At 63.1% G+C, this 55,792-nt stretch carries 59 protein-coding genes, 1 tRNA gene, 2 pseudogenes and 2 riboswitches (1 of these 64 cut by a window edge); of the genes and pseudogenes, 12 read left to right on the forward strand and 50 right to left on the reverse strand.

The genetic code is table 11. From position 1 onward, the window contains the following. The 4 genes and pseudogenes from WS69_RS32210 to WS69_RS25085 form a co-directional block, all read left to right on the forward strand. Positions 1-319, forward strand: a pseudogene (locus WS69_RS32210) (Baseplate J family protein); the annotation flags it as partial. 156 nt (positions 320-475) lie between these two features. After that, positions 476-580 (forward strand): annotated as a pseudogene (locus WS69_RS35365) (helix-turn-helix domain-containing protein); the annotation flags it as partial. 65 nt (positions 581-645) lie between these two features. Next, positions 646-1,755: a tyrosine-type recombinase/integrase gene (locus tag WS69_RS25075; protein ID WP_059473356.1), complete on the forward strand. Its 1,110-nt coding sequence runs from the start codon at positions 646-648 to the stop codon at positions 1,753-1,755. Positions 1,756-1,990: 235 nt separating this feature from the next. Next, positions 1,991-3,013 (forward strand): site-specific integrase, encoded by a 1,023-nt coding sequence (locus tag WS69_RS25085; RefSeq protein ID WP_197419313.1) that lies wholly within the window; start codon positions 1,991-1,993, stop codon positions 3,011-3,013. On the opposite strand, the gene WS69_RS35110 is transcribed toward WS69_RS25085, so the two are convergent. The 48 genes from WS69_RS35110 to WS69_RS25300 form a co-directional block, all read right to left on the reverse strand. Beyond that, the gene (locus WS69_RS35110) at positions 3,010-3,162 is read right to left on the reverse strand and encodes a hypothetical protein (protein ID WP_231747218.1); all 153 of its coding nucleotides are present in this window, start codon (positions 3,160-3,162) and stop codon (positions 3,010-3,012) included. The two genes, WS69_RS25085 and WS69_RS35110, sit on opposite strands and share 4 nt — an antisense overlap. Beyond that, positions 3,159-3,368 carry an Rz1-like lysis system protein LysC gene (lysC, locus tag WS69_RS35735; RefSeq protein ID WP_442854923.1) on the reverse strand — a complete coding sequence of 70 codons (210 nt, stop codon included), beginning with the start codon at positions 3,366-3,368 and terminating at the stop codon, positions 3,159-3,161. The genes WS69_RS35110 and lysC overlap by 4 nt, the downstream gene beginning before the upstream one ends. After that, positions 3,292-3,663: a hypothetical protein gene (locus tag WS69_RS25090; RefSeq protein ID WP_059473358.1), complete on the reverse strand. Its 372-nt coding sequence runs from the start codon at positions 3,661-3,663 to the stop codon at positions 3,292-3,294. Before WS69_RS25090 ends, lysC begins: the two co-directional genes overlap by 77 nt. Next, on the reverse strand, positions 3,660-4,130 hold the full coding sequence (locus tag WS69_RS25095) for a lysozyme (protein WP_059473359.1): 471 nt from the start codon (positions 4,128-4,130) through the stop codon (positions 3,660-3,662). The genes WS69_RS25090 and WS69_RS25095 overlap by 4 nt, the downstream gene beginning before the upstream one ends. 1 nt (position 4,131) lies before the next feature. After that, entirely contained in the window at positions 4,132-4,362 is a 231-nt protein-coding gene (locus tag WS69_RS25100; protein ID WP_059473360.1) for a hypothetical protein, read from the reverse strand. Between the two features lie 3 nt (positions 4,363-4,365). Beyond that, positions 4,366-6,168 (reverse strand): phage terminase large subunit, encoded by a 1,803-nt coding sequence (gene terL / locus WS69_RS25105; RefSeq protein ID WP_059473361.1) that lies wholly within the window; start codon positions 6,166-6,168, stop codon positions 4,366-4,368. Continuing rightward, positions 6,168-6,470 (reverse strand): hypothetical protein, encoded by a 303-nt coding sequence (locus WS69_RS25110; RefSeq protein ID WP_059473362.1) that lies wholly within the window; start codon positions 6,468-6,470, stop codon positions 6,168-6,170. Before WS69_RS25110 ends, terL begins: the two co-directional genes overlap by 1 nt. Beyond that, positions 6,463-6,660 carry a hypothetical protein gene (locus WS69_RS25115; protein WP_059473363.1) on the reverse strand — a complete coding sequence of 66 codons (198 nt, stop codon included), beginning with the start codon at positions 6,658-6,660 and terminating at the stop codon, positions 6,463-6,465. The genes WS69_RS25110 and WS69_RS25115 overlap by 8 nt, the downstream gene beginning before the upstream one ends. Positions 6,661-6,678: 18 nt before the next feature. Further along, a complete protein-coding gene (locus tag WS69_RS25120; protein WP_059473364.1) occupies positions 6,679-8,511 on the reverse strand; it encodes a phage tail fiber domain-containing protein in 1,833 nt (610 codons plus the stop codon). A gap of 68 nt (positions 8,512-8,579) precedes the next feature. Then, positions 8,580-13,556: a hypothetical protein gene (locus WS69_RS25125; protein ID WP_059473365.1), complete on the reverse strand. Its 4,977-nt coding sequence runs from the start codon at positions 13,554-13,556 to the stop codon at positions 8,580-8,582. A gap of 74 nt (positions 13,557-13,630) precedes the next feature. Next, entirely contained in the window at positions 13,631-16,003 is a 2,373-nt protein-coding gene (locus tag WS69_RS25130) for a hypothetical protein (RefSeq protein WP_156438389.1), read from the reverse strand. Positions 16,004-16,013: 10 nt separating this feature from the next. After that, complete coding sequence (locus WS69_RS25135; RefSeq protein WP_059473367.1) at positions 16,014-16,889, reverse strand: virion core protein, T7 gp14 family; 876 nt, start codon at positions 16,887-16,889, stop codon at positions 16,014-16,016. 2 nt (positions 16,890-16,891) lie between these two features. Beyond that, on the reverse strand, positions 16,892-19,465 hold the full coding sequence (locus WS69_RS25140; protein ID WP_059473368.1) for a phage nozzle protein: 2,574 nt from the start codon (positions 19,463-19,465) through the stop codon (positions 16,892-16,894). A gap of 9 nt (positions 19,466-19,474) precedes the next feature. Further along, complete coding sequence (locus WS69_RS25145; protein ID WP_082716469.1) at positions 19,475-20,068, reverse strand: hypothetical protein; 594 nt, start codon at positions 20,066-20,068, stop codon at positions 19,475-19,477. 61 nt (positions 20,069-20,129) lie between these two features. After that, a complete protein-coding gene (locus tag WS69_RS25150; RefSeq protein WP_059473370.1) occupies positions 20,130-21,149 on the reverse strand; it encodes a hypothetical protein in 1,020 nt (339 codons plus the stop codon). Positions 21,150-21,301: 152 nt separating this feature from the next. Then, positions 21,302-22,114 carry a hypothetical protein gene (locus WS69_RS25155; protein WP_156438393.1) on the reverse strand — a complete coding sequence of 271 codons (813 nt, stop codon included), beginning with the start codon at positions 22,112-22,114 and terminating at the stop codon, positions 21,302-21,304. Positions 22,115-22,116: 2 nt separating this feature from the next. Beyond that, complete coding sequence (locus tag WS69_RS25160; protein WP_059473372.1) at positions 22,117-23,658, reverse strand: portal protein; 1,542 nt, start codon at positions 23,656-23,658, stop codon at positions 22,117-22,119. A gap of 12 nt (positions 23,659-23,670) precedes the next feature. Beyond that, positions 23,671-24,066: a hypothetical protein gene (locus WS69_RS25165; RefSeq protein ID WP_059473373.1), complete on the reverse strand. Its 396-nt coding sequence runs from the start codon at positions 24,064-24,066 to the stop codon at positions 23,671-23,673. After that, complete coding sequence (locus WS69_RS25170) at positions 24,067-24,378, reverse strand: hypothetical protein (protein WP_059473374.1); 312 nt, start codon at positions 24,376-24,378, stop codon at positions 24,067-24,069. It lies immediately after the preceding gene. A 130-nt stretch (positions 24,379-24,508) separates the two neighbouring features. Next, positions 24,509-24,676 carry a hypothetical protein gene (locus WS69_RS34340; protein ID WP_197419314.1) on the reverse strand — a complete coding sequence of 56 codons (168 nt, stop codon included), beginning with the start codon at positions 24,674-24,676 and terminating at the stop codon, positions 24,509-24,511. A gap of 64 nt (positions 24,677-24,740) precedes the next feature. Then, on the reverse strand, positions 24,741-27,233 hold the full coding sequence (locus tag WS69_RS25175) for a DNA-directed RNA polymerase (protein WP_231747219.1): 2,493 nt from the start codon (positions 27,231-27,233) through the stop codon (positions 24,741-24,743). 1 nt (position 27,234) lies between these two features. Further along, positions 27,235-27,393 (reverse strand): hypothetical protein, encoded by a 159-nt coding sequence (locus tag WS69_RS25180; protein WP_231747220.1) that lies wholly within the window; start codon positions 27,391-27,393, stop codon positions 27,235-27,237. Positions 27,394-27,445: 52 nt separating this feature from the next. Then, the gene (locus WS69_RS25185; protein WP_059473376.1) at positions 27,446-28,360 is read right to left on the reverse strand and encodes an ATP-dependent DNA ligase; all 915 of its coding nucleotides are present in this window, start codon (positions 28,358-28,360) and stop codon (positions 27,446-27,448) included. Continuing rightward, positions 28,361-29,062, reverse strand: a complete 702-nt coding sequence (locus WS69_RS25190; protein ID WP_059473377.1) for a deoxynucleotide monophosphate kinase family protein — start codon at positions 29,060-29,062, stop codon at positions 28,361-28,363. Next, the gene (locus tag WS69_RS25195; protein WP_059473378.1) at positions 29,062-29,325 is read right to left on the reverse strand and encodes a hypothetical protein; all 264 of its coding nucleotides are present in this window, start codon (positions 29,323-29,325) and stop codon (positions 29,062-29,064) included. The genes WS69_RS25190 and WS69_RS25195 overlap by 1 nt, the downstream gene beginning before the upstream one ends. Then, complete coding sequence (locus tag WS69_RS25200; RefSeq protein WP_059473379.1) at positions 29,325-30,104, reverse strand: ribonuclease H-like domain-containing protein; 780 nt, start codon at positions 30,102-30,104, stop codon at positions 29,325-29,327. The genes WS69_RS25195 and WS69_RS25200 overlap by 1 nt, the downstream gene beginning before the upstream one ends. Then, positions 30,101-30,469, reverse strand: a complete 369-nt coding sequence (locus WS69_RS25205; RefSeq protein WP_197419315.1) for an endonuclease domain-containing protein — start codon at positions 30,467-30,469, stop codon at positions 30,101-30,103. The genes WS69_RS25200 and WS69_RS25205 overlap by 4 nt, the downstream gene beginning before the upstream one ends. Next, positions 30,414-31,415, reverse strand: coding sequence for a hypothetical protein (locus WS69_RS25210; RefSeq protein WP_059473380.1), 1,002 nt, complete (start codon positions 31,413-31,415; stop codon positions 30,414-30,416). Before WS69_RS25210 ends, WS69_RS25205 begins: the two co-directional genes overlap by 56 nt. After that, positions 31,415-32,434, reverse strand: a complete 1,020-nt coding sequence (locus WS69_RS25215) for a hypothetical protein (RefSeq protein WP_059473381.1) — start codon at positions 32,432-32,434, stop codon at positions 31,415-31,417. Before WS69_RS25215 ends, WS69_RS25210 begins: the two co-directional genes overlap by 1 nt. Before the next feature lie 68 nt (positions 32,435-32,502). Further along, positions 32,503-34,929, reverse strand: coding sequence for a DNA polymerase (locus WS69_RS25220; RefSeq protein ID WP_059473382.1), 2,427 nt, complete (start codon positions 34,927-34,929; stop codon positions 32,503-32,505). Next, positions 34,926-35,111 carry a hypothetical protein gene (locus WS69_RS25225; protein ID WP_059473383.1) on the reverse strand — a complete coding sequence of 62 codons (186 nt, stop codon included), beginning with the start codon at positions 35,109-35,111 and terminating at the stop codon, positions 34,926-34,928. Before WS69_RS25225 ends, WS69_RS25220 begins: the two co-directional genes overlap by 4 nt. A gap of 1 nt (position 35,112) precedes the next feature. After that, a complete protein-coding gene (locus WS69_RS25230; protein ID WP_231747227.1) occupies positions 35,113-36,375 on the reverse strand; it encodes an AAA family ATPase in 1,263 nt (420 codons plus the stop codon). Beyond that, entirely contained in the window at positions 36,335-37,177 is an 843-nt protein-coding gene (locus WS69_RS25235; RefSeq protein WP_059473384.1) for a toprim domain-containing protein, read from the reverse strand. Before WS69_RS25235 ends, WS69_RS25230 begins: the two co-directional genes overlap by 41 nt. Positions 37,178-37,180: 3 nt before the next feature. Further along, positions 37,181-37,504, reverse strand: coding sequence for a hypothetical protein (locus WS69_RS25240; RefSeq protein ID WP_059473385.1), 324 nt, complete (start codon positions 37,502-37,504; stop codon positions 37,181-37,183). Continuing rightward, the gene (locus WS69_RS35370; protein WP_269434760.1) at positions 37,501-37,632 is read right to left on the reverse strand and encodes a hypothetical protein; all 132 of its coding nucleotides are present in this window, start codon (positions 37,630-37,632) and stop codon (positions 37,501-37,503) included. Before WS69_RS35370 ends, WS69_RS25240 begins: the two co-directional genes overlap by 4 nt. Then, positions 37,629-37,760 carry a hypothetical protein gene (locus WS69_RS35375; RefSeq protein WP_269434761.1) on the reverse strand — a complete coding sequence of 44 codons (132 nt, stop codon included), beginning with the start codon at positions 37,758-37,760 and terminating at the stop codon, positions 37,629-37,631. Before WS69_RS35375 ends, WS69_RS35370 begins: the two co-directional genes overlap by 4 nt. Before the next feature lie 2 nt (positions 37,761-37,762). After that, positions 37,763-38,026: a hypothetical protein gene (locus WS69_RS25245; RefSeq protein ID WP_059473386.1), complete on the reverse strand. Its 264-nt coding sequence runs from the start codon at positions 38,024-38,026 to the stop codon at positions 37,763-37,765. A gap of 102 nt (positions 38,027-38,128) precedes the next feature. Then, positions 38,129-38,347: a hypothetical protein gene (locus WS69_RS25250; protein ID WP_059473387.1), complete on the reverse strand. Its 219-nt coding sequence runs from the start codon at positions 38,345-38,347 to the stop codon at positions 38,129-38,131. Next, a complete protein-coding gene (locus WS69_RS25255) occupies positions 38,344-38,577 on the reverse strand; it encodes a hypothetical protein (RefSeq protein WP_059473388.1) in 234 nt (77 codons plus the stop codon). The genes WS69_RS25250 and WS69_RS25255 overlap by 4 nt, the downstream gene beginning before the upstream one ends. After that, positions 38,577-39,227: a hypothetical protein gene (locus WS69_RS25260; protein WP_059473389.1), complete on the reverse strand. Its 651-nt coding sequence runs from the start codon at positions 39,225-39,227 to the stop codon at positions 38,577-38,579. The genes WS69_RS25255 and WS69_RS25260 overlap by 1 nt, the downstream gene beginning before the upstream one ends. Positions 39,228-39,381: 154 nt before the next feature. Then, positions 39,382-39,768 carry a hypothetical protein gene (locus WS69_RS25265; protein ID WP_059473390.1) on the reverse strand — a complete coding sequence of 129 codons (387 nt, stop codon included), beginning with the start codon at positions 39,766-39,768 and terminating at the stop codon, positions 39,382-39,384. Positions 39,769-39,780: 12 nt separating this feature from the next. Then, positions 39,781-40,134, reverse strand: a complete 354-nt coding sequence (locus WS69_RS25270; RefSeq protein WP_059473391.1) for a hypothetical protein — start codon at positions 40,132-40,134, stop codon at positions 39,781-39,783. A 312-nt stretch (positions 40,135-40,446) separates the two neighbouring features. Beyond that, positions 40,447-40,995 (reverse strand): hypothetical protein, encoded by a 549-nt coding sequence (locus WS69_RS25275; RefSeq protein WP_059473392.1) that lies wholly within the window; start codon positions 40,993-40,995, stop codon positions 40,447-40,449. Positions 40,996-41,163: 168 nt separating this feature from the next. Then, positions 41,164-41,436, reverse strand: coding sequence for a hypothetical protein (locus tag WS69_RS25280; RefSeq protein ID WP_059473393.1), 273 nt, complete (start codon positions 41,434-41,436; stop codon positions 41,164-41,166). Positions 41,437-41,604: 168 nt separating this feature from the next. Continuing rightward, positions 41,605-41,796 (reverse strand): hypothetical protein, encoded by a 192-nt coding sequence (locus WS69_RS25285; RefSeq protein WP_059473394.1) that lies wholly within the window; start codon positions 41,794-41,796, stop codon positions 41,605-41,607. A gap of 227 nt (positions 41,797-42,023) precedes the next feature. After that, the gene (locus tag WS69_RS25290; protein ID WP_059473395.1) at positions 42,024-42,227 is read right to left on the reverse strand and encodes a hypothetical protein; all 204 of its coding nucleotides are present in this window, start codon (positions 42,225-42,227) and stop codon (positions 42,024-42,026) included. Positions 42,228-42,236: 9 nt separating this feature from the next. Further along, positions 42,237-42,455, reverse strand: coding sequence for a hypothetical protein (locus WS69_RS25295; protein ID WP_059473396.1), 219 nt, complete (start codon positions 42,453-42,455; stop codon positions 42,237-42,239). Positions 42,456-42,458: 3 nt separating this feature from the next. Beyond that, positions 42,459-42,722: a DUF7249 family protein gene (locus WS69_RS25300; RefSeq protein WP_156438395.1), complete on the reverse strand. Its 264-nt coding sequence runs from the start codon at positions 42,720-42,722 to the stop codon at positions 42,459-42,461. A 1,683-nt stretch (positions 42,723-44,405) separates the two neighbouring features. Between WS69_RS25300 and WS69_RS25305 the strand changes: the two genes are divergently transcribed. Then, the gene (locus WS69_RS25305) at positions 44,406-44,627 is read left to right on the forward strand and encodes a hypothetical protein (RefSeq protein WP_059473398.1); all 222 of its coding nucleotides are present in this window, start codon (positions 44,406-44,408) and stop codon (positions 44,625-44,627) included. A gap of 167 nt (positions 44,628-44,794) precedes the next feature. Here the strand turns inward: WS69_RS25305 and WS69_RS25310 are convergent. Next, positions 44,795-44,870: transfer RNA gene (locus tag WS69_RS25310), tRNA-Arg, on the reverse strand. 278 nt (positions 44,871-45,148) lie between these two features. On the opposite strand from WS69_RS25310, the gene WS69_RS25315 reads away from it, so the two are divergent. After that, positions 45,149-46,051, forward strand: coding sequence for a c-type cytochrome (locus WS69_RS25315; protein ID WP_059473399.1), 903 nt, complete (start codon positions 45,149-45,151; stop codon positions 46,049-46,051). A gap of 506 nt (positions 46,052-46,557) precedes the next feature. On the opposite strand, the gene WS69_RS25320 is transcribed toward WS69_RS25315, so the two are convergent. Next, positions 46,558-48,645: a UvrD-helicase domain-containing protein gene (locus WS69_RS25320; RefSeq protein ID WP_059473400.1), complete on the reverse strand. Its 2,088-nt coding sequence runs from the start codon at positions 48,643-48,645 to the stop codon at positions 46,558-46,560. A gap of 309 nt (positions 48,646-48,954) precedes the next feature. Between WS69_RS25320 and WS69_RS25325 the strand changes: the two genes are divergently transcribed. The 6 genes from WS69_RS25325 to gcvP form a co-directional block, all read left to right on the forward strand. Continuing rightward, on the forward strand, positions 48,955-49,749 hold the full coding sequence (locus WS69_RS25325) for a hypothetical protein (protein ID WP_059473401.1): 795 nt from the start codon (positions 48,955-48,957) through the stop codon (positions 49,747-49,749). Between the two features lie 378 nt (positions 49,750-50,127). Continuing rightward, positions 50,128-51,180: an oxidoreductase gene (locus WS69_RS25330; RefSeq protein WP_059473402.1), complete on the forward strand. Its 1,053-nt coding sequence runs from the start codon at positions 50,128-50,130 to the stop codon at positions 51,178-51,180. 162 nt (positions 51,181-51,342) lie between these two features. Continuing rightward, on the forward strand, positions 51,343-51,714 hold the full coding sequence (locus tag WS69_RS25335) for a hypothetical protein (protein ID WP_059473403.1): 372 nt from the start codon (positions 51,343-51,345) through the stop codon (positions 51,712-51,714). Between the two features lie 311 nt (positions 51,715-52,025). Beyond that, a riboswitch (glycine riboswitch) is annotated at positions 52,026-52,135 on the forward strand. A gap of 35 nt (positions 52,136-52,170) precedes the next feature. Then, positions 52,171-52,307: riboswitch (glycine riboswitch) on the forward strand. 97 nt (positions 52,308-52,404) lie between these two features. Further along, entirely contained in the window at positions 52,405-53,523 is a 1,119-nt protein-coding gene (gcvT, locus tag WS69_RS25340) for a glycine cleavage system aminomethyltransferase GcvT (protein ID WP_059473568.1), read from the forward strand. A gap of 79 nt (positions 53,524-53,602) precedes the next feature. Continuing rightward, the gene (gene gcvH, locus WS69_RS25345; protein ID WP_059473404.1) at positions 53,603-53,983 is read left to right on the forward strand and encodes a glycine cleavage system protein GcvH; all 381 of its coding nucleotides are present in this window, start codon (positions 53,603-53,605) and stop codon (positions 53,981-53,983) included. Between the two features lie 154 nt (positions 53,984-54,137). Then, on the forward strand, positions 54,138-55,792 hold the 5' portion of the coding sequence (gcvP, locus tag WS69_RS25350; RefSeq protein ID WP_059473405.1) for an aminomethyl-transferring glycine dehydrogenase. It continues 1,273 nt past the right edge of the window; only the first 1,655 of its 2,928 coding nucleotides appear in the window; it begins with the start codon at positions 54,138-54,140; its stop codon lies beyond the right edge, outside the window.

The following is a 55,792-nucleotide window of genomic DNA, read 5'->3' on the forward strand; positions in this document are numbered from 1 at the left end:
GGCAGGCAGCGCACGCGAATCGTGGATTTCGACGGTGTCCGCTCGTAAGTCATTGATTCTTGAAGCGAGTGCCGCCGCGAGTCTCCCTCGATTTGCCACTAGTCAAGCCGCTTTTGCCATGAGTCCGGTTTTTGCTCGGGCCGCCGCCGTCCTTCTCTCTTCTCTCTCTATTTCATTGAAAAAGAAAGAGAAAGAAAGCGAGGAAGGGCAAGGCATAGGTCGAAACGGACTGCCACGAGTTGAGCGCGTTTTGCCATCAGTGACAGACGCTGCCTATTTTTTAGGCCATGAGTTTGTCGGTGTTGCCATGCCTGAATGATGGCAATTGATGGCGCACACACACCTTAAAAATCAAAGAGTTATGAGAGATTTCGGTGCAAACCATCAGTCCACGAGTTGCGCTGCGTGTGCTCCCCCGGCGCGGGACGCGGGCACGATGCCAGTGAACACGGTCGACCTGCCCGCCGCAGCCGCGATGCTCGGTGCGCATCCCGAGACGGTGCGCTTGAAAGCCAAGGCGGGCGCGCTACCCGGCAGGAAGGTCGGCAAGCGCTGGATGTTTTCGACAGTTGCCCTGCAGCGTTACCTCGCCGGAGAATGGACTCCGCGAGTTGTGCAGGGCGAACGTCCCGGAGAAATTGAAAGATGTCGCTCTACAAACGAGAAAGAAGTTCGAACTGGTATTACAAGCTCTACCCCCCTGGCGGCGGAACGCCGCTACAAGGCAGCACTGGCACCAGCGACCGAGCCAAGGCGCAGGAATTTCACGACCGCCTGAAAGCAAGCATGTGGGATCAAGCGAAGCTCGGCCAGGCGCAGCAGTACACCTGGAACGATGCTGTTGTCGCGTACCTCGAGGATCGCGAAGGCATCGCGAGCATCGAGACAACGAAGATTCACCTGCGTTGGCTGGATCCGCATCTGAACGGCGAGCTGCTCGTGAACATCGACCGCGACAGGATCGACGCAATTGAGCGCGCGAAGCGTGCGGAGCCCGTCATGGTTCGCACGCGAAGTGGCCTGAAGCAGACCGGTCGGACGGTTGCAGCCGGCACCGTACGGCGCGTCGGCGGCGTCATCATTGCTGTGCTGAATCATGCGGCCGAACGCGGCTGGATCGCGCGGGCGCCGACACGGAAGCGGAAGAAGTCGGCCGCAAAGCGCATCCGTTGGCTCAGTCAGGCGGAAGCGGGCCGATTACTCACGCAGTTGCCCAACCATCTCGCGGCAATGGCGCAGTTCAGCCTTGAAACCGGACTACGACGCGCGAATGTGACGGGGCTGCAATGGTCCCAGGTCGACCTCGTGCGTCGGGTTGCCTGGATCCATCCCGACCAGGCGAAAGCGCGCAAGGCGATCACCGTGCCGCTGTCCGAAACCGCAGTTGAAGTGCTACGGCAGCAGATCGCAAAAAAACGGAAGTCTGAACACCTCGAAAGCGTGTTCGTGTACAAGGGCGTGCCGGTTCGCCAAACCACGACGGAGGCGTGGCGGAAGGCGTTGAAGCGCGCACACGTCAAGGACTTCCGATGGCATGACCTACGGCACACCTGGGCGAGCTGGCATGTGCAACGCGGCACGCCGTTGCAGGTGCTCAAGGAGCTCGGTGGCTGGGAAACGATGGAGATGGTGCAGCGCTACGCACACCTATCGGCCGATCACCTCGCGCAATGGGTGACCCCGCATACACAAGTCGCGGAGGTGATCCAGTTGCCGCCGCCGGCGACGCGGGAAAGCGTGCGAAGGGCCGGATAACAGGTGTACTTTAGCTACACTCGGTAAAAACGACGGTGGGGGAAAATCGCTGAGAGCCTTATCCGGCTTGGCGCGCCCGGCTGGGATCGAACCAGCAACCCCTGCCTTCGGAGGGCATTCAATCGCCGCCCGCTCCGCCTTGCTCCACGGGCGTCTCGTACTCTATCCATTGACATTCGGGTACAATTCGGGTACAGTTTGTCCCAAGGTAACGCTCCACATGACGGAGGGAACTATGGGAACAATCATCACTCGCGAGGGTACGCACGGGGACACAACGTATCAGGCCAAGATCAGGCGCACGGGCTTCCCGATGCAGTCGCGCACCTTCAAGACGAAGAAGGAGGCCGAGCAGTGGATGCGCGAGGTCGAGTACGGGATGGACAAGGGGTCGTTCAGGGTGTCGAGTATCGCACAGACCGCGACGCTCAAGGACATGCTCGAAACCTACCGGGACAAGGTGAGCAGCAAGAAGAAGGGCGGCGACGTGGAGGTCATCCGCATCAACGCCATGCTCGACACGAAGTACGCGCAGTACCGGCTCGCGAACTTCACCAAGGAGGTCGTGGCGCAGTGGCGCGACGAGCGGCTGGCGAAGGTCTCCGGGTCCACCGTGAACCGGGAAATGAACCTGCTCGGGCACGTCATCGAGAAGGCCCGGAAGGAATGGGGTGTTGAACTGCCCGAGAACCCCGTACAGGAGGTCGAGCGGCCCAAGCACTCTCCGCACAGAGAACGGCGGTTGCGCGACGACGAGGAGGCGCGGTTGCTGTTCGCTGCGGAGAAGGCTCGGATGAAGTACCAACGGCCACTGATCGTGCTCGCTATCGAGACGGCCATGCGGCGGGCCGAGTTGGTCAATCTGCGTTGGGAGTTCATCGACATCACGAAGCGGCGTATACATCTAGTGGAGTCCGAGGACTTCAGCATCAAGAACGGCACGTCGCGTGTGATCCCGCTCTCGAAGCGGGCCATCGACGCACTGGAGGCGTACCAGCCCGACCCCGCCAAGCGGAAGGGTCAAGTTTTCGAAGGGCTTACAGAGGAAGCGCTGACGCAGGCGTTCACGCGGACGGTCGCTCGGGCCAAGATGGAGGACTTCCACCTGCACGACCTGCGGCACGAGGCCACCAGCCGGTTCTTCGAGAAGGGGCTGTCCATCGCGGAGGTGAAGTCCATCACGGGTCACAAGTCGATGTCCGCGCTCGAACGCTACGTCCACATCAACGCGGGCGGGTTGGCCGCGAAGCTGGATTAGTGCATGGTCATGTCGTCCCACGTCCAGACTTGGAGGACGTGCGGCGCAGCTACCACGTAGGCGAACGTGTCGTCCGGTAGAGGCTCCACCGGGGTCGGCACATACTCCCCACTCTCGTCCACGCACAGGTCGGCGTAGACGTACTTCATGGCAGGCCCGCCCATGCGCGCAGCGCGGCCTTGTCGTCGTTACAGCGGTCGAGAGCCGTCTGATAGTCGTGGACCGACTGGACAAGCCCGCCGAGTGTTCGGCTGGAGGGCGGGTCCGGTTCGGCGCAGTCAGCGAGCAGCGACGCCGCTGGCAGGTCGCGGTGCGGTGCCGGGGCGGTTGCCGTACAGGCTGTCAAACACGTCATCAGGAACAGGCTCGTCACGCCAATCAGGGTTCGCGTTGAGAGCATCGTTCACCTTCTTCTGGTTGGTCGAGGCGCGCTCCTGCGTCTTCTTCGAGGCCGTCAGGTAGGCGTCGAAGGCGGCTTGGGAAGCGGCCAGTGATTGCGCGAGCGCGGCGTTCTTGGCCTGCTCGTCGGAGAGCTTCGATTCGAGGGCCGCGTTGCGCGAGTGCTCGAACCAGCCGTAGCCGCCGAGGGCCAGCGCGAGGAGCGCGAGCACCACGGCAGCGGCGGCGAGAATCTTGGTCAGGAGGGTCATACCTTCTCCGGGGTGATGCACAGTTGGTACTCGGCTGCGCGCCGCTTGACGAGGCCGTTGAGCACCTTCCCGCCCGCGTACACCCATCGCTTCAGTTCCTCGCACGCGCCTGCGTGGTCGCCTGCGTTGAGCTTGCGGAGCATGGTCGAGGATGCGAACTTGGATGCGCCGACGTTGTATACGAAGTCGGTGTACGCGCCGAGTTCGTTGCCGTTGAGTTCCACCTTCACGAGGCGGTCAACGTCGCGAAGCGCGTCCATCGCGTCCATGTGCGCGAGCGCGTCGCACTCGGCAGGCGTGGCCTTGTCACCCATCTGGACGCCTGTGGTGTGGCCTCGGCAGATGGTTGGGATGCCCACCGGGTCGCGGTAGGCCGTCAGCACCTCGCCCTCGAACTTCACACCGAGAGCAAGGGCCGCAGCCAGCGCGACGGCCACCACCCGCGCTGTGAGAGCGGGGCGGGCCACGTTATGCGTCTCCGGTCGTGTCGGGCTTCACACGCGTACCGTCGCCGCCGAGCACCTTGTCGGTAGCATTCGCGCAGGCGATGAAGAACGCACGGAGGTCGGTTGCAGCGTCCACGTTCTCCGAGCCAGCGGCGCGGGCGAGTTCGACGTGCGAGATTGCGCGTGCAGCGTCCACGCGGAGATCGAAGCCACGGATGACGCGGCGAAGGTCAGGCAGATTCACGTAATCCATTGATTACCTCTTGTATCGGTTCATGAGGGAGCCACCGCGAGGTGCGGTGGATACGGGGCGTCCGAGCGGGTTCTTACGCCACGCTTCGAACTCGGCAGCGCGCTGCGCTTCGATGGCCTTCTCTTGGTCTACGCCGAGGAGTCGGACCCAGTAGCGGACAGCACCAGCCAGCGCGTCGAGGCGGTCGTCGTGCTGCAACGACTGCTTGTCGCGGGTGATGAATGCGATCTGATGGAACAGGGAGTACGTGTTGCGCTTCTCCAGCGAATAGCCAGCGAGGGATGCGTTCTCTCGCCGTGCGATGTCGTCGTTGAAGATGAGCGCGCCGCGTGCAATGACCGGCTCAAGCGTGTCGATGATCCGAAGCTCTTTCTGGCCGGTCTCATAGACTTCTTCGATAGCGCAGCCATTGGGGCCGTCGCCGTTGTTGACTGCCACGTACTCGCCGCGAAGGATCGGTAGCCACGTATTCAGGTACGCGCCGAAGCCGAAGTTCTTCTCAACGAGGATGCGGTTGACCTTCCAATCACGAGCCACTGCCGAGAGCCTCTTGAAGCCTTCGACGGAGTACCCACCGGGCACGCCGCCCACGTCGAGCACCCAAATGTTCCCGTTGAGGAAGCCCACCACGGCGTATGCGGTCTCGTCGCCGTTCTTGCCGCCGCCCGCAGGGTCCACGTACATGACGATGCCTTGCAGGCGCGAGCGGTCGTCGGAGACGGCTGCTGGTACGCCGAGCGTGTATGTGATGCCGTTGATCTCGTACGCCACGCAGTCCTGCGCGAGGAGGCCCGGTTGCACTGACATCGGGAACAGGTCGCCCACGATGCGTACGGTCTGTACCTTGATGAGGCGCAGCGGGTAGCGGTCGGCGTCGGCCAGCTTCGTGTTGAGCATGTGCTGCAACTGGAAGTAGCTCGGGCATTGGTCAACCTCTTTCTTGCACAGGTACTCCTCGGTGCCCGCAGGTAGCTCGGTGTCGGTTGGCGCGCCTTGGTCGCCAAGCGGCCCCCACCTCGGCTCACCGAGTTCGGGCTGCGCTGCGAGGCGTCGCAGGATCAGCGGGGCGAGCATGTCGCCGTAGTTCTCGCGCTGCTCCTTCGTGGGGTAGCGCCCCGTCCAGATGCGGACGGTGTAGCCGCGACCCGGCAGCGTGTTGTAGATCGAGTTCACGCTCTGCGGCGTGCCGAGGTACACGATGCGCCCGGTCGAGCAGATCGACGGGAAGTCTCGTGTGAGGTTCAGCAGCGCTTGGCGTTGGTGCTCGGTCAGTGCGTTCTTCTGCGACTCGATGTCGTCCGCGATCAGCAAGTCAGCACGCTTGCCCTGCAAGTTGCCGGTGATACCGACGCAGGCGACGCTTGGTGACTTATCCAGCCCCTTGAGGGAGTGGTGAACGTCGAACGCTTCGACCGAGGTACGGTCGCCCGCGTTGCGGTCAGGCCGCAGACATTCGAGCACGTCCATCGTCTGAATGATGCGAACGATGAGCGTTGAAATCTCGTTGGCCTGCGTGCCGCCTGCGGAGAGGATCAGGACGCGGAGCCGTGGATCGTGGATAAGACACCAGACTGCGTACGCAGCGGTGATCGTCGTCTTTGCTTGGCCGCGCTGTGCCTGAATCATCAGGTAGTGCGGGCCGTGTTCAAGGAACTCTGCGATGTCCTTCTGGATTTCGGTAGTCGAGAAGCCGAGTTCCGCCATCACGTCTTCGAGGAAAGGCTCGAACGTGGGGTACGCAGCTTGCACTAGCTCCAGCATTTCCCATCGCAAGAGAGCCTGTTCAGCACTCTCGCGTTGGGCCATTACATCGCGCTCCTTTCGATGCTATCGAGCACGTCGTTGATGTCGGTCTCGGACGGCAAAGGGCGCGGGGTGAGCGGTACGACCTTGCCGCCGCGCTTCGCCATCTTCTCGTCCAGCTTCTTCTTGAGGTCGGACAGACCCTCGTTGTCGTTGATGCTGGCCGTGATGTGGTTGTCCTTCAGGAACTTGATGGCCGCGCCGATGTCGGCGGCAGACGCCTCTCCTTCTTCGATGCGTCGCTTCAGTTCATCGGCAACGACGCCATGCAGTTCCGAGAGCTTCGCTTCGGTTGCTTTAGCCATCGTGCTTGTCCTTTGTCAGCCAACGCTTGATCGTGTCCCACACCTTCGGTGCGAGGACGATTAGCTGGCAGGCGAGGTAGATCAGGGTGCCAATGACAACGAGGTCATTGCCGGTCATGTGACCGATGGTGAATCCAGCGACGCTGTTCCCACCGGCCTTAGCGATGTCAACTGCGTCGCCGGGTTCCATATACTATGTTCTCCTAAGTTATCTGGCCGCAGCTTTGAGTGCTTCCACCTCTGCGCTCAACTGCTGGATCGCGTGCAGCGCCGTTAGCAGGAGGTTCACCTGATCCAGCATCAGCGGCGACTTGCCGTCGAGCGGGTCGCCCGGAGGCTGATACACGAGGTCATCCTTCAGCACTCTCACTTGCTGCGCGATCAGGCCGCACGACACGGGCCAGCCGCTCTCCTTGTACACGAACTGCTTGAACTTCATGCCGTTCACAAGGGCCAGCGAGTCCTGCTCGGTCGGCTTGATGTCCCGCTTCAGGCGATAGTCCGAGCCGACATTCGATTGGATGTAGGCACGAATGCCTGCGTCATCAATCGAGAAGTTGAATCGCCCGCCGTTGTTGCCGTCCCACCCGATCCACATATTGTTGCCTGTGGACCGCTTGATCGAGGCGTTGTAGTTGTTGTTGATCTGGTTCTGAAGGTCGTCGGCCCGACCGTTCGTGGCGTAGTTCCCGATGTTGAACCATGTATCGGTGTAGATCGCGCCTTGGTGCTGGCCGTCCACATACAGCCGCACGCGACCGTCCCAATTCATAACCATCTTGTTGCCGGTGTCGTGGACAACGTAGCCGTAGTTGTTGGTGTCGTTGTACTTTCGCGTAACGACGTTGCTCAACCACCCGCCCCACTGCGTACCGTTGATGTTGCCATCCGAGGCCAACTGCGCAGCGCCGTTGTTGGCGTACACGACGCCCTTTGCAACAACGTCCTGCCCGACCGTGACTCGGCCACCCGTGGTGATGCCTGCGCCGGTGCCGTCGATGGTCACAGCGCCGCTGCTGAGATTCCAGCTAAACGGTCGATAGCTATTCCAAGTTCCGTACTGATCCCCTGCGTTCGTCTGCATGAGGAAAGCCGATGTGCTGTCGTTGCGGACGAAGACGCCGTAGTTGCCTGCGGCGATTCGGAACGAGTTCGCATTAGTGCTGCTCACTTCGCCATTGACGACGCCGCCCGTTTTCTGGTACGCGTTGTTCGCTTTGGCTGCTGCGTCGTTCGCAGTTGCCACGGCGTTGTCGGCCTTGCCACTGACGGAGTTCGCTGTGTTCAACGCTTGCGTCGCGTTGCTGGCCGCACCATTTGCGGTCGATACTGCACTGGCTGAATCGGTCAGGGCCTTCGAGGCTTTCGCGTCAATGCCGTCTGCCGTGCTCTTGGCTTGGTTCGCGGTTGATACCGCAGTGGCCGAGGCGTCGAGCGCGGCTTGCGCCTTTGCGTCGATACCGACTGCGATGTCATGTGCATCGTTGGCCGTCGAGATAGCGGTGTTCGCCTTCGATAGCGCGGAGTTCGCGGTGGAGACTGCGTTGCCCGAGGCGTCGAGCGCTTGATGCGAGAGGTCGAGCGCTTCGTTCGCGGTGTTGTACGCGAGCACGGAGCGTTGGATCGCCTCGCCGCTCGTAGCGTTGATCGAGTCAAAGCGGTCGAGCATTTCCGCCGCGATGAACACGTTCTGGTCGTTGCTCTTGTCGAGATTCGCCTCGTCCATCACAGCGCCTTCGCTGTAATCGACAAGGGGCTTGTCCTTCGGGGTGTCTCGATACAGGACGAGGAACTGCCCGGTCGGGATCATGTCCGACGTGCGGACTTGGTTCTGACCGATGAAAGTGAGCGTCTGAGGGTAAGTCAGGGCTGACACGGGGTCGTATCGGTACGCCTTGACGTGCGACTGGTCGATGTAGCCGCCTGCGAAGTTGAACTCGAAGGGACCATTCGTGCCAGTGCCGGGGTACTCCTGCATGGAGTTCCGCACCCCGCCCTCACCCGCCGAATTGATCCACGGAATGAGTTCGTTTGCAGCCATTTCTGCTCCTTGATTGTGTCACCTACGCAACCGAAATTGGGGAAGCCCGACTGGCGGGCCTCCCCGGATTACTTGGCTGCGATGGAGTTAGCGACGTAGGTGCCGACGAGCGAGTTCGCCAGCGGCGCGATGCGCAGGATGTTCTTCGAGTCCTGCCCGTGGTTGGTGCTTTGGCCGGTCGCCAGCGAGCCTGCGGAGTGCAGGGCCGAGCCGACGTTGCCGAGGTAGCCCATCGCCGCGACGGGTGAGCCGACTTGGTTGTAGGCCGTGCCGCCGAAGACCAGTTCACCGAGGTTCAGGGTGTCGGGGAGCACGCCGCTCATGTTCATCAGCGTGAACACGCCCGCAGCGAGCTTGAAACCCTTGGTGTTGTCCTCGATGTACTTCTGCTTCTGCGCGTCGGTCTTGCCCATCGAGTTGAGTTGCAGACGGGCGTAATACAGCATCCCGGCCCATGCGGTCCCGAGCACGAAGGCGTTGACCGTGTTGATGTCCCCGATGGCGACGTTGCGCGCAAGCTGCTTCTCCGACGAGACGATGCCGTAGCGGCGGAACTGGCCGAACAGCGAGCCAGCGTTGGACTCCGACAGCCACATCGGGGCCTCGCCCACGAGAGCGCGTTGGAACGTCTGGTACGTGCCCCGGTGCATCGCCTCGATCAGCTTGTCGGCTGCGCCTTGGTCTTCCCACTGGTCCCAATTGATCCGACCGCCCCGCTCTCGGGCCTTGTCGAACTGGTCGAGTTGCCCCTTGATGCGCGCCATCGTCTCGGTGTCGAGGCCCACGTCGGCCATGCGACGCAGCGACATACCGCCGTTCTCTCCCTTGATGGTGCGGAGGAGGTCTTCAGCGAACACGGGCAGGAAGCCACGGTGCAGCATCGTGCCGATGATGTTCGAGCCGTTGAGCCACGAGGTAAGCTGCGTTGCCCGCTGCGACATGCGGTTGAGGTTCGAGCCTTCACCGATCATCACCCGGCCCGTGGCCGAGACATCCGGCGTCAAGCTGTGCAGCCGGTAGTCCTGCCCCAACAGCGACGGAGCATCGACAGCCATCTGCTTCAGGAACTCGGTGTTCTTCGACAGCCCGCCTGCGATGGACCGCAGGAAGCCCGACACGCCGCTCGCCGCGATCACGTTGGATGCGTCAGCCAGCACCGACAGCCCGAGCTTGCCCATCGTCGCCGCGTACGTGAAGTTCCGCAGCGTCGAGAAGGCAGCGCGCTCGTGGTTGCGCAGTTGGCCGAGACCGAACGAGCGGAAGCCGAAGTCGAGCGCTTGCAGCGCCTCGCGGCTCGCGCCGTCCTTGCGGGCAGCTTCGAGCGCAGCCGTGGCGTCGCCCTCGTCAATGAAGCCCTTGCGGGCCAGCGAGTTCAGGCCAGCGAAGCGGTGCGCGCCGTGCGTCACCATGCGCTCGCCGTTGTAGTCCATGAAGTCGAGCAGGGCGACGTTGTTCACCTTGCGCGTCAGGTCCAACTCGGTACGCGAGCGGTCGGTGCGGATGTCGGCCAGTTGCTCCTTGAACTGCTGCAACAGGTCGCCGTCAATCACCGCGCCGTCGAAGTTCTCCTTCAAGAGGTCGCCCGCGGTCACCTCGAACTTCTGGTCGAAGTGGTCAATGCGCGACTGCGGGTCCGCCATCAGGTCGTTGAGCTTCGTATCGACCAAGTGGCCCACCTTCTCGTTCATGCGGTCGCGGAGATTCTTGATCTCGTCGGGTGCCGCTGCCGGGTTCTTCTTCAGCAACTCGTCAATGGCCGGGTCAACGATGCGCTCGGCGTACTGCTGCGTCAGGTTCTCGTGCAGGGCCGCGAAGCGCGGTGCGTCCTTGGCGTGCGCGTCTGCGATGTGCTCCCACTGCCACGCGTACGGCATGAATCCCACGAAGCCCGAGCCGCGCACGGCGTCCGCGTACGGGTTGCCTGCGAGGCGTCCGTCTGCCGTCACCTTGTCGTAGAAGTCGTCCAAAGCCTTCGCCATCGCCCGGATGTGGTCCGGGGCCGACGACGTGTGCTCGACGCCTGCCTCGCGGGCTGCGCGGTGCGCGAGGCGTTCCTCTGCCACCTGCCGCCACACGCGGTCCTCTGCGGCCTTCGCGAAGCCGAGCATGTACTGCGCCTTCTCCATCGGCGTGAAGCCCTTGGTCAGGTTCTCCTTCAGCGTCGGGAGCGCGAGGGCCTTGTAGCCGAACTGCGAACGCTCGTAGTCGAGGGCCACGGTGGACTCACGCTTGCCGATGCCGGTCGCGTCCTCGAACAGGTGCGCGCCGAGGTAGCGAGCCACCTTCGACTTGTCACGCTGCACGATGAGACCCGGCGAGTCGATCCACGTCTGCACCTTGTCCGCGCCCACCTTCACGCGCTGCTCGTCGTACCACTTCTCCAGCCGTGCGCGCTGCGCCTGCGATTCCGGCGACGCGTCTTCGACCCACTTCGAGGCGCGGTCGGTGATGTCCGACGCGACCTTCGACATGCGAAGCTGCACACGCGCCGCGTTGGACGGGTACACCTGATTCACGCCACGCGAGTAGCGGTTCGCGATGTCGAGGTGATCGTCGTTGAACAGCACGTAGTTGGAGTTCGGGTTCGGCGTGCCACGCGAGCGGCCCGAGTCGTAGCGCAGACCATGCACGCCTGCCTCGTTCAGGTACTCACTCGCGGCCTTCTGCCCGCCGAGTTGCTTCGACAGCCGCTCGTACACAGCTTGGCCGGTCTCGCCTGCCTCGAACGGGACGTGGCCCTTCAGCAGTGCTTGGATCGACGGCTGCTCCGAGAGCGGGCGGTCCCAACGCATGATGCGGTCTTGCGTCGTGTTGACACGCAGGCGGTACAGCCCGCCTTCCTCCGCAGCGAGGCCACGGCGTTGTGCCTCCTTGTTGCGGTAGTCGATGGCCGTGCCCTTCTCGCTCGTGACGTAGTGGCCGAAGCCGTACGCGTGCATACCCTCGCCCGTGCCAGCGAAGCGCAAATCCATCTGCTCGATACCCTTCACCGGGGAGCCGTGCCACACGTAAGGGAACGTCGTGTCCATCGACAGCTTGCCCGCCTTGCGCACGTTCTTCACCGAGCCACGCACGTATTGCAGCACGTCGTTCGTCGTGAGGGCCATGCGGCGGAATGCCGGGATGTTGTCGCGCAGCCAGTTGCGGATGTTCGACACGATGCGGCTCATGACGGCCAGTTGCGGGTGCTTCTCCGCGAGGTATCCGAGAGCTTCTTCGAGCTTCAGGTGCTCCGGGGTGTCCGCAGGCACGCGAGCCTTCGCTGCGAGCACACGCGGGTCTTGCGCGTCGTCCACTGCCTTCAGCAGCTTCGTGTAGTTCTCGGTGCCGACCATGCGTTCGAGGCCGTAGTGGACCCCGACTTCGTGCATGATGAGGCCCGACGGGTCCGCCGCTTCCTCCGGGGTGAGTCGGTCACGGAACACGTACACACGGTCATCCTGCGGGCTGTAGAACGCCTTGGCGTCGTCGGGGATCGCCTCACCGTACTTCGCATGGAAAGGGCTGGCCGCGTTGAGGTCCGACGCCGTGCGCAATTCCATGATGACGCCTTGATCGTGCAGGCGGTTGTATCGAGCATCAGCCAGCGTCGAGACCGGGGTGTACCCCGTGCGCGCCGACACGTCAGCCGAGGACAACGCACCACGCTCCTCCGAGAGGGCCACGCGGCCCACTGCCGGGGTCGTCGGTGCAGCGTGCAGTTCCGCAGCGATTCCGTCCCGCGAGAACGCTGCGAGCGGGTCCATCGTGCGACGACGGCCTTGCTCCCATACGTGGTTCAGGTTCGACTGCATGGACTCCTGCACAGCCGCCGCGATGGGCTTCAGCACCGGGTCGATCTCGGGGATGGGTTGGCCGGGTGCCGGGGCGCGCTCGCCCGCTGCCGGGTGTCCGCCGAGCAGGTGCCCGAGCGTACCGAGTGCCGCGCCTTGGATGCCCTGCGAGATCAGGTCGCCCCACGAGAACTGCTGGTTGTCCGCTGCGTTGACGAAGCTGCTCACCGCGACGTTGCCGACCGCGCCGCCTGCCGCGCTCGCGGTAAGCGACGCCGCCGCGCCTGCGCGAGCCGCGTTCGCAATCCAGCCTGCGCCGAGCGTCGCGATGATCGCCACCGGGTCGGCCATGCCGCCGATGAGTTGCATCGTGGTCACGCCCGCCGACTTCAGGCCCGCCGTGTTGCTGGCGCGCTGGAAGAAGTCCGACCGCTCCTGCGCGAGTTCGAGGCGACGCTGGAAGTCCTCGGCGTTGTACGCGCCACTCACGTAGTCCGACAGTTGCTTGTTGTTGAGGATGCCCGCCGTACCCATCTGGTCGAACTGCTCCTCACCGATCTTGAAGTTCGGGTCCACCTCGCCACGCTGCGTCATGTCGATGATGCGGCCCGTGACCGTGTTGTTCACGAGAGAGTCAACGAAGGACTCGCCCATGCCCGCCCACCGCGTCTGTGCAGCGATCTCCTGCCCCGCTTGCAGCGCTGCTGCTTGGCCGATCACGTCGGGCTGGTTCCACACTGCGTCGATGGCGGCGGTGTCGTTGACGTTCATCGCCGGTTCGCCGGGTGCCTGCGGGTTCGCCTTGTAGGCGGCGGCGCGGGCCTGCGACTTCATGAACGACGGCATCTTCTGCGAGGCGATGTACGCCGCGAGTTCCGGGTTGTTGCTCGTGAGCGCGCTGTAGAAGTCGTTGCCGAACACCGCGCCGTTGCCCTCGTGCTTCGAGATAGCCGTCGCGAGCTTCGCCAGCGTGCCGGGGTCTTTCATGTTGAGCGTGTCGCTCGCGCCCACGCCGAGATCGCCTGCGACTGCGTTGATGTACGCGTTCGTGTCGTTCTCGTTGCGCGGTGCCCAACGCGTCACGATGCCTTGCACCGTGTTCAAGCCGTGCTTCACGTCGTACGCCACGAGGTTCTTGATGAGGGCCGTGCCGCCTGCTACCGGCGTCGGATACGCACCGAAGCCGTTGTCGCCTTCCTGCTCCCCGTCGAAGCCTGCGCCGAAGCGGATGTTGCCGGGGTTGTTCTGTCGAATACCAATCGGATCAGTCATTAATACTCCTAAGTAGTATCGAGCACGCGTTGCACGACGGCCTGATTCAAGCCGCCGCACACCGCACACTCCAGTTAAGGGAGGACGCCCACGCCGCCTTGCGTGAATGGGTTGTCCATCGCCGCCTTCTTCGCCGCATCCACATTCGAGCGCGAGCTATTCAGACGTTCGAGGCACTTGTCCCGCACTTGCTGCGGGGTCACGATGACGGGGTACACCTGCCCGTTCTTCGCGTTCTGGTAGTACAGCATCAGCACGCCGCGTCCACCTTGCTCACCGCCGACAGCTTGGAAGTCGCCGTCGCGGAAGTTGTCGATGCTTGCCTTCGTGTAGAGCGGGTCGCTCATGTGCGCGTCGTTGATGGACTTGATGCCCGCCTCGACGGCCTGCTTCAGGTTGCCTCGTGCCACCTCACGCACTGACCACTGGTAGTCCTCGTTGGACTGATCCAGCGCGTTCTTCGAGATTGCCTGCACACCCTGATAGAGCGACTGTGCGCCTGCCACGTACGGGTTGTGCTTCACCACGGTCCCGTCCACGAAGTCCGTGTTCTTCAGGTTGCCGTAGACTTGGTTGTACGCGTACTGCGCCGCCGACTCGTCTGACATCGACGGGTACGCCTTCTTCGTCATTGCCACGTACGGGCCGAGGTCCGCCGCGAGCGCTGCCTTCGTCGCGTCATTCAACTCGTACGAGGTAAGCTGGCCGGGACCGCCGAAAATCGGCATCCACCGCTTGAAGAAGCCGGGGTCTTGCTTCGCGATGTAGTCGGTCGCTGCCTGCTTGTCCTGCGAGGTCGCCGCCGCGCCGCTGCCGTTCTTGATCCACGAGCGCGTCGTCTCCAGCGCCTTCGGGTCGTTGATGTCCACGCCCGAGCCGATGAACGCTTCGACGCGCTTCGCGTTGTCCGCCCCGATGTAGTTCGCCAGTGCGGTCGGGCCGTTTGCGCCCGAGGCCAGCATCTTCTGCATCACCGTGAGGGACTTCTGCGCACGCTGATTGATCTGCCCGCCCGTGACGAACAGCGAGTCCGAGTCCTGCCGCAACTGCGACTCCAGCGAAGCGGGCCGCAGCTTCTTGTCGTCCGCCACGAGGGCGAGCTTCTTGATGCCATTGTCGAGCGACGCCTCGTCTGCCTGCGCCGTCTGCCAAAACTCCTCGACGGCAAGCTGCGCGTTCTCGGTGCTCACGCCCGGAGGCAACAGCGACGACGTACCGCCGTTCACTGCGCCGAGCGCGCTGGTGCGTTGCGCCTGATCGTCGGCCAGCCCCTCCTGTGCCTTCTGGAACATTGAGGCCACCTTGGCACGGCCTGCGTAGAACTGCTTCAGCAGCGAGTCGCGGCCCGCGTTGTCGATCATGTCGGTGCTCGCGCCGCTGCGCCGCTTCCAGTCTGCATTCATCTGGTCGATCACGCCGTTGAGCGCTTTCTCGTCGCCGGGGAACGAGCCTTGCGTCAGCGAGATCGAGAGCTTGGTCTGATCCTGCGTGATGTCGGAGAGTGCCGGGGCCTTCTTCAGGGCCTTCTGCGTCCACAACTCCTCCTCGTTCTCCAACTGCACGCGGGCGTCCATCGGGATCGCGTTCCACGCTTCGCCGTTGTTCTTCAGTGCGGTGTACGCCTCGAAGTTCCCGTTGCTCAGGTTGGCCCGCGCAGCCGAGGCCATGTACTTGCCGTACGCCTCGTCGGTCATGCCGTAGGGCTTGAGGAGGCCGTCAGTGAAGTTCGTCACCTGCGCCTGCATGGCTTTGGGATCGACGTAGCCCGACTGCTCGTGCAGCGTCGATTGCAGCAGCTTCCCGTTCGCCACCTGCATATTGACGAACTTGTTGCCCATGTCCTCCTGCTGCCACGCGAAGTGCTGCTTCATGTGCGTGTCGAGCATCGGCCCCCACTGCTCGGCCAGTTTCGACTGAACAAGCCCATCGACCAATGGATCGCCCGTGTTGCCGATGCGGACCGCTTGATCGACAAGGTACTGGCGCACCTCGCCCGGATCACGCGTGCGCAGCGAGGGCAAGTTCTCCATGAACTCGTTCTGCGCCTGTGCGATGGCCGTCATCGCCGTCATCGCCTGCGCGCCCTGTACCGTAGCCGAAGGCCCGAAAATCTTCGTGTACCACGGCTGCTGGTTTTCGATGTCCTGAAGCGAGCGGCCCTGCACCACTTGGGACATGCCCTCGAAATACAATCGCTTCTGTTCTGCCGCAATGTACGGGGCAAGCATCCCCTGCGTCAGTTTGTTCAACGCATCGAGCGTCTTGCCCGAAGTCGCCGCCTGCTGGAACTCGCCGCCCGGAGCAATGGCCGCTTGCCCGCCTTGGATGCCTGCGCTGCCGCTGCCTTGCAAGCTGATCTGCGGCCCGCTCGCGCTGCGCGAGGGCTGCTGCAAAACGACGCCTCCGCCCCCATCGAGTGCGAAGGAATCCGGTCCCATTCCTGCCATGTGTTCCTCCTTAACTGAGTTGGAAGTTGGCGAGCTTGCTGCCAGAGGCCGTAGAGAAGAACCCGTTGGACGAGCCGCCAAGGTTGCCGAACTGCTTCACAGCGTCAGTGACGGACCCAATAAGCCCGTTGAGAACGTTCCCTGACGAATAGTTCGACGTGTCGCCCACCCCGCCGCCCGATCCGCTGCCGCCGAATAGGTTCGCAATCGCGCCGGTATTCGATGCGAGGGTGCCTAGCAGGGACGAGCCGAATGCCGAGCTTGCGAACTGGCTCGCACGGATAGGCGACTGCACCAGCGGCGCGACGTTGATGTTGTAGTCGATGGGTGCGAAGGTCTGCCCCTCGTCCAGCGACATGATCTTGTTCTGCACGAGGCCCATCTTCTGCTGGAGCATGTCGTACGTCTGGTACTGCGTGTTCTGATCCGCCGCCGTCTGTGCTCGCGCCGCCGTGAGTTGCATGGTGTTCTGAAGCATCCGGGCCGTCGAGCCGCCCACGCCCGCCGCCGCAGCAGCGGCGCGCACCGCGCCAAGCTGTTCGGCAGAGCGAAGCTGCGACTCCAAGCTGCCGTGTACTGCCTGATCCTGAAGACGAAGGATGTTCGTCGTCAGCGCGTCCTCGGCTTTCCCACCGGCTTCGAGCTTCGCCTGATTGCCAATGCTGCGGGTAAGGTTCGACAACGCTGCCTGCGCGGCGGCGAAGCCGTTGTTGGCTGCGCGCACAGCGTTGGCTGCGTCGGCGTTCGCTTGATTGATCGTGTTCTGCGAATACGTGTTCGCATTGTCGATCGTGGTCTGCGCCTGCCCAATAGTCCTCTGCGCGTCTCCCTGAATCCACGAACTCAGGAAGTTCGCGCCCATGCTTGCTAATGCTGCCCAACCCATAGTCACACCCTCCGAGAGTTAAGGAACAGTTGACCGACCCACTCGATTGCAGTGAGGGCCATCGGCAACCACTTCCGCGAGTGCAGCGACATCGTGTGCTCGATGTTGGCTCGGCCTGCTGGAATCTGGAGTGCTGCCGTGGTGATCGGCTGTCGCCCCACTTGGTTGTTACTCAGGCCCACCCGCCGCCCGTTGAACTTGAACACCTTCTGGTCCTGACTCGTGGCGTGAATCCACGCGTCAAGTCCGCCTGTGTCCGACACGCTCACCGAGTACCGTCCCACCACGAGCCGCCCGTTGATGAGCGCCTTGTCGTTCTGATCGCGGACGAACGGTGGCGTCAGAGCGACGTACGACTCGTACTGGATGCCCGTCCATGCGTTCGCTTTCTCTGTCGCGTCGAGGCGGTTCCAAAAGTCGAAGAAATTCGCATTGGCCTCACCAAGCCACGCACGATCCACGGTGTCGGCCAGTGCAACTGCACCGTCCGAGATAAGCGAGACGTTGCGTTGGTTGATGTAGCCGGTGTCCGAGGCGAATTGCGTCGCCACTCGCTGTGCGTCGAGGTACGGATTCACCGACAGGTCCGAGTCCAGTACGAACTGCTCACAGGCGACATAGACGCTGGCCCCGTCGTATCGCAATACGAAGGCGAAGACAGACGCCTCATACGTGGTGAGTCCGATGATGCGACCCACGTTGGCGGACCATTCCCACCGGGACCACGAGTCAAATGCGCGGGCCTGCGTACCCGGCTGGTCAATGAAGCTATACACGTACAGCCCGTTGTCGTGACCGTCTGTCCGCACGAGTAGGCACGACGGCGCAGACAGCACCGCGAACTCGATGGGCCTGCCCTTGATGTACCGGCTCAACTGCTGCGAGACGCAGTAGGTCTCGGGCGTGTCTTGGAACAGGCCGAGTTGGAACTGATGGATGCGGCCCGCGTACGGCGATGGTCCCGGTTGATTGCGAGCGTCCTCGTACTTGCCGTAGTAAAGCAGGTTGCCAACCACTACCGGCTGCGCATACGTCGCGTCCTGCTCATTCGCGGCTGTTGCCACCGCTGCCGACTTCGGCGTGAGCACGCTGCGCCCGCTGACGCTGTACTGCTTGCGCAGGCCGAACATGAACAGGTCTTTGTTGTACGTGACGCACTTGCTAATGATGTCGTCCTCGGCCCCAAGTGCGTACACTTCAATGGGGTCATCGTCATTCACGGTCAACATCGACTTGCGGAAGAAGTTGAAGTAGTCTCCCGTGCGCGACATGAAGATCGTCCCGTTCGCAACGATCACGAGGCGATCCATGAACACCGTCAGCAGCGTGACCCGCTTGCCGAAGAAATACGGGACCGCGCCCTCGGCGTTCAAGTCCCCGCACTCGCTCGCTGTGTAGCCGGGGACCGTGCCACCGATGGCCGCTTGAAGGGCCGCAGCGCTACTGCCGAGGTGGAACGTCTGCCCGTCGTCGGACAGCGCGCCGATGGCGAACACCTGCCCCGGCTGCACAATCTGCGCCGCGCACTCCTTCCACGTTACGGTCTGCCATCCGCCGTTCGACGGATTGTCAGGGATCGCCTGCATATAGTACGGGTCGGGCGCACCCTTCGGGCGCACGCGCACCACCTTGTTCGGAGCATGAATCGGGGAGAGCTTCGATGGGTCGTCCACCTCATTGAACACCACGCGGAACATCGAACCATCGCCGCCGTCGTCGCCCGACGCGGACGTGACGCTATCGCCGAAGATGGTCCCGCCGAGCACACCGACGTTGCTGAACCCCTGCGCGTTGAGAGAGTTCGCCAACTGCTGCGCGATGTTCTCCGGGGTGATCGAACGTGCCGCGTCGCCAATCCATTGATTGACCCGCGAGTTATAGTCGTTCACCCGGTCGTTCACCTGCTTCTGGTAGTTCGGGTTGTCTTGGAGTGGGATGTCGTCCGTGTTCAGCAGATTCGGGTAGCTCGAAGCCATCGTCGTGTACGACGCGGTGAACTCTGCGCCATCCGTCCGCTTCACCTTCAGCCTGAAGGTGCGGCTGTACGCGCCACCGCGCACCGTGCCTACCCACTGCTGTTGGTGCGCCGCGTACTGGTCGTTGACGCTGTATCCGGGGCCGATGCGGTTCGACGCCATGACGATGTACTTGCCAACCGTCGTGACCGCGCTGATGCCGCCGAAAATCCAGTCCTGCAAATTCTGCTGGTCGGCGTACGAGACGTTGAGGAACTTGCCCGTCGCCTTGTTGAGCACGAAGCAGAAGGGCAGTGCGTCGCCGCTGTTGCGCTCGCGACTCATGTAGACGATGGCGTACTCAGTGCCGCCGATGAAGAAGCTGTACTCGCGGTAGTTGCGGGCGTACGCTTGTTGAGTCGGTGTGAGATTGGGCGATGGCGTCATTCCCACCACTGCACGCTCGTCCATTGTGATCGAGCCGTGACGGCGCACGAGTCCCTTGACGGGATCGGACACCATGTTGACTTGTTCGTAGTGCTGTCCGGGGTGCCGGTCCTGCGGGACTTGCTCGCTGACACCCCGCGTGATGCTGGCGTAGCTACCTGTTACCTTTCCCATGCGTCCTCCTTACCACCAGCTACGGTGATACCGGCTCATGGGTCGGATCAGTCGAAGCTGGCTTGCGACAGCGGGCGCACGCAGCATGTTCGCCTTCACCTGCCGGATGTGTTCCGCACGCAGGGTCGTGAAGACTTGCTGGTATGCCGCGCCGAGCTTGTTGTACTTGTCGGCATCGCCGTCGTAGTCGTTCTGGAAGTCGAGGACCGTGCGCGCCGCGATCATGTGATTCGCGAGCATCGGGAGGTCATCGAACGGAATCTCGCGCACGAGCACGATGGCGACAGAGCCGCCGAACTCGTAGCTGGATGTGAAACGGTTGTAGAGGCGTCGGCCTCGGATGACGTATGCGGTGCCGTCGTCGTCGGGGTTGACGTTGATCGCGTCCGCAGGGACGTAGATGAACTTCGTGTTCGGGTCGGCTTGCAGGGTGATGTAGTCGGTGTTGAACCACCAGCCCTTCGCCTGCTCCTGCGTGTTCGTGGTCTTCATCTTCAGCAGCGCAGCGGCCACGAACGGATGGTCCGAGTCGATGGAGTTCAGAGGCGTTTCACCCATCGAAGCCAAGCACTGATTAACCACGTCCAATTGAGTCAAACGCATGTGAACTCTCCAGATGCGAAAAAGCCCCGACACCTTGTGGGCATCGGGGCTCTTTTGGCGATTAGGTGCGTGCCTTCTTCAGGACGCCCGCGAACGCCGGGTTGTTGGGAGTGACGCCGAACGAGAGGTACGCGTCGATGAACCACGCCTTCAGGCGTTGATCGAAGAACACGTCGGTCGTCAGCGGGATCGTTTCGCCCGCGAGCAGCGCACGCGGCGAGAAGGTCACGCCGATCACGTCGCTGAAGTCGCCGTCGTAGGCGTTGCCGTTGCCGTCGTTCGAGAGGAAGTGGCCGGTGATGTTGCCGGTCGGGAGGTTGTTCGAACGCCAGATCGGCACGCCGAACGCTTCCATTTCCTTCGTCTTGATGGTCGTGCCATCCGACGTGATGAAGTCGCGATCCACGAGGCGATCGTTCTTCAGGAGGGTGTAGTACACCCACGGCTTCACGACGATCACGAGGTCGTCACCGATGGGGTCCACGTCCTTGTCCTCCATGTCGGAGAACAGTTGGCCGAGGTAGTCCTCCAGCGCTGCCGGGTCTTTCTCCTGACCCGCCGACGTGAACGTCTTCTGCGTGCCCGGTTGCCAGCCCTTCGGATAGCCGGTCATGTCCGTGATGCCAGCGGCCTTGATGGCTTGGATCAGGAACGCCTGATCGTAGAACTTGGCAATCTTCTTGCCGTGCTCCTGACCGACAGCCGCACGCGCATCGTACGAGTTCTGGAAGTCGTCAATCATCGGCGTGATGTTGCGGGCGATCACGACCGTATCGACGGTCAGCTTCACCTTCGTCGCTTGGTTCACGCTGCCGTCCGGTTCCGTACCCGGCACGAGCTTCGACAGGCTCGATTCACCGACTTGGAAGCCGCTGATCGTGGACGTACCCTTCACCGGGCGAACCGGGATGTAGCCGTTGATGACCGACTTGCGGGCAATCGTGCCCTCGACTTGACCCGTGTACTCCTCGATATGGAGGGCCATCGGGTTCGTGCCAGCCGGTGCCGAACCGACTTGCGGGTTGTTCCCGACTTGGAGATTCTGACCGGGACGGTTGATGTTGCTTACGCTCAAGCCCATTAAGGACTCCTTTTCTTGTAATGCGTGTCAATACTCGCCACGCTTAGGTCTCTAGGATTGACACGGTGCGTTGTGTCACCTACGCAACTGAAATTGAAAAGGGCCAGCCGGATCGCTCCAGACTGGCCCTCTCGGGACGGTGCTACCTGCCGTTAGCCGCGATACATCGTCCGCCGCTGCTGCAACTGCCGGTACTCCTGCGACTGGTCGAAGCGGGTGCCGAGCTTGGCGCGGAGGTCCGCAACGGCCTTGCCGTATTCCGCCGGGGACAGCGCCCCGCCGCTGGCCGACGCCGCGCCGCGAGCCGCCTCGGGCTTCACCGCGCTCTCTCGCGGGGTGTACGTCACGCCCGGAGCGCCCCGGTAGCTGTTCACGAGGAACGCTGCCACGGCCTCGGCCACGACGCCGCCTGCGGCCAGCGCGGCATTCACCTGCTCCTTCTCGTGCGGCTCGGCGTTCTGCGAGGCCCACGCCAGCACCTCGCCCCATTCCTGCTCGCCGCCTGCCGCCTGCACGCAAATGTTCTGCACCGCGAGCGTCTTGTCGGCCTCGGCCTTCACGAAGTCCGCGTAGCCCTTCTCGGCCAGCGCAACGTGCGCCTCCCAACCGGGGACGTTCTTCTCGGCCATCAGCGCCTTCACCGGGCCGAAGTCGCCCTTCGTGGCTGCGACGATTGCCGGGTGCTCGGGGCCGAGGCCGTGCTTGCCGACGAAGCCGAGTGCGAGGTCGAGGTTCGAGTCGCCGGTCGGCTGGTAGCTGACGGCCTCACCGAACAGTCCCGCCTCGTTCGCTGCCGGGTTCGCAGGGGTCGCGGGATTCGCAGGGGCCGCAGGAGCCGCCGCTGCGGGCACGGCAGGAGCAGCAGCGGGTGCCGCAGCCGGGGCTGCTGCGCCGCCGCCTGCGCCGCCTTGCGTGCCGTCGTTTGCTTCGTCCATCAGGGGGAAGTGCTTGCCGAATCGAATCATCGTTATCCTTGTGCGGTTGGGTTGCTGCTCGTGACTGCCGAGGCAATCGGTCGAGCGACTTGCTGCGCGAGGGCCATCTGCTGCTGGTTCTCCAGATCAGCCTTCTGCTCCTCGGGCGACTTGATGTACAGCTTGGGATCGACACCGCGCCCCGCGAAGATCGCGTTGGCAATGGCGTCGAGCTTGAGGACGAACTGCATCTGCGGAGGCAGGCCACCGACACCGGCCATGTCTTGCAGGCACAGCTTGAGGTTGTCGAGGTCGCCGTTGCGGGACAGCGCGTCGAGGCCGGTAATGACCATCGGGCGCAGGTGCGTCCCCTTCAGATCGACGGACACCTCCTTGATGAGCCAGTAGGCCATCGGAAGCTGGAAGTCCAGCGCGAGGCGCGAGTACACGCCACCAAGCGACGTTTCGAGTTCGTTCGCGACGAGGCGGATTTCCTCGGCTGTCACCCGCTCCGCGTTGCGGATCACGGACGCGCCGAGCAGGAACACCTGCCCGATTCTGTTCACGTACTTGCTGTTGGTAACGTCGATCTGCTGTAGCGCCTGTGCGGTCCCCGTGACGAGCGGGATTACGTCGTTCTGCACACCGGGGAGCGCGGCCCCGTTCTCGCTGTTTTCGAGGTCTTCCGGCTTGGTCTGCCCTGCCGGGTTCACGAGCCAGCGGAACTGCGATGCGAGGATCGCGGCCTCCACCTCGGCCTGCGAGAGAGCAGAGAGCGCGGCGAAGTCGCCAGCACACTGCTCGACCAGACCCGTGCCGTAGTTGTTCTCGTCGTGGAGTTCCCACGTCAGCGCACGGTACGGCATCGTCTCGTCGGTGTACTTGCCCTCGAACTCGCTGCCAACGAGCTTGTACTCATCGACGTGCTGCGTTTCGATGTAGCTACCGTTGACCCACCGAATGTCGGTGTAATGGCAAACGGTCGGCGCAGGCGAGTCGCCCTCGGGCTTCCACTCGCGGAACCGGGTGCTTGCGTACCTCAGTTGCTCCTGCGCCTTGTCGGACAGTTCATCGAACAGCACCTCCTCGCGGATGATGATGCGAATGACCTTGCCCGACTGCGACCGCTTCACCACGAACTTCTTCAGCCCGAGGACACGCAGCGTTGCCTTCTTCAGGATCAGCAGACAATTGCCAGTGACGATGAGGTGCTTGAGCGCGAGGTACAGGTTCGGGCGCACGCCCATCTGGTCGAGTTCCTTCACGCAGTTGGCCTCGGCAACCGACAGGATCGACTGCAACTCGGTCGGATCGAATTGCGGCTGCGCCTTCAGCGTGTTCAGGAGGTCTTGCGGGAGGTCGAGACGGAAGAACGGGCGGGACGGTGCGAACAGGGCCAGCATGAGCTTGTTGGTGAGGTTGTTCACCCCTTGCGCCCCGACCGACTGGTAGTCCGTCTGAAGCTCCTCCAAGTTCTCGTTGTAGCCCTCGGGTGTGCAGATAGGCGGCAGTGTGAATGCCGCGTACTTCATGCAGCGGACGAGCAGCGACTTGCGCTGACCGTCCAGTTGTGACCATGCACGTTGAACGGTCATGCGGTCTCCTTGTTATGTGAGTCGGATGCCGACGCCTCCGTTGGTGCCGCCGACGCTGGACGTGCCGCCCTGATACTTGCGGCGCGGGTCCGTGCTGTCCGACGATTGGCTGGTCAGGTCCACCTGCGTCTGCGGCTGTTGCTGCTGCGACTGCGCCGAAAGCTGCGCCGAGAGGTTGGCCTGATTGATGGCCGCTTGCTGCGCCTGCGCGGATGCCTGCGCCTGTGCGTTGGTCTGCGCCACTTGCGCCGCCGACGCCTGCTTCGTGGCCTCGGCCTGCTTGTTCGCCGCCTCGATAGCGGCTTGTGCTTGCTGGTTCGCAGCGTCGCGGATCGCATCGGCCTGCGAGCCGGGGTCGATACCGAACACCTTGCCCACTGCGCCGACGACTTTCTTCACAACACCCATTCAAACCTCCTTGTAGTAAGACCCGCCTGCCTTCTCGTAGCCGAGTCGTTCGATCACGCGCCCGAGGCGGTCGTCATAACCACCGACAGTCCCGAGCAGCACTCCGACGCAGCCGTTGGCCCGAGCCAGCGACTCCATACACCACACCACCTGCCGATAGCTCCCGGCGTTCGTGTACGTGTTCAGCCGAAGCGTCAGCATTTCCTCGAACAGCTTCACGCCGGGGCTAGTCCACGTCCCTCCGATGTCGAACACCACGAGGTAGTCGCCATAGACGAAAGCGTTCACCTGCCCGGTGACGATCTGCTTCATGATGTGATGCGGGTCCACATGCTTCGCCCACGCTCTGCCGAGCTTCTGAAGCTGCTCGACATGCGCAGTGCCCGCCGCCCATATCGCACCGTGCTCGCACGGCTCGACGCGGCGTGGTCCGTCCGGGGCCTTAGCCAACGATGTAGCCCTCCCGCAGCAGCTTCAGGACGGTCTGCACGCCGAGTTGATACCCGGCCTGCAACTCCGTGGTCTGCGACGTGACGACCGGAGGCGGGACTTGCCGCTCCAGCGTCCGGTATTGCTCCGGGTCGAGCCGGATGAGCACCTGCTCCTTCATTGGTTCCTCCGTGGTTGCGTCACCTACGCGACCGAAATCAATTTCAGTTTCGTGGGTGACAGACTCATGCGAAGAAGAACTGTGACTTGCGCACTTGCTCCAAATCCAGCCCGCCAGTTTTGGGAACCGGAGGAAGGCCGTCATTGTGATCGCGGAACCAATCAAGCGGAGAGTTCTCCTCATACATCCTCACAAACGTATCTCGAATGATGTTGAACAACTTCTGCGTGTCCGCTGCGTGCGTGCCGTAGTCGTCGTGGATCATCGCGAGAGAATCAATCCCCTGCTTCTCACACTCCCGTACCGTCAGCACTAGATGCGACGCGTCCATGCTATGCACGAAATTCGGACTCAGCCCGTTCTTGTGATGGTTGATGTGCGGAGTATCGGAACCCACGCCCACCTTGATACGCACCCCACCGAGCAACATGGAGTTCACGACCATCAACTCAGCCTCGTTGTAGACCTGCACGACCGGGAAGCCACTCGGCGTCGTCCACCGTATCTGTGGCTGTCCGCCCTTGATGAGGGTGCTTGCGCACTTCTGCAACCACGCCATCGCTTCCGAAGCTGCGATGACCACCTCACCGATGGAATCCCACACGACGTACGAGAGGAAGTTCGCTGCGGCGGTGTACTCGTTCTTCTCGAACTCGACCGCCTCACCACGTCTTAGGTAGTCCTCAACGATGAACTCAGCACAAGAGTACCGAGTCGATCCATAAGGCAGCGTCATCACGGAACGCTTCACGAGCTTCCGGTTGACACCGTGGGCGATCCACTTCTTCGCGAACACTTGATGCTTCTCGGCCAGCGAGTCGATGTCCAGCTCCGACAGCTTGCGCTTCACGACATCAGCAACTTGCTGGTAGATGTCGTTCGGTCGCTCTGACGGGAGAAGGTTAGTAGCTCGCCCGCCAATCTCGTCGCGGAGCATTGCAGAAAAGTGCTGAAGTCCATTGCATGAGCCATCAAGCCCAACCGGGAGACGGCTAACGAAGCCTGTAGGATCGCGTCGCCATGCAGCGTACTCCTTGCACCAAGCAAGGAATTGCAGCGGAGAGTCAGCTTCAGTCCAGTCTCGGTGACTGACAGGATCATCGGCCATTGCGACGATGAACTGGTCTCGATCCTCCACCCATTTGATCCGGTCGGCAAACGGAACCTTGTCAACCCCAAACTTATTGGCCCCGTGGATTTTGAACCACCGCACTGCGTCAGGATCGGAGAGAGGCTTTCCATCAGCGAAGCGCAGGAGGCACTTCTGGAGATCGCTTCCTTGAGGACTGACGCCAGTTGTGATCGCATACAGTCGGCCACGGAAGTCGGCTTGGTACATGAAGTAGATGGCATCGTATTCCTTGAAGCGCTCGGCCACCCGCGTCGCGGAGTAGAACCGATTGAACTTGCTTCGCCGCATCTTCATCTGGTTGTGCCACTCAGCGGCCCGTCGCTTCCATTCGGTGAACTCGCTCAGTTGATCCGGCGTCATGTCCTCCTTCTTCAGCGCGTCGCGGTCGGCGGGCAACCACTCGGGAGGCTTCGGCTTCGGTGTCTCGGCCTGCGTGAACACCTCGTCCATGTCGAAATGCTTCGCGACGAGCCGCACGGTGTCGAGCATTTCCGCGTTGATCTGCCAGCGCACCGATTGCAGCCGGTTGATCGAGCCACGCACGACGGTCAGGTCGGCACGGTGATACACGTCCAGCACCTCGCGCTTCTTCACACGGGGCGCAGAGATACAGTAGGGCGCAACGCGGCGCATCTCGTTCGTGTGATACCCGCCACGGTTGAACGCGGTCCACGGCTTCGGCGGCTCGATGAACGGCAGGTGCAACGGCATCGTCACTTCCACCACCGACTTGATCTGCCCGATCAGGGACAGTGCTTCGTCGGTCAGGTTGATCTCGAACGCTTCGCGCACCTTGCCGAACTTGTTCGTGGTGCGGCGATGCACGTCAACCATGCCCACCTGCCGCAGTCCTTCGATGAGGAACAGACCGACTTGCTCACGGTCCACCTGCGTCCAGTCGGGCAGTTCGATGTCGCGGTTTGTTGCCGTGTCTCGGATCACTCGGTATCTGTACCGTGCGTCCTTCGAGTTACGACGGTCCATGTCGTGAATGATCTCCCAATACAACTCGGGGCTGACGTTCTCGAACGACGCGAGGGCGAGTTCGCGATAGACAGCTACTCCCAAGTGACGGGCCACCACACGGGCGTCGTCGCTTGCGGACCCACCGAGTATCGCGACCATCACGCAACGTGTTGCAATGAAGGCCACGCTCATCGGGTCGAGCGGTTTGAGCAGGGCAACATGGGCCTTGCGACGGCCCGCCTTGCCGGTGCTTGCTACAGACTCCTCGATCATCCCGGCCAGCGGGATCATGTAGCGTCGGTAGATGGGGCGAGCGTACGGGTTCATGTCGGCCTGCCCGTCCTGCTCGCGCTTCTCCATCATGCGGAGAGCACGTTCGCGGCTCTCCCTGATGATCTCTCTTTCGAGCGCTCGCTGTGGCGACTCGAACGGACCAACAAACTCGTACGCTTGCGTCAAATTAGACTGCCTCCTTCATCCTTGCTTCAATGCGTTCCCGATGCAGACGCGCCTCGGCGGCGACTGCGGCTTCAAGCGAGTCGCAGTCGTCGTGGCGGAGGGAGTCGATCAGGGAGGTTTCGAGGAACGTGCCCTTGGCGTTGCTGTAGAGGGCGGACACGAGTACGAGGGTGTGCGGTGAGGCGGGGTCGCGAGTTACTTGATGCCGGATGTCACTCAAAGTCTGCGGACTCCTTATCGAATCGGACGCCCTTGAAGCGCGGCTCGCGGAGGGAACCCATGTTGGTGAAGCCGAGGCATTGCACCTCGACAATCTGGCCGACGATCTTCGTCGGGTCGGCCCACCACTCGTCGCGCTGCGCGTCGGTCATGCCGCTGACCTTGACGTGACCCTTCGGGCCTTGGCAGACAAGCGCGCCGAGCGTGCCCTTGTACTTGCCCTTGCCCTCCTCGACACCGACGACGCGGAGGTCGTAGGTCTCTGCGGCCTTGACCTTGATGATCTCGCCGTCCGTGCCGCTGCCTGCCGTCCACAGCCCGTCCGGGTCGCGGAGGATCGCGCCGTCGTAGCCGCCCTGTTTGACGAGGTGCGTGGCGAGGGACACAGGCTCCCCGTAACTACCCGGCATGTACGTCTCGCACAGGCGCACCGGATCGAGCGGATGGAAGCCACGGAAGTACGGGAACAATGCGTTGTACCGATCCTCGAAGCGACGGAACGAAGCGCCATTCTCGAACTCGTCCAGCGTCAGCATGTCGAACACGACGAACTGCAACGTCGGCTCCGCGTTGTGTCGCCGGTACATGCCGCTGATGTCCGCGAACGGCGTGAGTGTTCGCCACACCTCACCGAGTACCGCGTAGCTCTCGCCGCGTTCGAGCCGCTTCGACAACAGCGCTTTCACGTTCACGCCGATGTGGTCGCAGGAGCGCACACGCTCGTCGGTGCGTGACCGGATGTCGAAGCCACTCGGCGTCACCTTGACGATGGCATTGCAGCCGTCGTACTTACGTTGCAGGTAGTGCGTGTTGGCAAGGCAATCGACCGACTCCGCGCCAAGTTCCTTACGCACTCCTACCTTTACTGCCGAGAAGTCAACTGCCTTGTGGATGATGTACTTCGTCATTCAGACTCCGTAGTGGGCGAACGCGGTTGCCAGCTTTTCAGCGGCGCGCTCGAAGAACGCTTGCGGGCGGTTGTTGTAGAGGCGGTAGAAGCGCAGGCCGGGTGCAATGGTCGCCGGGTCCGCGCCGTCCATCAGCTTCAGCGCAAGCTGCTCGCTGACGTGGCCGTTGACGGGCAGCGTGCCGGGGCGCACCACGAGGATCAGGTCGTCCAGCACCGCGAGTTCGTGAGCGAATCGGGTGTCGGGGACGAGCACGATGCCGGGGAGCGCGTTCCACAGTGACGAGGCGAGGTCAACCCACAGCGTCTTGCGGAGACGTTGCCCGCCCTCCGTGCCGTACACCTGCATGAACTCGCGAGGAGAGAGTTCGATCACGTCCTCGTACATGAACTTCTCCAGCGCCTCGACGGTGTAGGCGTAGAGCGCGGCGCGGTCCTCATCGGGGAGTCGCTGGCCGAGCACCTTGTCCATCGCGTGCTGGAAGCTGTCGCAGAAGTCGTCCACGTTCATGCAGACGCGCTTCTCCTTGCGCTCACGGTCGTACGGTTCGAGACCGATGAGCTTGCTGACTTGGCGGATCGGGTCCGCGAAGCTGCCGATGCGGCACTCCGTACCGGCCCCGACGATCTCACGCTGCATCGCTTGCGCAGCCGTGTCCTTCCCCGCACCGGCCAAGCCGGTCAGTCCGATGATTCGTGCCATTAGGCGTACTTCCTCCGATACGTGTCGAGCTTGAGGTTGCGGCGGGTCTGCACCTTCTTGCGACGCAGGACACCGCCCTCGATCAGCAGTTCGATCAGGGCCAGCGTGTCCCCTACCTCCTCCTCCAGCGCACGCCGGTTTGTCTTCGGCGGTTGCTCTTTCGGGTTCACGGAGGTCGGGCCGTGCTGGATGTACTTGATCGCAGCCTGCGTGGTCTCACCGCACTCGCTGGCGAGGTGCTGAAGCGTTCCGATGACGTTCATCAGTTCACCAAAAGGTTGTCGCGAACTTCGCGGGTGTTGACCATCGTGCGACCACGGGACCAGCCGCCGCAGTCGTAGCACTGGTAGCGGACGTACTTACCCGTTTGCGTGTAGCGGAAGCCAGCCCTGCGCAGATGCGTACCGCCGCAGCGCGGGCAGGTCACTTCGTCCGGGTCCGTGAACGCGCCGACGTTCGGGTGCCCTTCCATCCAAGGGCGCAGCTTCAGGTACAACTCCTCCAGCGACACCACGTCCTGAATGTTGTATTCCTTCATTTCCGCCCACGCCTCGGGGTTCCCCTTCAGGCATTGCGCCCACAGTTCGAAGCCGGGGAACTTGGCGTGCGTCAGCTTCTTCTCGGTGCATAGCATGTCCGTCAGGGCGATGAGACGGTTGCTCGTGAACGCGAACTCCTTGCGCGCTTCGAGCATCGTGTCGATGATGCGGAAGGGAGACGGCGGCTCGAAGCCGTTGAGGATGAAGCGCGCCTTGATCTTGCGCACGTCGAACTTCTTGCCGTTGTGCGCGACCACGATGTCGGCCTCGTTGAGCAGCTTGTGCAGCTTCTTCATGAGGTCGCGGTCGTCTTCGATGTTCCGCTTCCGCGACTGGTCGAAGTAGATGACACGCGGATCACCGAGCCACTTCGCGGCGAACGAGAGGATGTACCAGTCGGTGCTGATCTGATCCCACGACACGTTCTCCTTGAACGTGCGCCACACGTAGGCGAGGACCGGGGCGGTTTCGATGTCGAGTACGAGAATGCGCGGCTGTGTCAATTCGCCTCCTTGGCTTTGCGACGAGCGAGGCGTGCCTTGCGATTGCGTGCATCGCGCTTCTCGGCTTCGGTCTTGTAAGTGGGGTACTTGATGTTCGACGGGTTCTCGGCGTGGAACGCGAGATACGTCAGGACGTTCTTGAGGAAGGTCTTCGGCTCGACGCCGCGACCGATGCGATTCGACCAGTTCTCGACTTTGCCAAGCACCGCATTGCACCAGCGGCAGAGCACCGCCCGGACATCGCCCGTTGCATGGTCATGGTCAAGAACAATGTCGTCGCCAAGAGGCCCATCACACAGCGGACAAATCTCACGCTGCTCCTTCTTCAGCTTCAGCCGCGTGGGCTTTAGCTGTGATGCTGTCAATCTCCGCACGCTGTATCCTCACGCGTTTATTCAGGCGCTTTGCTGCCGCCTCGATCTCGGGAGTAAGTGGAACGACTCGAATGAAGTCGTGGAGTAGGGCCTTGTCGCCGCCGCGCAGCCAAAGCAACGCGGCCTGCTCAACGAAGCGGTCTGCCCACTCGTCGCCATACGTGCCCTCGTAGAGCCTGCTGACGACTTCGAACGCCTCCTCGTTGCATGTCGTACCCTTGAGGTACTTCTCTGCGGTCTTCTCTCCGCACAACTTGCCCTCGGCCTTCGGCAGGCCGGGGATGTGGTCCGCCGTGTCGCCCATGAGCGTCTGCAACCAAAACCACTTGTGCCCATAGACCAGCCCGTTGTAGGGGCCTAGAAGCTCATAGGTGCCTTTGGGCACGATGGTCAGGGTGTAGTCGTGGAAGTCGATGTGCAGGCCAGCCAGCATCCGCATATCCTTGTCAGGCGATGCGATGGCGCACTCGTGGGATGGATCACGCGCCCCGTAACTCGCCACGGCGAATCCGTCGTCGGCCTCACGGTCGGACCATCGGGCCACCGCGAATGCCGGATTCAATTTTGGGTCGTGAGTTTCGAGGTACGCACGCAGCATGTCCCAATTCGCGGGCCGCTTGCTGTGGGTTCGCTGCCCTTGGTAGGGCTTGATGGTCGCGATCAGGTAACGCTCGCCCTTGTTCCCACCCGGCATCGACAGGTGGACTAGGGCGCGTCGTGCGCCGCTCATTTCGCGCAACGCATCGACCTTATCGCGGACGTTCTTTCGAGCTATGCCGGGAGGACACTCATCACTTCCCGCGCAGCGGTAAGCGAGGTAGTCACCGTCAACGTGGACAGTGCGCTCGCTCACCACTTCGGGGACGATGACGCGAGCCTGCGGCTTAGTCTCAGCGGCGAGCTTCGCCGCCTTCTCCAACCACGCAGGCTTCTGCATCAGATGTCTTCCAGCGGATCGTCGTCGTCGCCAGCGTCGTCACCACCGGCATCGTCGTCATCCGGCTCGGGTTCCGGCTCGGGCTTCTTCTTCGGCGGGGCCTTCTTAGTCGTGGTCTTCTTCGACGCCGTGGCCTTCGCCGCCGCTGCCTTCTTCGCAGTAGCCGTGCCCTTCGACGGCGGCGGGGTGTCGTCGTCCGACTCGTCGTGCTCCTGCTCGTCTGGGTCGGCCTCGTTGCCCTCGGTGTCGTCAGTCTCCAGTTCGCCGTCTTCGAGCAGCAGTTGCATCGGGGAACCTTCCCAATTCAGCGCGGCGCGAATCTTGTTCTGGAGCACGTTCTTCGAGCGAGCGGGCTTGACGATCTTGCCCGTCTTCTCGTCCTTCACGGCTTCGTACTCGCCGTCGATGTAGATGCTGTCCCACTGCTCCTTGTCGGGGTTGTCCCACAGGAACAGCTTCAGTTCGGTCAGCGGTTCGGCCACCTTCACCGGCTTCGTGGTCACGTCGCCGGTCTCCTCGTCAATCACCTCGATCACGGGAGGCGTGAAGCTGTAGCCGTCCTCGTTGCGCAGGTTGGCGTACACCACCTTGCCGCCGTCCGTCTCCTTCTCGACGTGATAGACGCGGCCACGGTAGGCATTGCCGAGGAGTTCAGCGAAGTGCGTCGCCTTGCCCTCGTAGTTGAGCTTGTTGAAAATCTTGTTGATCGTCGCCTTGACGTTCGTGGAGTCGGCCTCCGTGATCGTCATGCGCACCGGCAGCTTCGTGCCGTCGTCCAGTTCCTTCGGCGGGTAGTTCTTGCCCGAGAGTTCGAAGACCAACTGCACCTGCTTGACCTTCTTCTCCGCGCCCTTAAACGTTTTCTTTTGCAGGCCGATCTCGAAGTATCCGACAAAGCGCAGGTTGCACGGGCCTGCTGCGGGAGGGGTGTACTCGCCGCCACCGCCCGAGGTCGTCTTCGTGAAGTCGCGGCCCGTCTTCTTCGCCTTCGCTGCCAGCTTCTTGATGTCCAATGCCATGTATCAGATTCCTTGTTTGATGATGAGGTACAGGGCGATCGGTGCCTCGACCGCCATAACGCCGAGCTTCAGTGCATCCATGACGGTGCGTGGCCTCCGATGAATCGGTTGCGCACCCACGGTCGCAGCTTCTCGACTGCCTTGCCGAACACGGGGTCTTCGATGGGGTTCTCGTCCATCATCGACGGACCCCACACCGTGTCACTCGGGACTCCTATCGGAAGCTCCCACTTGAACCACCACTCCATGAACGTGCTGGCTTCTTCCATGCAGGTGTGCAGCAGGGCAGCAGCCTTTGCCGCCACGCTCTTGTGGAAGTCGCCGTACTCCGCGTCGTGAACCTGATTCACGAGCAGAGCCTTGCCGTCGAAGTTTTTGAAGTGATAGAAGGCGCGAACCGAAAGCCACATCGCGGCCTTGGCCCACTCCCCACCGCCGCCTTGCACGACGTAGTTCTTTATCTCGGTCGGACTGAACGAGGACAGGATGCCCTTGTCCAACAGGAACGACGGAGACGGGGATTCCCAATAGCAGTACAGCTTGCCGTCCGGGGTACGACTGAACGACTTGCCGAGTTGAACCATCAGCCCGCGCTTGTCGGGATGCTCGACCGTGCGATTGGTCGGCTTGCGGTTCTTCTTGATCGTCGCCGTGAGCCGTTCGTAGAACTGCTCGATCTTCGGGTAACGCTCGTTCTCGGCATCGACCAGTGCTTGAACTTCCTCCTCGCTCATGCCAGTGGACGCAGCAATCTTCGCGACGCCAGCGCCGTATGCACGTTGGAAGGAGAAGACCTTGGCCTTGGTCCGCTTGTAGTCCCACTCGGCGTGAACGTCGGGAGGTACGCTACCGTCCTTGTTCTTGCACAGGCGCAGCACTTCCTCGTACGGCATCTTCTCCTTCACCGCGAGGCGCATACAGTGCATGTCCACGCCCGACGCCAAGTCGTCAATCAACTGCCGGTCGCCGGTGAGAATCGCTTGGATGAACACCTCCAGCGACGAGAAGTCCGACTGGCAGATCACGCCGTCTTCACCGAAGCGCGACCTGAACACGAGCTTGACCTTCGACTTCTGGCCTTTGCTCAGGTTTTGCAAGTTCGGGTTGGACGAGGACAGTCGCGCCGTGACGGTCGAGGTGTGATTCAGCGAGTGGTGGATGATGCTGTCCAACTGGACAAGCGTAAGCATCCCCTTTTCCTCGCCGGTCTCCTCGTCCACGACGATGAAGTACGTGCCCAAGTCCTTCGTCATGGCCTGCACTTCACTCAGCGTCTTCAGGAACGGGATGTCCCTGTTGCCGAGTTCTTCGATGACGTTCGCGGCGGTCGAGTAGACACCCGGCTCGCTGCTGGCCCACCGCTTGTTTGGCTTGGTGAACCCGTCGAACGTGTATTCGAAGTCTTCGATGCGTGTCTTCGGGCCGCGCTCGATGTCGGGCACCTTGACCTTCTTCTTCTTCAACTCGCCCTTGTTCTTGCCGCCTGCGAATCGCTGCGGCTCGGGCTGATGAGCCCTTCGAATCCACTCGTCGTACGGCATGGTCTTGTTGCCGTGGGCGAGCAGGACGTGCTCCTCGTCCTTCTGGTAGTACGTGAGGTTGCCCTCGTCGTCGCGCACCGGAGCACGCGCCTTGTACTTCACCGTGCCACCGAAGATGAGCGCGGACTTATGGAAGCGGCTCGACCAGTTGAAGTCGAACGGCAAGTCCTCGGGCAGGTAGCCACTCAGTTGTTCGACTGCGAGGTCGAGCTTGCCCTTCAGTTCTTCGGCCAGCTTCAGCCCGAGTTCCTTGTCAACGAACATGCCGTTGCGCTCGGCCTCGGTCGTGTACAGCAGCGACCCCATGTTGAGCAGAATGCTGCGTAGCTGGCCCGTCTTCTTCGCCTTCTCGAACTGCTTCAGGAACACGAGTTCGGTGTTGCCGATGTCGCCGTGCTCGCCGTCGCCACCGACGAGGTAGCGCATGAGGAGGTCTTCGGGTATCTCGATGGTCGGGACGCCTTGCTCCCATAGCGCCTTGACTTCATCGAACTTGACGTTGCCGCCGTAGGCCGGTGCGATCTCGTCCAACGACATCATCTGCGAGGACTGTTCCATGCCGCGCAACAGGTACTCGGCAAGCTGGATGTCCCACACGATGCCGCCGCCTGCTACCCACTCCATCCACGCCATGAGGTTTTCCTCACAGCGAGAGTTCGGGTTCGCGATGGCGTACAGGATGTCGAACTTGATGTTCTGTCCGACCAGTACCTTCGTGCCCTTCAGCAGCTTAGTGAACCAATCCTTCGGGAGGCTCTTGCACGCAGCGATGCGGCCCTCCATTGCATCGCCCACGCCGAAGTATTCGCCCTTGGGTTCGGCCAACGTGTCTGCACCAATCTTGCCTCGGCTGAAACCGTGGCAGACCACGTAGTTCTCGGGCGAGAAGGGGTTAGCCTTCCGCTTGAACTCCGTCTTAGTGCTGGTCTCGATGTCCCATACGGTGTAGTTCATTGCCCTCCGAACTTCCGATGCAGGAATGCGTAGACGCGCTCGGCCTCGTGAGAGTTGAGAACGATGATGTCGTCCTCGTCGCGGAACTTCGGGTCGTTCTTCTGCACGAGCATGACCGTATCCCGTTCGTCGTCCTCACTGATAGTCGTGCGGCGCGACAACTCCTTCGTGTATGTCGCCATGTCACTCCGGGTCTTTGAAGATGGAACGTGGCCCGTCGAACGTCACCTCGCGGCGCGGGTCTTGTGCCCCGCCGTCGCGTCGCTTCTTGTTCTTCGGGAGTGAAATGAACCGGCTGTTCTGCAAGTCGGGAGAGTCGCTGCGACCAACCATCACGATCACGTCTGCGGCCCCGGCCTTGCCGGTCTTGCTGTTGGCGAGCATGGATTGCTTCGGGTAGATTTCACCCTCGGCTTCGCCGTTGAGTTGCGAGGTAGCCAGCACTGCACAGTCGTACTTCACGGCCCACACACGGGCACGCTGGTACAGCCATTCGAGAATCTGGTCAGTGCGTGTGCCGCCGTTGGTTGCCTGCCCATCGGCCTGCACGTTGTCGAGCATGTCGATGATGACGATGGCCGGGTCGAGTTCCTTCACGATGTCTTCGAGTTCCGACATGGTGTAGTCGTGAACGTCGAACACGTAGATCAGGTCACGCCCGCCGAGTGCTCCAACGTAGTCGTCGTAGATCGTGCCCGCCTTCTTGCGCACGATCAGTTCCTTCGTGCTCTCTTGCAGCGCGGCGTTGTACAGGCGATGCTTGATGCGCTTGCCCGGACCCTCGTTGTTGAACCACACGATAGTCCGCTCACGATCCGGGTAGAGTTCGTCCACCTGCGGAGCCATGAACGTCAACTCGCTCGCGATGAAAGACGACTTGCCGGTATCGACACGCGCACCGATGATGCCGAAGTCGCCAGCACGTAGCGGGCGCATCGAACCGTTGAGACAGTTCAGACGCCAGTGGAAGCCGGTGTCGTTCTCGTCTTCTTCGAGGATGTCTTCGATGCGGTCGCGGACCTTCGGATGCTTCTTGCGGCGCAGGAAGAACGCCTCGTGCTCATCGTTGATGACGCGCAGTGCAGCACTCAGGTCGGCCTCGCCGCCGTCGAAGTCTTCGAGCAACTGCTGTAGCTTCGCCGCCGTGCGGACAGACACTAGCCGTTCGAGGATGCCGTCCTCGGTCCCCGGCGCCGGGTCTTTTCCGATCTCCTTGAAACGTGCCTTGTACACGCCGATGGTCTCGGGCTTGAGCTTCGGGTGCAGGAGGCTGAAGTACGTGGCGAACGGTCCCGGCTCGATCACCTTGACGCCGGGGTTGGCGTCGAAGTATTTGCCGAAGTCCTTGAGGATCGTCCGTGTGTTGTCGTCTATGCCCTGCTCGGGCACGGACCTGTACAGCTTTTCAAACCGTTCCCTTGTCTTCAGGAGACGCAGGAGTGTCACGTCCAATGACAAGTGCTATGTCCCTCCGCGAGTAGAGCTTCGGGTCGCGCTGCGTCTGGATCGCTTCCGCGTCCACGCCGCACGCCGCCAGCCTGTTGATGATCGTTCGGGATGCCTTGCGGCCCGCTGCGTCGGGGTCCAGCCACACACGCACCTTGCCGCCGCGCTTGATGATGCGAATGAGCACAGGGTCGGTGAGGTTTGTGCCGAGGAGAGACCACGCCTCAGTTACTTGGCCTACGCGGTACGCCGACAACACGTCCTCGGTAAGCACAAGCGGGTCGCCCCGTCCGTACTTAGCGACGAGGTGCTGCTTGTCGGTCTCGGGGTTGAGGTACTTCGGGCGCTTCGAGCTACGCGTCCACCAAGGGTCGCGAGCCTGCCAGTAGACGATCTCCTCGCCTTCGATCACGGGGACCACGACACGAGCGGTGGACTCGTGCCAGTAGGCCCCTAGCTCCGCAATCTCGGGCTTGCCGATGCTGGCCTTGTACAGCCACACTGCGGCCCTCACGGGCCAAGTGGCCACGTCGGTATTGATCGGCTCGGGCAAGGCCACTGACGAGGCTGTGCGCTCGTCCTGCTCGGCTTCGCGAGCACGTCTTGCGATGCGCTCGGACAGCGACTCCTGCGGCTTGGCGAACCAGCCCTTGTCGTCGCAACGAAAGCAGAAGGCTGACCAGCCCCGCTCCTCGTTGGACACCTTGAGCGTGCGTCCGCCGCCGCAGTGATGGTCAACCCGCCGCGACCGGCCCTCGTCGGTAGCTTGCGCGGCGTCGAGCCATGTCTTCGGGTCGAGCAACCGTTACAGCGCAGCCGGGTTCACGTCCCACACACGGACCACGCGGGCCTGCGCTTTCACGCGCTTCGCCTTGACGGTGCGACTCGTCGGCGTGAGGATGCCCGCCTTCACTGCGGCACGCGGCAGCGCGCCCCACGCGTTGACGTTGCTCGGCTCGATGGCGTGCTGCGATTCGCGGAAGCCGTCGATGGTGACTTCGCCCTGACCGTATGCGTACGATTCGAGTGCGTAGTCCTTCAGACGCGAGAGGGCCGTCGCCAGCCACTCGCTGCCTGCACGCTTGACTGCCTTCGCTTGGCCTTCAGCCTTGAGTTGTTCGCCGTTCATTCGTCGTCTTGCTCCATCAGTTGAAAGCCGACCGCGATGCCTGCGCCGACTTGGTTGAACACGGTATCGACAGGAGTGAAGTCAGGCTCGATGCCCGACTCCTCGTAAAGCTCGGACAGGTCGTTCATTCGATGTAGCCTTCGAGCGACGCCCGGTACACGACGAGGCCGAACACCTCGACGCGGGTGATGACAAAGGCGGGCGACAGCTTACTTCCGTACGGGCCGTAGACCGCCTTCTTGGTGACGTGGATCATGGTTAGAGAGCGCCGCCGATGCTCGTGGCTTCGACGCGAGCGGCCTGTTCGACCACTGCGGCGTGCTGGTCGTAGGCGTCGGCCTGAACGACTGCATCGTTGGCGATACGACGTGCGCGGTCTGCTGCTGCCGACGCGATCCGGGCGGATTCGCGGGAGGCTTGAGCTTCGGCACGGATGACGCGGACCTGAACACGAAGCGCGGCGACGTGGAGACGCACAGCGAGTTCGTGAGCTTTCCGGGTGAGGGAGAGGAGTTCTTTCATGTCTTAGTCCTTGCTAAACATGCGCGCACTTGGCTAACGCGATTTATGGTCCGTGAGTTTCGAGTTGCACGCGCCTCACGTTGGCTGCGTGTCTTGCTGGAATTACGCGCCGAGGCGGCGAGCGGCGACAGCTGCCGCGATGCGGTTGATGTTCTCCATGAGTTGCGGGTTGTTGAGGAGGTGCTGGATGAAGTGCTGCCAGTTCACGAAGCCGAGCTTGCGTGCCTTGCGATCCTTCTTGCGGGTCATGGCCTTGCCGGGACGCGAGCCACCGACCGTGGTGAGAGTGCGAACGACGATGGGGTTCTCGAAACGATTCATGCTGCCTCCTTCTTGTTTGCCAACTCCAGAACGCGTGCTGCTGCGTTCACCTTCTGCTGATGCTTGATCTCGCGGGCCACTGCTTCGGCCTGCTTGTACGAGTCGAAGCCCTCCTTCGACCAGCCGCCAGTGCTGGCGTCGAAGACGTGCCACTTGTCGTCCTTCAACTGCACCGACAGCGGGTGCAGGTCATCCTGCTCGGGCAGGTTCGTGCGGAATTGCTGACGCATTACTCCTCCTTGTGAATGCCGAAGAAACCGTTGGATTGGATGGCGATGTTCTGCCCGTTCGCGACGCCTTGCGCCCAACTACGGGCCACGTTGTGTGCATGGTCCGAGCGGGACCATTCGGCGTAGTGCGTGTGGCCCGTGCGGCTGTCCAGAACACGCCACTTGTCGCCGTGCATGTAGGTGATGAACGGGTACTCCGGGCCGATGCTGTGCTGCTGGAGACCGCCCGTGTTGCTGCCGTGGCCCGTGTACTTCACTGCCTCGGGCGGACGCTGTGCCGCTGCGAATGCTGCGCCGCGCCGACCAACGTACTCGACCAAGCCTGCCTGAATCAGGACGCTCGACGGCGTGACATAGACCAGCTTGTGCAGCGACTCCCGCGTCGCTGCGAGTTCGTCGTGTAGCTTCTTGTTCGCCCGCTGTGCGCCTTCGAGTTCGGCCTGCGTCTGTTCCAGAAGACGATGCGACTCGACCAGCTTGTCGAACGTGTGCTCGACTTGCTCGCGCTGATGCTGCTGACACTCTGCGAAGCGCTGGCCCATGCGGGACTTGTGGAAGGCAGGCAGCGGACGGGCATAGTCGAGCCGCTGCACGGCGTCGATGGCGTTGAAGATGCGACGGCGTGCGGATGCGATGTCGAACAGACTCATGCGTTGCTCCTGATGGCGTTGTTTTCACGCGGCGATGCGTTGCCGACCAGACCGGACACGACAGCCGCAATGACACGGCCCTGCCCGTCGTAGACGTAGGTGATGCGCGGTTGCATTGAATGCTCCCAAGGGTGTGCCTGTACTGCGCACGGTTTCAGAGGTCAGTCAGGGGAATGCTGCGAACGTGTTGCGCCGATTCCCTGCGGAAGATGACTTGCTTCGAGCCGCGATAGGCGAGCCTCGCCGTCCGCTCGTTCGGGTTGAACGCGAGCGGATCAATCTTGTAGACGGAGACACGCAGCCCCGCTTCGTGTGCAGTGCGTCGCCAGTCCTCGCAATGGAACCAACGGCGCAACTGCGTTAGCGAGCCGCAACCAAAGTAGTAATCCTTATGAATGCCGTCGTCGCATAGACCGGCCCATGCCATACGCAGCTTGGGGTCTTCCCAAGGCGCAGGTTGGGTATGGTCTACAGGATGACTCTCGCAGTTGGATCGGTACGCACCCACGCCCGCCGCATCCTCGATGCGGAAGACGAGCATGGGAAGTAGTCCTTAGCGAGTCGGCAGAACAAAATACTCGGGGTTGAATGGACCCCACTCGGCGGACTTCGGGCCATAGAGATCGCCGCCTTGCACCTTGCCGTCGATCACGTAGCCGACTGCGATGCAGTCTTGCGCCAGTTCATCCGACAGAGCAGCGATAGCTTGCGGGATGTATTGAGCGTGATGTTGATACTCGACTTCAGCGATGAGCGTTTGCGCGGTGCCGTTGCCATGCGTGACCTCGAAGACTTCGCCAGCCACGAACTTGAAACCGTATTCATTGAGACTTGCGACAACGTGCAGGACGCCGTTGTCGGGCTTGCCATCGTTTCGAGCAAGACCAATGTTGAGAATGGTGTTCATTGACCCATCCAGAAGTTTATTTGTGCTTTGCGCATTAATAGATCAACACTGTCCAGTGAAGGACGGCGCACCTTGGGAGGGAGCGCAGTTGTGCTTGCGACAAGCGAACCAGTCCGTGTGCCGAACCCCCGTTCGACACGCTGTTCACTACGTGTGGCCCTGAAAGGCAGCCGAAAATGACGAGCAGCTTTCGCTCATCTAGGGTGCTGTTGTTTGCCGTAAACCCTGTGTAAGACGAATCGAATGTTACATACACTTACATCTTGGGGTCAACGTTCCACGCACCCCTTCGATGCGTGGAGGTGAAGGGGCTTACGCCGTCTGTTCGGCGGTTTGCGTGGTGCCGAGCTTTGCCACGATCTCTTGCGGAATCTTGGCCTTCTCCAGCACGTCGGACGGAGCGGCAGCGAGGATGCGCCGGAAGAACTCCGTGTCGTTGTTGCCCTTGCTCGCCTTGCGGATGAGCGCAACCACGGCGGCGTGCAAGTCGAAGACCGTGCTGCTGTTCAGGTCAGGCTCGGGAGTGAAGTCGAACCACGTCGTGCCCGATGCACTCTCCGTGTCGCCGGGACGCTTGCTGTCGTACACGAGGGGCTTCTCGCCCTTCGTTGCCTTGTCCTCGTTCAGCTTCAGCTTGCCGAAAGACACGAGGTAGGAAGCCAGCGCATGACGGCGCAGGCCGGAAGGCATGGCGAGCAGCAGCCGGTTCGCGGGGCCGATGTCGCCCACGCCATCGTTGACGATATGCAGAGCCGACAGCGCAGCCTTCTGCACGTCGTCCTGCAACTTCTTGCCACGGCCCTTGATCGACTCGATCAGCTTGTCGAGTGCGGCCTTGTCCAGATACTTCTTATCGCTCATGGCGAGTCTCCAGAAAGCCCATCGCGGGCCGGAAAGTTAAGAGGAGTGCTAACGAATGCAAAGCGCCCGACAGAAGACCCGAAGCGGGCCTTATAGCTGGTGCTCTACAGAAGGAATGCGATTACGAAAAAGAGGAGCAGGGCGATTGCACCTGCTTTATGGAGGAGATCAGGCGACGTTCTCATCACCGTCGTCCTCGTGCTTGCCAGCAGCAGAGCCGATCAACGCGACGATGACGGATTGCGGCACAACAGTGGACGGATTGTTCCCGATCCACGTAGCGATGTGACGCTGCGTCGTGCGACTCACGAAGTCGGCGGTTCTCTTGTACCCCTCGCCCGGAACAAAAGCTGCGCACGGTGTCTCGTATGAAAACAAGATCGACGTGCCGTTCTTGAACGTAAGGACGGACTGATTGCTACCTATTGTGCGGTGCTTCATAGCTACCTCGCATCTATTCTTATTGTGGCCTCCCGGCCATGTTGAAAAGAGCAGCGGCCCTGCTCCGAAACGGCAGGGAGCGCGCCGGTAAGTCAAGTCTAGGTAAACGCTCTGCCTTACAGAACGTTGACATAGACGGCCCGAATTGTACCCGAGCCGTGGCTATCTTCAGGAGATATGCCGCACTACTACATGAGTGAAGCCGTGGTCGTGCGCCCACTTGCGCGCCTCGTCCAGTAGCTTCTGCTGCGATTCGATACCGGCCCGCCGACACAACAGCTTGCCGCGATAGAGCACGTCAGCCGACTTATGCGACTTCGTGCCCCATACGTGATAGACCTCGATAGTCGCAGTCCTCATGCCTCGTCCCTGCGCTCGCGCCGGTCAGCGGCAAATTGGCTGTTGCCATACGCAGGGCCACGCGGCACACCGTCCAGAATCGACAGGGACACGTAGTGCGTGCTCGATGTCCACGAGCGGCGATGGACGCGTCGCACTGACCGGGATGGTAGCCAAATCGAGCATCTGCCTCGTACAGCCAGAATTCGATGCGGCCCGAGGATGAGGTGTACCAGCGCTGGCCCATCTCACCACCTCGCCCATTCAGGAAGATGCTTGTAAAAGCCGGCACACACCTGCTCGCAATGCGTGGCGTGCGCAACGTCACCCGCTTGGCGAGCCTTAACGGCAGCGTGCCGAGCACGCACATAGCGCTCAAGCTGGGACAGGCCGCGCTGGAGTTGCACAAGCTCGTCCAGCGACAGTGCGTCGATGTTTGGGAGTTCGATCATGACCGCACCTCACCGGTACCAGTAGGTCACGCCATCGAACTCGACGGAGCTGTAATCGACCTGAAGCTCGCGAGCTGCGCGCTCCCAATCGATGCAGTTGTTCGGCCACGTCGCATCGCGCTTGATCATGTCGCAGTCGGATGCAAGCTCGCTTGCGGCCCTCGTCGTAGGGCACACGAACTGCGTGCAGCGTTCGCCACGCACGCCGAACTCCACGATGGCTTTCATGGCTCAACCCTCCATGCCTTGAAGCGCAGCCAGCACGGCGGTCTTCGTGTACTTCGCGCCGTCAGGTGTCTTGTAGACGCCGATGGACTGCAACTCCTGAATGAACAGGCCAGCAGCCAACTCGGTAGAGGTGCGGAACCCGGCCTTGCGCCAAAGCGAGCGGCGGGCTTCTCGACGGGCACGACGGGCCAAGTCATACAGCCCTTCGTCGTTGTTGATCCACAGGGATACGTTCCAGTGGTTCCAGTTCTTGTGGCCGTTATACATGGTCCCAACCCTCCAGAAGACCGCACGCCTGAAAGAAGCGCACACGGTCGAATCTCGGGTTGAAACGTTGGGCCGCATTGCAAACGCACTGCGCAGCCAGAAGCCGCGCACCACGGTCACGAATGCCCGCTATCTCGGCGGCAAGCGCTTCAAAGTGTTTCTTGGTCATACATCCCCCTATCAGGGCGGGTTGTTAAGGGTTCCGCTTGTCCAAGCCAGAACCTCGGGAAACCATTCGAGATAGACGCACTACGCCTTGGTGTACTGGACTCGCTTTCCCTGCCCGCTTCTCCCGTTGCCGGTTGCGTTGCACTCAGGTACTCGCCTGCCTATCGTCAGCGCGACGTAATGCGCCTATCTCGTGGCACTGCACGGCGATCACGGCTAACCCGCGATTTACTGCGCAATGTGCAATGCCTACGGTCTCGTACCTGCCAGCATTCAATGCGACGCATTAGTCGCGTGCTGGCTGATAGTTGACGCTCCAGATTGTTAAAGATCGGGCACTCGACCATCGGCAAGGTGTCTGTACGGGCCAGAACTCACTAGGCGCAACTCGCCCTAGCTCGCCCTGCCTAGCTCCCTCCGCTTTTCCCCATCCGGGTACTTCACATTGGTTGCGTACACAGTGCTTCCAGTCGCACGGGTTCACAGTGCTATCCCGTGTCTCGTTACTTGCTGCGATCACTTCGTTGCAGCGTTGGATGAATCTTACTGCTGTCTTTCGTTTGTGTCAAGTGCCTCGTTTGTACCCGAATCACTCAACGTTACTGCTACTGCGTTACTGCGATCACGCTACACCTCATTGTCTACTGACTGCCCGCTAGGGCTAGGCTTTCGTCTGTTCGGTGCTGCGTTGGATCGAACTATAGGCCCAATCGTTTTCTTGTGTCAAGTGCCTTTTGTGTACCCGAATCACAGATACCCGCAAAGCCCCTCCTCATAACATCGTCGCATCCGCTCCGATGGCAACAGATACGGGATTGCACAGCACACAGCACGGCGGGCATAGCAGGGATACGGCAGGGCGTGGCGTATAGGTAGCGTTGAGAGATCGGCAGGGATAGCAGGGCAGGCACGGCAGGGATAGCACCCGGCACACAGCACAGGGAATGCACAGGGATAGTCAGGGCGTAAGCACAGGGTATCGGCACAGGGCGCACACAGCACGCACAGCACACAGGACAAGGCAATGTGTCTTGTCACCTACGCAACCGAAATTAGAAAACAGCAGATAGATACCCGCACGCGTTCGCTCGCATTCGTGGCACGTTGCCAGAAGCAAGACGCGGGTACATATCGGCAGTTATCGGAGAATAGCCCTACGGCACGCGTACAGGCCCGCCACTGGCACGACGCACCCTTGCCCATATCAGCGTGTACCCGGTGCATTCCAGCCCGTTACAGGCCCGCTATTGGCCCGGATATGTACCCGAATCAGGGATAAGCCCCGCCAATGCACAGCTAACGCATTGATTGCACAGGGAAAATGTCTATGCGAGTGCTGCCTATCGCAGGCAGGCACGGCAGTCGGCGCGCTCCCGGCAGGCTCCCGGCGCGCCCTCCCGATTCTTCCAGCGCATTCGACGGAGGGCCTACGGGGGAATCGGCACGCGCACGCGGCGGCGCTACCCTCACGGATGAGCAGTACAATTTTTGGTCCGGGTACAGGAGGGTACAACCATGAGAGTGACCCAACAGCACGGGGCGTGGCGACTGGACATCGAGACGGTGCCGGTCGAGGGCATGTTCACGGCGAAGGCCACGATCTCGCGGAAGCGCACGGACGGGCAACCGGGGATGCTCGGCTACACGTTCAAGGACGTGGGCGTGATGGGGTCGCCGCAGGAGGCCGCTGATTGGGCTGCTGACTGGCTGCGTGGGTGGCTGGACGACAACGCGTAGGCCGGGACACGCGGGTACAAATTCGGGAACAGTGCGGTGGCGCACGAAGGGAATACAGCCTCTAAGAGCCGCTGGATGGTCCGAGGTACAGTTGGGTATAGGTAAGCCACAGGAACCGCTCTACGGGGCTGTACGCCAGCGAGAGGGCCATGTATGGGTGGGTAAATTGGCGCGCCCGGCTGGGATCGAACCAGCAACCCCTGCCTTCGGAGGGCAGTACTCTATCCATTGAGCTACGGGCGCTTACGGATGCGATGCGGCCCTAGATAGCCGCAACGCGTAGCAAGACGGCAAGAATACCTTGTTTCCACTGGACCGTCCACCGCGGCTGCGCGTCCATCCCACATCCCTCTCGCATCGCCCTCCGCGCGCGTCGCCCGCCCCTCCGGCTTGCGGGTAAACACGCGCCGGGCGATCGCTCGCCGCCATGTAAACGTTCCGTCTATAATCGTCCGAGCTTCACCCAACAGCCGTTCATTGCCGTACCGCTCACAATTCCTAATCATGGAGACGAGGCAAGCATGAGCGAAGCACCCCACGGAGCCCCCATCAAAACCCCCGGGCAACTCATCGCAGTTGTCATCGCGTCATTCGCGATCCCGATCGCGGTCATCGTCCTGTTCGCCACCTACGCCAATCACGCGTTCCGCACGGGCGCCGGCACCGACGGCCTGTCCGACGAAGCCGTCGCGAAGCGCATCGCGCCCATCGCACAAGTCGACGTGAAGGACGCAAACGCGCCGCGCGTCTACAAGACGGGCGAGGAAGTCTACAAGGCCGTCTGCGTAACCTGCCACGGCACCGGGGCAGCCGGCGCGCCGAAGTTCGGCGACAACGCCGCCTGGGCGCCGCGCATCGCCGCCGGCTACGACGAGGTGCTGCATATCGCGCTGACCGGCAAGGGCGCGATGCCCCCGCGCGGCGGCACGAACCCCGACGACTACAGCGACTACGAAGTCGCGCGCGCGGTCGTCTACATGGCCAATCAAGCAGGCGCGAAGTTCGCCGAGCCGGCGCAGCCGGCCACGAATGCGGCGTCAGCTTCCGGCGCGGCCGCCGCGTCTGCGCCAGGCGCTTCCGATACGGCCGCCGCCGACGCGCAAGCCGCCGCCGCGATGGCCGCAATCGCCGCTTTGCCGAAACCGGGCGAGGCGCCCGCAGCCGGCGCGAACGCCGAAAGCTCGGCGTCGGCCGGCAAGGCGCTGTACGAATCGACGTGCCAGGCATGCCACGCAACGGGCGTGCTGAACGCACCCAAGTTCGGCAACAAGGCCGACTGGGCGCCGCGCCTGAAGGATTCGATGGATACCGTCTACAACTTCGCGCTGCACGGCAAGGGCGCGATGCCGCCCAAAGGCGGCTCGAACGCGTCGGACGCCGACGTAAAGGCGGCCGTCGACTACATGGTCAACGCCGCGAAGTAAGCACCGGCGCGGCATCACGCGCGGCAGACAACCCCGCGATCCGTGGTCTTCCGCGGCGCGGGGTTTTTTCTTGATAGGGTCCGCCGGCGCATGCCGCATGCCGCATGCCGCAGGCGCAAGAATCGACGCGGATCGTTCGTCCGGGCGGCTCGCCACAACCGGGCTTGAGAAGCCGCGGCCCGATCCGCGCGGCCGACCTGTTTCCGCCTGCGGCTCCTTGCCAGACGTGCCTTATGCAAGATCGCGGCAAAGCCGCGGCCGGCACGTGCAGGCCGCACCACGCTGCGCGATGCAATCGCCGACGGCAACCGTCGCGAAGCGTCCGCGATGCCGCCAACCTCCGCGAGATCGTTCGCGCATCTCGTCGCGGCCCGCGAGCCTAGCCATTGCGCGATTGACCCCTCATCAGCCCCAATGACACCCTCACGTCGCGCCGCAGCACAAACGCGGCGTTCCTCATAACCGCCCGAAAACCCAGGCGCGGCAGCCCCCGCCGCGCGCCCCGCTCACTTCTGCAGCAACGCCTTCAAGCTCGCAAGCCGGTCCTTCGGCGTCATCGGCGCCTCTTCGGGCGTCGGCGGCGGGGCTTCGTCGAGCCCCATCTCGGCGATGAAGCGCGACTGCTCGCACACGATGGTCTCCCGCGCACGCTTGCGCTTCTTGCACCAGTTCAGATGCAGGCTGCGCTGCGCGCGCGTGATCGCGACGTACATCAGCCGGCGCTCTTCCTCGATCCGCTCGTCGTCGATCGGGCCGTCGTCGCTGCCGCCGCTGTGCGGCATGATCCCTTCCTCGACGCCGACAAGGAACACGTGCGGATACTCGAGCCCCTTCGACGCATGCACGGTCGACAGCCGCACCGCGTCCGGATCCTCTTCCTTGCCTTCGAGCATCGACATCAGTGCGACCGTCTGAATCAGGCCGAGCAGGTTCTTGCCGGTGTCGGCGAGGCCGTCCGCGTTGTGGAAGCCGTCCGCTTCGCCGTCGGCTGCCTCTGCCGGCTCCGGCTTCGTCCCCTTGCGTTTCAGCCATTCGAGGAATTCGAGCACGTTCTGCCACTTCGTCTGCGCCTGCCGTTCGTCGTAGGCGTCGTACAGGTACGCTTCGTAGTGGATCGCTTCCATCATGTCGTCGAGGACGACTGTCGCGGGCTCCTTGTCCGCGCGGTCGGTCAGGCGCTGGATGAAGTCGCAGAAGATCCGCAGCGGCTCGATCTGCCGCGCGGACAGCCGCGCTTCGATCCCGCCCATGTAGACCGCCTCGAACAGCGACACCTTGGCCTGCCCGGCGAACGCGCCGAGCGCCTCGAGCGTCGTGTTGCCGATCCCGCGGCGCGGCGTCGTGACCGCGCGGATGAACGCGGGATCGTCGTCGGCGTTCGCGATCAGGCGCAGGTACGCGCACAGGTCCTTGATCTCCGCCTTGTCGAAGAACGACTGGCCGCCCGACAGCACGTACGGAATCCGTTCGCGCCGCAGCACCTGTTCGAAGATCCGCGCCTGAAAGTTGCCGCGGTAGAGGATCGCGTAATCGCGGAACTGCGTGCGCCGCTCGAACTTGTGCGCGGACAGCCGGAACACGACCGATTCGGCCTCGTGCTCCTCGTCGTTGCACGGCGTGACGGTGATCGAATCGCCCATTCCGTGCTCGGACCACAGCTTCTTCTCGAACAGCTTCGGGTTGTTCGCGATCACGTTGTTCGCGGCGGTCAGGATCCGCACGGTCGACCGATAGTTCTGCTCGAGCTTTACCAAGTGCAGTTTCGGGAAGTCCTTGCCGAGCTGCGCGAGGTTCTCGAGCGTCGCGCCGCGCCAGCCGTAGATCGCCTGGTCATCGTCGCCGACCGCGGTGAACGCGGCGCGCGGGCCCGCGAGCAGCTTCAGCAGCTCGTACTGGCACGCGTTGGTGTCCTGGTATTCGTCGATCAGCAGATAGCGCAGCTTGTTCTGCCAGCGATCGCGGACCGGCTCGTTGCGCGCGAACAGCTCGGCGGGCAAGCGAATCAGGTCGTCGAAATCGACCGCCTGATACGCATGCAGCGTCGCGACGTAATTGCGATAGACGAGCGCCGCCTGGTGCTCGTCCCCGTTGGCCGCAATCGTCATCGCCTCCTCGGGCATGATGAGGCCGTTCTTCCACAGCGAGATGATCGTCTGGATCTTGCGGATCAGGCCCTTGTCGGTCGTGCCGATCTGCTCCTGGATCATCCCGAAACAGTCGTCCGAATCCATGATCGAGAACTGCGGCTTCAGGCCGACGTGCTCTGCCTCCTGCCGCAGGATCTGCACGCCGAGCGAGTGGAACGTGCAGACCGTCAATTGATTGACGGGCACCTTGCGGCCTTCCTTGCCGGGCGTCGTGAGCGTCTTGCCCTCGAGGAGCTTGCCGACGCGCTCGCGCATTTCGGCGGCGGCCTTGTTCGTGAACGTGACAGCGGCGATGTGGCGCGGCTCGAAGCCTTTTGCTTCGATCAGGTGCGCGATCTTCTGCGTGATGACGCGGGTCTTGCCGCTGCCCGCGCCGGCGAGCACGAGGCAGGGACCGTCGAGATAGCGCACCGCTTCGCTTTGAGCGGGATTCAGGCCTGCGGACATGATGGCGGATGGTGTTGCGGTTGACGGCGGCGAAGCCGGAAGGCGCCGCGAACGAAGCGCAGCCGGCGCGCGGACGGCGGCGCCGGTCCCGGCAAATGGCTCGCGGGACGCGCATGTTAACACGGCGACGGCCGGCGGTTCTTTCGCGAATGTGAAACGATCGCTGCGATAGCCGTTCGGACAGTGTGCACCCGGCGTTCGCGCGACGGGGGTGCTGACCGACGGCGCGAGGCGCGCGCCGTCTCCCGCGCCGCCGATCGTGCGCGGCGTTCTTTGATAGCATGCCCCTTTTACCGGACGCGCCCTGCGATGCTCGCGCTGAAGCTCACGCTGGTTCCTCTGTTTCTGCTGATCGTGTCGATGTCGGGCAGGTGGTGGGGGCCATCCATTGCGGGCTGGCTCGCGGGGCTCCCGGTCGTCGCCGGTCCGATTCTCTTCCTCCTTGCCGTCGATCGCGGCCCCGCGTTCGGTGCGCATGCGGCGCTGCTGTCGCTGTCCGCGATCGTCGCGTCCGAATCGTTCAACTTCGCGTACGCGTGGACGTGCCGCCGGCATCGGTGGCCGCTCGCGCTGGCGGCCGGGCTTGCCGCCTGGATTACCGCCGCGAGCATGCTCGTGCGCCTGCCCGCGACACCGCTCGCCGCGACCGCCGTCGCGCTCGCAGCGACGCTGTTCGGCCAGTCCTGTCTGCCGCGCGGCGGAGCGGCAGCGCCGCGCGCCCCGTTGGCGCCCGCCGATCTCGCCGGCCGGCTCGCAGCGGGCGCGGCGCTTGCATTCGCCGTCACGTCGCTGTCAGGTGCGCTCGGCGCCGCATGGAGCGGCCTGCTCGCCGTGTTTCCGCTGCTCGGCAGCGTGCTGTCGGTGTCGTCGCATCGCACGCACGGACCCGAATTCGTCGTCCATCTGCTGCGCGGCATGGTGCTCGGCCGCTTTTCGTTCGCGGCGTTTTGCCTGTGCGTCGCGCTGGCGCTGCCGCACCAGCCGGCGGTCTGGGCGTTCGCCGAAGCCGCCGCGCTGTCGATCGTCGTGCAGGGCATGACAAAGCGGTTCGCCGCCCGCGGCTCGCGCCCGCAAGCGTCGACGAGCATGGCGACGCCCGACTGAGCGATCGCGCGCGCCGCTATCACGGGCACACGCCATCGACCTCGACATGATTACGGGAACTGCATGGGAATCGGAAGAAGTTGAAGCGAACGGGCGATATTCAGTTCGATTTCGGCTCTCGCGAGCATCGGACGGGCATCGAAAGTCGGTTGGACAGGAATCGAATCCCGTCGCTTCGGCAATCCGCCTTCCGCGCCGCGGCAGCGCCGAAAGCGTCGCACTCGGCGCGCCTGTCGTTCGGCTTACGCGCGCCCTGTCCGTTCGGCCAACGTGGCCGGCAACCCGTTCCGCCCCCATTCGTCATGCCACAATAGTCATCCGTCGCCGTGCGGCGTCCAAGCCGCAGCGCCCCCGTTTTGCAAGCAGACAGGATCGTTCATGTCGTCAACGCTCAAGATTGGTTTGATGGGTTTCGGTTTCGCAGGCGCGACGTTCCACGCGCCCGTCATCGCGCACAGCGGCCGCACGCAGATCGCCGCGATCGCCACCGGCCAACCGGAACGCGCGCGCGCCGCTTATCCGGACGCCGTCGTCGTGCCGGATCTCGATGCGCTCGTCGCGCGCGAGGACGTCGAATGCGTCGTGATCGCGACGCCGAACGACACCCATTTCGAGCTGGCGAAGCGCGCGCTCGAAGCGGGCAAGCACGTGGTCGTCGACAAGCCGGTCACCCTGACTGCCGTCGACGCGCTCACGCTCGCCCGCCTCGCGGCCGCGCGCGGCCGCGTGTTCGCACCGTTCCACAACCGCCGCTGGGACGGCGATTTCCTGACTGTGCGTCAACTCGTCGAAAGCGGCGAGCTCGGCCGCATCACCTATTTCGAATCGCACTTCGACCGCTTCCGTCCGCGCGTGCGCACGCGATGGCGCGAGGAAGCGTCGCGCGGCGGCGGGCTGCTGTTCGATCTCGGACCGCATCTGATCGACCAGGCGCTCGCGCTGTTCGGCACGCCGGATACGGTGAGCGCGACGGTCAAGACGCGACGCGACGGCGGCGACGCGCCCGACTTCGTCCATCTGCAGCTCGGCTATCCGGACAAGGACGTCATCCTGCACGCGAGCGCGCTCGCGGCCATCGATCCCGCACGCTTCACCGTGCTCGGCACGCAAGCCGGCTATCAGAAGCACGGGCTCGACACGCAGGAAGATCAGCTGAAGGCGGGCCTCACGCCCGACGACGTCGAGTTCGGCGGCGGCAACCCGCCCGGCGTGCTGCGCGGACTCGACGGCGAGCTCGAGATCGAGCGTCCGGTGCCGACACTCGACGGCCAGTACGCGGAGTTCTATCGCGCGCTCGCCGCATCGATCCACGACGGCGCGCCGTTCCCCGTCGCGGCGCAGGACGCGGTCGACGTGATGACGATCATCGAGCTCGCCGCGCGCAGCGAACGCGAAGGCCGGCGCCTGCCGTTCGTGCGCGAAGCGATCTGAGCGGCGCGCGACACGCCGCCGGCGCGATCGGGCGCCTGCGGCTTGCCTGATCTTCAAGCTTCAACAAACCGTTACAAACGATTCGGGAACGAACGTCATCTCGACGAGGGTCTGAGCCGTTCGTCTAATTGCCTGTCCGGCATCGACAATCAGGAGAATGCAATGCAACGGTTGATCCGCGCGGCGGTATGCTGCGTCCTTGTCTCGTCGCTCGCGGCATGTGTGGTCACGCCGCCGCGCCCCGCGCCGGCACCCGCGCCCGCGCCGGCACCCCGCCCAAGTCCGCAGGTGGTCGGCTACGAGCGGATGCAGCAGATCCAGGGCCGTATCGACAACCTGAACCACCGCATCGACGCGCGCGTGAACGCCGGCTACTATCCGCCGCCGCAAGGCGCCGCGCTGCATCGCCGGCTCGACGTGATCCGCCAGGAGTCGACCGACATGGCGGCCCAGCACGGCGGCGGCCTGTCCGCCGACGAGCAGCGCGTGCTGAACCAGGAACTCGATACGGCCGCTCGCGCGATCGGCGAGTGAGCGTTCCGGGCGGCCCGTGGGCCGCTCGGCCGATAACGCTTCGGGACGCGGCTTCGGCGACTTTCGCCCGAGCCGCGCATTCACGAGGCGGCACTTCGCGGTTCCAACCCCGGCCCGCTCACCGCTCACCGCTCACCGCTCACCGCTCACCGCTCACCGCTCACCGCTCACCGCTCACCGCTCACCGCGAACGCGCCACACGCTCACCGGCAAACAACGCGCCGACGTCGCCCCGCATACCACCGTCGCTTGTCTTCAAGCGACAGCTATTTGCCCAAATTGACAACCCATCCGCGCTCGCGTACATTCGCCCGCACGCGTCGGGAGAGCGTGCGGCCGTCGTTCGTCGATCGAAGGGCAAGCCGCGCCGCCGAAGGGGCACACCCGCAAACTCTCAGGCAAAAGGACCGGCCGCGTCGAAGAATCCGTCTGACGACGACATGCGTCGGACGCCGTTTTTCGCACTCTGGAGAGCGGCAGTAGCTGCGTGCACGCAACGCGTCGCACGGGCAGGCTGCCCACCGAAGGGGCGCGCGCGAACTGGATCGAATCCATCGCGCAATCTCTCAGGTATCGAGGACAGAGGGGCATGCACGCATCGCAGGCGGCTTCACGCGCCGGCGGTTCGCCGAGTCTGCCGTTTTGTTTTCGCGGCCGGGCCGAAGCCCGGCCGCCTTGCCTGAGACCCCGATGACCGTTCTCAAAATCACCCCGCTTCACGCTGCGCATCGCGCCCTCAATGCCCGCATGGTCGACTTCGGCGGCTGGGACATGCCCGTCAATTACGGCTCGCAGATCGACGAGCATCAGGCCGTGCGCACCGACGCCGGGATGTTCGACGTGTCGCACATGTGCGTCGTCGATTTCACGGGCCCCCGCGTGCGCGCTTTCTTCGAGCACGCGCTCGCGAACAACGTCGCGAAGCTGCAGACGCCCGGCAAGGCGCTCTACTCGTGCCTGCTGAACCCGCAAGGCGGCGTCATCGACGATCTGATCGTCTACTACTTCACCGAGGATTTCTTCCGCGTCGTCGTCAACGCCGGCACCGCCGACAAGGACGTCGCGTGGTTCACCCAGCTCAACGAGCAAGGCGGCTTCGGCCTTTCGATCGCGCCGCGCCGCGACTTCGCGATCGTCGCCGCCCAGGGCCCGAACGCGCGTGCGAAGGTCTGGGACACGATCCCCGCCGCGCGCGCGGCGACGAGCGAGCTCAAGCCGTTCAACGCCGCGCAAGTCGCGGGCACGCCGTTCGGCGACCTCACCGTCGCGCGCACCGGCTACACCGGCGAGGACGGCTTCGAGATCATCGTCCCGGCGGCGTACGTCGAAGCGCTGTGGAACGCGCTCGCCGAGCGCGGCGTGCGTCCGTGCGGACTCGGCGCGCGCGACACGCTGCGCCTCGAAGCCGGCATGAACCTGTACGGCCAGGACATGGACGAGACGGTGTCGCCGCTCGACGCCGGCCTCGCGTGGACGGTCGATCTCGCCGCGCCGCGCGCGTTCGTCGGCCGCGACGCGCTGGAGCGCGACGGCTCGCGCGCCGCGTTCGTCGGCCTGATCCTGCAGAAGGAAAACGGCAAGGCGGGCGGCGTGCTGCGCGCGCACCAGAAGGTCGTGACGCCGCATGGCGAAGGCGAGATCACGAGCGGCACGTTCTCGCCGACGATGCAGGAATCGATCGCGTTCGCGCGCGTGCCGAAGGACGTCGCCGCAGGCGACACGGTGCACGTGCAGATCCGCGACAAGCATCTTCCCGCGCGCGTGGTAAAACTGCCGTTCGTGCGCAACGGCAAGGTGCTCGCGGTCTGACGCGCGGCAACCGGCGCGCCCGCGCGCGAAACCACACTCAATTTAAACGCTTGAACGAATTCAATCTCAGGAGCATCCGATGAGCAACGTCCCGGCCGATCTGAAATACACGGAAGAACACGAGTGGGTCCGCACCGAAGCGGACGGCACGCTGACGGTCGGCATCACCGACCACGCGCAGGAAACGCTCGGCGACATCGTCTTCCTCGAACTGCCCGAAGTCGGCAAGACCGTGAAGGCGGGCGACGCCATCGGCGTCGTCGAGTCGGTGAAGGCAGCGTCCGACATCTACACGCCGGTGTCGGGCGAAGTGGTCGAAGTGAACGCGGCGATCGTCGACGCGCCCGACCAGGTCAACGGCGACGCGTATGCGAGCTGGCTTTTCAAGATCAAGCTCGAAGCAGGCGCGTCGACCGACAAGCTGATCGACGCAGCCGCCTACGAGAAGCTGGTCGGCTAATCCACCCACTCACGAACCGCGCGGCGCGCCGGCAGCACGGGCCGCCGCGCCGCGGTCGACCAGAGTAAGCGCTAAAGCGCCAACTCTGGTCGACCGCAAAGCATGGGACCAGAGTAAGCGCTAAAGCGCCAACTCTGGTCGACACAGGAATGCTATGAAGCTCGAATACCCGGATCATCTGATGAAGCGCACGCCCCTCTCGCTCGCGGCGCTCGAAACGCACGACGCGTTCGCCGAGCGCCACATCGGCCCCGATGACGCCAGCCAGCGCGCGATGCTCGCCACGCTCGGCTTCGCGTCGCGCGCCGCGCTGATCGACGCCGTGATTCCCGCGTCGATCCGCCGCGGCGACGCGCTGCCGCTCGGCCCGTTCGTGCAGCCGAAGAGCGAGGCGGAAGCGCTCGCCGCGCTGCGCGAGCGCGCGGACAAGAACCAGGTGTTCCGCTCGTACATCGGCCAGGGCTACTACGACACGCACACGCCCGCCGTCATCCTGCGCAACGTGCTCGAAAACCCGGCGTGGTACACCGCGTACACGCCGTACCAGCCTGAAATCTCGCAGGGCCGCCTCGAGGCGCTCCTGAACTTCCAGCAGATGGTCGCGGACCTGACGGGCCTCGCCATCTCGAACGCGTCGCTGCTCGACGAGGCGACGGCCGCGGCCGAGGCGATGACGCTCTTGCAGCGCGTCGGCAAGCCGAAGTCGAACCTGTTCTACGTCGCCGACGACGTGCTGCCGCAGACGCTCGAAGTGATCAAGACGCGCGCGAAGCCGGTCGGCATCGAAGTGAAGACGGGCCCCGCCGCCGACGCCGCGAGCGCGGACGCGTTCGGCGTGCTGCTCCAGTATCCGGGCGCGAACGGCGACGTGCGCGACTACCGCGCGCTCGCCGACGCGATCCACGCGGCGGGCGGCCACGTCGTCGCCGCGGCCGACATCCTCGCGCTCACCGTGCTCGCGCCGCCCGGCGAATGGGGCGCGGACGTCGCGGTCGGCAACACGCAGCGCTTCGGCGTGCCGATGGGCTTCGGCGGCCCGCACGCCGCGTACATGGCGGTGCGCGACGAATTCAAGCGGCAAATGCCGGGCCGTCTCGTCGGCGTGACGGTCGACGCGCAGGGCAAGCCCGCGCTGCGCCTCGCGCTGCAAACCCGCGAACAGCACATCCGCCGAGAGAAGGCAACGTCGAACGTCTGCACCGCGCAGGCGCTCCTCGCGATCATGGCGAGCATGTACGCGGTCTATCACGGCCCGCGCGGCCTGAAGACGATCGCGCTGCGCGTGAACCGCGTCGCGGCGCTCCTCGCAGCGGGCGTCGAGCCGCTCGGCTATGCGCTCGTCAACGACACGTTCTTCGACACGCTGACGATCGACACCGGCGCGCGCACCGCACAAGTCCACGAGCTCGCGAAGGGCAAGCGCATCAACCTGCGCCGCGTGAGCGACACGCGAGTCGGCGTGTCGGTCGACGAAACGACGACACGCGCCGATCTCGCCGACCTGTTCGCGATCTTCGCGCAGGCGGCGGGCGCGACGGCGCCCGATGTCGACACGCTCGACGCCGCGCTGCCCGGCGTGCCCGCGCTGCCGGCCGGCCTCGAACGCACGAGCGCGTACCTGACGCACCATGTGTTCAACCGCCACCATTCGGAAACGGAAATGCTGCGCTACCTGCGCAGCCTGTCGGACAAGGATCTCGCGCTCGACCGCTCGATGATCCCGCTCGGCTCGTGCACGATGAAGCTCAATGCGACGTCGGAGATGCTGCCCGTCACGTGGCCCGAGTTCGGCCAGATCCACCCGTTCGC

It is taken from the genome of Burkholderia sp. BDU5 (assembly GCF_001522845.1).
In the GTDB taxonomy this organism is placed as follows: Bacteria; Pseudomonadota; Gammaproteobacteria; order Burkholderiales; family Burkholderiaceae; genus Burkholderia; species Burkholderia mayonis.

Excerpts from the sequence above, each read along its gene's own strand:
- WS69_RS25075 (WP_059473356.1), top strand. The coding sequence starts at position 646 with ATGTCGCTCTACAAACGAGAAAGAAGTTCGAACTGGTATTACAAGCTC.
- WS69_RS25085 (WP_197419313.1), top strand. The coding sequence starts at position 1,991 with ATGGGAACAATCATCACTCGCGAGGGTACGCACGGGGACACAACGTAT.
- WS69_RS35110 (WP_231747218.1), bottom strand. The coding sequence starts at position 3,162 with ATGAAGTACGTCTACGCCGACCTGTGCGTGGACGAGAGTGGGGAGTAT.
- lysC (WP_442854923.1), bottom strand. The coding sequence starts at position 3,368 with ATGACGTGTTTGACAGCCTGTACGGCAACCGCCCCGGCACCGCACCGC.
- WS69_RS25090 (WP_059473358.1), bottom strand. The coding sequence starts at position 3,663 with ATGACCCTCCTGACCAAGATTCTCGCCGCCGCTGCCGTGGTGCTCGCG.
- WS69_RS25100 (WP_059473360.1), bottom strand. The coding sequence starts at position 4,362 with ATGGATTACGTGAATCTGCCTGACCTTCGCCGCGTCATCCGTGGCTTC.
- terL (WP_059473361.1), bottom strand. The coding sequence starts at position 6,168 with ATGGCCCAACGCGAGAGTGCTGAACAGGCTCTCTTGCGATGGGAAATG.
- WS69_RS25110 (WP_059473362.1), bottom strand. The coding sequence starts at position 6,470 with ATGGCTAAAGCAACCGAAGCGAAGCTCTCGGAACTGCATGGCGTCGTT.
- WS69_RS25115 (WP_059473363.1), bottom strand. The coding sequence starts at position 6,660 with ATGGAACCCGGCGACGCAGTTGACATCGCTAAGGCCGGTGGGAACAGC.
- WS69_RS25120 (WP_059473364.1), bottom strand. The coding sequence starts at position 8,511 with ATGGCTGCAAACGAACTCATTCCGTGGATCAATTCGGCGGGTGAGGGC.
- WS69_RS25125 (WP_059473365.1), bottom strand. The coding sequence starts at position 13,556 with ATGACTGATCCGATTGGTATTCGACAGAACAACCCCGGCAACATCCGC.
- WS69_RS25130 (WP_156438389.1), bottom strand. The coding sequence starts at position 16,003 with ATGGCAGGAATGGGACCGGATTCCTTCGCACTCGATGGGGGCGGAGGC.
- WS69_RS25135 (WP_059473367.1), bottom strand. The coding sequence starts at position 16,889 with ATGGGTTGGGCAGCATTAGCAAGCATGGGCGCGAACTTCCTGAGTTCG.
- WS69_RS25140 (WP_059473368.1), bottom strand. The coding sequence starts at position 19,465 with ATGGGAAAGGTAACAGGTAGCTACGCCAGCATCACGCGGGGTGTCAGC.
- WS69_RS25145 (WP_082716469.1), bottom strand. The coding sequence starts at position 20,068 with ATGCGTTTGACTCAATTGGACGTGGTTAATCAGTGCTTGGCTTCGATG.
- WS69_RS25150 (WP_059473370.1), bottom strand. The coding sequence starts at position 21,149 with ATGGGCTTGAGCGTAAGCAACATCAACCGTCCCGGTCAGAATCTCCAA.
- WS69_RS25155 (WP_156438393.1), bottom strand. The coding sequence starts at position 22,114 with ATGATTCGATTCGGCAAGCACTTCCCCCTGATGGACGAAGCAAACGAC.
- WS69_RS25160 (WP_059473372.1), bottom strand. The coding sequence starts at position 23,658 with ATGACCGTTCAACGTGCATGGTCACAACTGGACGGTCAGCGCAAGTCG.
- WS69_RS25165 (WP_059473373.1), bottom strand. The coding sequence starts at position 24,066 with ATGGGTGTTGTGAAGAAAGTCGTCGGCGCAGTGGGCAAGGTGTTCGGT.
- WS69_RS25170 (WP_059473374.1), bottom strand. The coding sequence starts at position 24,378 with ATGAAGCAGATCGTCACCGGGCAGGTGAACGCTTTCGTCTATGGCGAC.
- WS69_RS34340 (WP_197419314.1), bottom strand. The coding sequence starts at position 24,676 with ATGAAGGAGCAGGTGCTCATCCGGCTCGACCCGGAGCAATACCGGACG.
- WS69_RS25185 (WP_059473376.1), bottom strand. The coding sequence starts at position 28,360 with ATGACGAAGTACATCATCCACAAGGCAGTTGACTTCTCGGCAGTAAAG.
- WS69_RS25190 (WP_059473377.1), bottom strand. The coding sequence starts at position 29,062 with ATGGCACGAATCATCGGACTGACCGGCTTGGCCGGTGCGGGGAAGGAC.
- WS69_RS25195 (WP_059473378.1), bottom strand. The coding sequence starts at position 29,325 with ATGAACGTCATCGGAACGCTTCAGCACCTCGCCAGCGAGTGCGGTGAG.
- WS69_RS25210 (WP_059473380.1), bottom strand. The coding sequence starts at position 31,415 with ATGCAGAAGCCTGCGTGGTTGGAGAAGGCGGCGAAGCTCGCCGCTGAG.
- WS69_RS25215 (WP_059473381.1), bottom strand. The coding sequence starts at position 32,434 with ATGGCATTGGACATCAAGAAGCTGGCAGCGAAGGCGAAGAAGACGGGC.
- WS69_RS25220 (WP_059473382.1), bottom strand. The coding sequence starts at position 34,929 with ATGAACTACACCGTATGGGACATCGAGACCAGCACTAAGACGGAGTTC.
- WS69_RS25225 (WP_059473383.1), bottom strand. The coding sequence starts at position 35,111 with ATGGCGACATACACGAAGGAGTTGTCGCGCCGCACGACTATCAGTGAG.
- WS69_RS25240 (WP_059473385.1), bottom strand. The coding sequence starts at position 37,504 with ATGAACGGCGAACAACTCAAGGCTGAAGGCCAAGCGAAGGCAGTCAAG.
- WS69_RS35370 (WP_269434760.1), bottom strand. The coding sequence starts at position 37,632 with ATGAACGACCTGTCCGAGCTTTACGAGGAGTCGGGCATCGAGCCTGAC.
- WS69_RS35375 (WP_269434761.1), bottom strand. The coding sequence starts at position 37,760 with ATGATCCACGTCACCAAGAAGGCGGTCTACGGCCCGTACGGAAGTAAG.
- WS69_RS25245 (WP_059473386.1), bottom strand. The coding sequence starts at position 38,026 with ATGAAAGAACTCCTCTCCCTCACCCGGAAAGCTCACGAACTCGCTGTG.
- WS69_RS25250 (WP_059473387.1), bottom strand. The coding sequence starts at position 38,347 with ATGAATCGTTTCGAGAACCCCATCGTCGTTCGCACTCTCACCACGGTC.
- WS69_RS25255 (WP_059473388.1), bottom strand. The coding sequence starts at position 38,577 with ATGCGTCAGCAATTCCGCACGAACCTGCCCGAGCAGGATGACCTGCAC.
- WS69_RS25260 (WP_059473389.1), bottom strand. The coding sequence starts at position 39,227 with ATGAGTCTGTTCGACATCGCATCCGCACGCCGTCGCATCTTCAACGCC.
- WS69_RS25265 (WP_059473390.1), bottom strand. The coding sequence starts at position 39,768 with ATGCTCGTCTTCCGCATCGAGGATGCGGCGGGCGTGGGTGCGTACCGA.
- WS69_RS25270 (WP_059473391.1), bottom strand. The coding sequence starts at position 40,134 with ATGAACACCATTCTCAACATTGGTCTTGCTCGAAACGATGGCAAGCCC.
- WS69_RS25275 (WP_059473392.1), bottom strand. The coding sequence starts at position 40,995 with ATGAGCGATAAGAAGTATCTGGACAAGGCCGCACTCGACAAGCTGATC.
- WS69_RS25280 (WP_059473393.1), bottom strand. The coding sequence starts at position 41,436 with ATGAAGCACCGCACAATAGGTAGCAATCAGTCCGTCCTTACGTTCAAG.
- WS69_RS25285 (WP_059473394.1), bottom strand. The coding sequence starts at position 41,796 with ATGAGGACTGCGACTATCGAGGTCTATCACGTATGGGGCACGAAGTCG.
- WS69_RS25290 (WP_059473395.1), bottom strand. The coding sequence starts at position 42,227 with ATGATCGAACTCCCAAACATCGACGCACTGTCGCTGGACGAGCTTGTG.
- WS69_RS25295 (WP_059473396.1), bottom strand. The coding sequence starts at position 42,455 with ATGAAAGCCATCGTGGAGTTCGGCGTGCGTGGCGAACGCTGCACGCAG.
- WS69_RS25300 (WP_156438395.1), bottom strand. The coding sequence starts at position 42,722 with ATGTATAACGGCCACAAGAACTGGAACCACTGGAACGTATCCCTGTGG.
- WS69_RS25305 (WP_059473398.1), top strand. The coding sequence starts at position 44,406 with ATGAGAGTGACCCAACAGCACGGGGCGTGGCGACTGGACATCGAGACG.
- WS69_RS25315 (WP_059473399.1), top strand. The coding sequence starts at position 45,149 with ATGAGCGAAGCACCCCACGGAGCCCCCATCAAAACCCCCGGGCAACTC.
- WS69_RS25320 (WP_059473400.1), bottom strand. The coding sequence starts at position 48,645 with ATGTCCGCAGGCCTGAATCCCGCTCAAAGCGAAGCGGTGCGCTATCTC.
- WS69_RS25325 (WP_059473401.1), top strand. The coding sequence starts at position 48,955 with ATGCTCGCGCTGAAGCTCACGCTGGTTCCTCTGTTTCTGCTGATCGTG.
- WS69_RS25330 (WP_059473402.1), top strand. The coding sequence starts at position 50,128 with ATGTCGTCAACGCTCAAGATTGGTTTGATGGGTTTCGGTTTCGCAGGC.
- WS69_RS25335 (WP_059473403.1), top strand. The coding sequence starts at position 51,343 with ATGCAACGGTTGATCCGCGCGGCGGTATGCTGCGTCCTTGTCTCGTCG.
- gcvT (WP_059473568.1), top strand. The coding sequence starts at position 52,405 with ATGACCGTTCTCAAAATCACCCCGCTTCACGCTGCGCATCGCGCCCTC.
- gcvH (WP_059473404.1), top strand. The coding sequence starts at position 53,603 with ATGAGCAACGTCCCGGCCGATCTGAAATACACGGAAGAACACGAGTGG.